The organism is Microbacterium sp. LWO12-1.2 (assembly GCF_040675875.1).
Lineage (GTDB): Bacteria > Actinomycetota > Actinomycetes > Actinomycetales > Microbacteriaceae > Microbacterium.
Genome location: NZ_JBEGII010000001.1, coordinates 848,519 through 903,913 on the forward strand (window position 1 = coordinate 848,519; position 55,395 = coordinate 903,913).

A 55,395-nucleotide genomic window follows, 5' to 3' on the forward strand; every position below is an offset into this window, starting at 1 on the left:
GAAGCCGGAGACGGTCGGGCTGACAGCCGTGATGGTCTCGCCGTTGTACAGCCAGTCCGCGGCGTGGTCCTCCGAGACGATGCGCGCGGCCTTCGCGAGGAGCTCGGCGGACTTGTCGGGGTCGACCTCCGCCTGCGCCTGCGAGTACAGGTCCTGTACCTCGGCGTTGTCGTAGCCGAAGTAGTAGTCCGGGTTGGCGAAGTTGCCGAAGTCGCGCGGCTCGACGTGGAGCACGAAGCTCAGGTCGTAGTCGTGGTTGGTGTACACGTCTTCAAGCCAGGTCGGGAACTCGACCGAGTTGACCTTGAGGGTCACGCCGACCTTGTTGAAGTCGGAGATCAGCACCTTCGGCACGGTCGTGCCGTAGAACGACGGGATGGTGAGCGTCAGCTCGAGGTCTTCCTGACCGGCCTCGGCCAGCAGCTCCTTCGCCTTCTCGGGGTCGTAGGAGATGACATCGGAGAGGTCTTCATACCCCGGGTCGAGCTCGGGGATCGGGCCGTACAGGGTGGTTCCCGCACCGACGGCCTCGATCAACGCGTCGTGGTCGATCGCCAGCCGGAGCGCCTCGCGCACGCGCACATCGTCGAGCGGAGCCTTCTTGTTGTTGAACGCCAGCGTCGCCTTGTCGGTGGTGCGGCCCTTCGTCAGGGTGAAGTCGGCCTCGAGCTGGGAAGCCAGGTTCGGGTCGACGGCCGTGAGCACCTGGACGTCTCCGGCCAGTGCCGCGTTCACGCCGGCGGTGAAGTCCGGGATGTACTGGAACTCGACCTCTGCCACTCCGGCCTTCTCGCCCCAGTAGTCGTCGTTGCGGGCGAACGTGATCGTGCTGCCCTTGTTCCAGCGCGTCAGTGTGAAGGGTCCTGTACCGTTCTCTGCCGTCTTGAGGTCGGTCGCGTCGTCGTCGGTCTTGAAGACGAGCCCGGCGGGACCGGTCAGAGCGAACAGGAAGTTCTGGTTCGGCTCGGAGAGCACGATCTCGACGGTCGTCGCGTCCGGAGCCGTGATCGACGCGACGGAGGCGAACTCCGCGTTGCCCTGCACGGTCGCGTCGGTGCGCACGGTCTCGTACGAGGCGACCACATCGGCGGACGTCAGTGCGGTGCCGTCGTGGAAGGTGATGCCGTCGTTGAGGGTGAAGGTGTAGGTGAGACCGTCGTCGGACACCTTGTAGTCGGAAGCCAGGCGGCCCTCGATCTCGTTCTCCTGCGTGCGGGTGACCAGTCCCTCGTAGATGTTGTCGATCAGGATCTGTTCGATCGCTGCGCCGCTGGTGTGGCGGATGTCGAGGTTGGTGGGCTCCAGCACCAGGCCGACCTGCAGGATGGCATCGGGGTCGGGGGCGCTGGTGGACGTGGCGGCCGGTTCAGGGGTGCCGGAGCAGGCGCTCAGGATCACGGCTGTGGCCGCGAGCGCGGAGATCAGCGCGAGACGACGGGTTCGTCGGAACATGGACATTTCCTCTCGGTGCGGCAGGTGCTGTGTGCCGGTGGGTCGAGCCTAGGGATCAGTGGTCGGGGGGAGAGCAGAAGGTGGAATGGAACGTCACAAAGCGGAGCGCGCTGACGCGGATGCGATGAGTGCCGCCAGCTCCCGCGGTGCGGTCTCCTGCACGTTGTGCGTCGCGTCGATGACGATGACCTGTGCCGCGGGCAGGCGCTGCTGGAGGTCCGCGGCATCTGCTTCGCTCACGAAGCCGCGTGCGGCGCGTACGAGGGTGAGTGGAGCGCTGACGCCGTCGAGGTCAGCCCATCCCGTCTCGTGCAGCACGGATGGAGCCGCGTCAGAACCCGGGGCGTGCGCGGACAGCGCCTGCGCGGCGAGGTGCGCGAAGTGGTGCTTCCACTCCACTCGACCGTCGGTGCGCACGCGGGTGTTCAGGAAGACGCCGCGTTCGGTCTCGGGCCTGCTGCCGCCGAAGCCGAGTGCGATCGCACGGTCGACGAGTTCGTCGCGAGTGGCGAAGTCGGTAGGACCGGCATAGAACTCGCGCAGCGCAGCGGGTCCGGCCGAGGTATCGATGCCGGGTGTGATGTCGACGACCACGAGCTCGGCGACGAGGTCGGGGCGTGCGGCGGCCAGCGCGGCGCCCGTGAGCCCTCCGAGAGACTGTCCCACGACGAGCTGCGGTTCAGTGGCCCACCTGTCGAGCGCGAGGGCGACATCAGCGGCAAGCGTGCGCGGGGTGTAGTCGAGGTCATCGCGCCAGGACGAGTCGCCGTGCCCGGCGAGGTCGATCGCGAGGAGCGGCTGCTGCAGGGCGAGTGCTGTGGTGTCCCAGGTGTGGGCGTTGAGCCCGGCCCCGTGCAGCAGGGTGATGCGCGGTGCCTCGGCTCCGAAGCGCAAGGCGCTCAACGTCCGACCGTCCGGGAGAATGAGGGTCAGACGCTCGACCGGGGGAACGGGGACGCCCAGTGCCTCGGCCTGTGCGGGAAGATAGCTGAACTCAGTGATGTCGATCGCCACGTGCATATTCTGCGCCCGTTTCCGGTCTCGTCGGAAATGCGGGAGCAATGTGACAATTGATTACCCCGTGTGTCTTCGCGAGATGTTCGTAAATTGGTCATACGGGTTTGCTTTCTGCATTTTCGTGCGTATGCCGCATCCACCTCAGCCTGCCGGCGCGACGAATATCATGGAGGCATGAGCGAGACGCGAGTGCACCTGTCCAAGACCGAGCCGACCGCGTACCAGGCACTCGATGCCTTCTCTCGTACGGTCGGGGAGATCTGCGCGGCGAACGGGATCGATGAGCGTCTCAAGGAGCTGGTCATGATCCACTGTTCGCAGTTGAACGGGTGTGCGTTCTGTGCCCGGATCCATGTGGATCGCGCGCTCGCCGCGGGGGTCGACACCGACACGCTCACACAGATCCCCACATGGCGTGAGAGCGGCGTGTTCACCGAACGGGAACGCGCGGCGCTCGAACTCGCCGAGGCCTTCACCTTCATCGCTGATGAGGGCGTGTCCGACGAGGTGTACGACAGGGTCGGGAGCGTCTTCACCGAGAAGGAGTATGCCGCTCTGAGCTGGGCCTGCGTCTCGATCAACGCGTTCAACCGCATCGTGATCGCGGGACGTTACCCGGTTCCTGCGCGCATGCCGCAGGCGCAGGCATGACGATCCTCGACGTGGGCGGCGTCACCAACGTCCGCGACGTCGGCGGAATCCCCACGGCGGGCGGGCGGATCCGTTCGGGAGTGCTGCTGCGCTCAGGGCAACTCTCCGGCGCGACGACTGCCGGCGCAGCCGAACTGCGCCGGCGGGTGCGCCACATCGTGGATCTGCGCGACGGGGAGGAGGTCGCCGCCGAGCCCTCGGAGATCGACGGCCCCGACACGACGCACCTTCCGCTTTTCCTCGGATCGGTCCGGTCGTTCTTCGAGTCGGACACCAGCCTCGACGACCTGTATCTGCATCTGCTCGAGGAGAGCAGCGAACGTCTGGTCGCCGCGATCCGCATCATCGCAGCGGGGGAGCCGACGCTCGTGCACTGCACGGTCGGCAAGGACCGCACCGGTGTGACTGTCGCACTCGCCCTCTCCGCGGTGGGAGCCGATCGGGAAGCAGTGATCGCGGACTACGCGCTGACCGAGTCACAGCTCCCTCCGCAGCGCTCGCAGCGCATCGTCGCCTATCTCCAGGCGCAGCATCCTGAGGCGGTGCACGCGGTCGCTCTGGCGACGCAGTCGCCGGCTCCGGTGATGAGGCACCTGCTGGAGCAGGTGGACCAGCGCTGGGGGTCGGCAGCCGGCTACCTGCGTGCCCACGGATTCTGTGAGGACGAGCTGGATGCGCTCATCCGCACGCTGGTCGAGCCTGCGGAGAACTCCCCGAACTGAAGCATCGGGGCAAGGTTAGGCAAGCCTTCACTTGGTGTACGATGGATGCACCATGGAAACCTCTCTCGATGTCCGCAGCACGCGCGCTGAGCGCCGTGCCGCTCGTCGACGTGCTCACCACCTGGTGACGGCCGATGAGCACTCGCTCGCCGACCTCGAGGTCTTCTTGGCAACCCTGCCGCTCTGCGCATCCGGGCGGATCTTCATCGAGGTCCCCGAAGCAGGCGACATCGGGGTGATCGACGCGCCGGGCCGCATGACGGTCACCTGGCTGGCACGCGGTGTGCGTTCGGGAGCGCCGGGAACGGGCCGTTCCTGCGCGCCGGGTGAGGCTCTCGCCCGCGCCACCTGCGCCTGGGCCGACGAGATGCTGTGTGACGATGAAGACGATACCCAGACGCACGTCACACTCCTGGGCGGTTATCTGGGAACAGCCGACATCGTCGACCACCTGACCACGAAGCTCGGCATCGAGTCCAGGTCGATCCACGCGCCGGAGCGGTTCGGCCTGCTGCCCTCGGAGCGCTGATTCCTCAGCGCGTGCGGCGCACGTAGTTGCCGTCTTCGAGGCCGGCTTCGATCTCGAAACGATTGCGCAGCGGATCGCGTCCGGCGAACAGGTAGAGCACGGGCATCAGGAATCCGTAGCGCAGCCACTGCGCCTTGTGCACGGCCTCGTGGCGGAGAACGGCGTCCGTCGGTGGTGCATCGCCGGTGAGGAAGCATCCGCCCACGCACACGCCTCCGCGGTTGAACGTCCAGTTCGGCATGCCACGGAACACCCAGAGTCCCGCCCGTCGCTCCACGGGCCCGGTGCTCCAGATCGATCCCCAGATCCACCCGACGGCGGTGCCCCACCAGTAGCCGACGCGGCTGATCGGGGATCGCAACAGGAAAGACGGGATTCGGCGGTCGAACCGCCGACCGCGAGCGAGTTCTTGCTCGGCCGCCGGTCGCCAGTCGACGGTCACGCGACAGCCCCGACGAGGCGCAGGAGCGCCCCGAGATCATCCACCGCGTCAACGGGTGAGCGTGGCGCGAAGCCGGAGATCGTCGCCCCGGCCAGGGGGAGCTCTTCCCGCAGCCGCCGGATCGCCGTGCTCAGCGCGGAAGGTGACACCCCGAACGGTGCGGGGGAGGAGACGCCAGAGAAGTCCGCGGGATCGAGCACGTCGACGTCGATGTGCACCCAGACGCGGCGGGCGCCGGTGGCACGCACAGCAGCGACGAGCGAGTCCGCGTCATCGAGGTCGGCGACCGACAGATTGGTGAAAGGCGCGATCTGCTCGACTTCGGCGTCATCGAGGTTGCGCATGCCCACTGTCACGATCCGGTCGCGAGTGATGCCGGGGGTAAGCGTGAGCTGCTCCTCACCGTCGCCGAGGAGCGCGCGCAGCGCCATCCCGGAGAAGGCGCCGGACGGAGACGTTTCAGGCGTGTGCATGTCGGCGTGCGCGTCGCACCACACGACCGCGAGGTCGTCGGTGCCGTCGGGGAGCGCGTCGAGCGCCGCGACGGTCACACTGCAGTCGCCGCCGATGACGACCGTGTCGGCGGTGATGTGAGAGCTGACCAGCTCTCGCGTGCGCAGCAGCGCGCTGAGTCGACGCACGCCGGTACCGAGCGATTCACCAGCCTCGACCGGCACATCGAGCATGGTCGTGGCGGAGCGGGGCAGATCTCCGGCGATGGCTGATGCGCCGTCGACGAGGAGCATCGCACGCGGTGCGGGCGAGCCCTGCCACTGCGGGACGACGAGGAAACGCACCATGGGTGCCTCCGGGGGAGAGAAGCGCTGATGCCCCGGACACGGGGTCCGGGGCATCAGCAGGGGGTGTCAGGAGCCTTCGATGGCCGTGCGCGGTGCGGTGCTGCCGGCCTTCAGCTCGGCGAGGCGAGCCTCGACCTCGGTCAGCTCACCGAGGTCCTCCAGGCTCTCGAACTGGGCGTCGAGGCTCGACGCGGCGAGCTCGATCTTGCCCTGGGCGATGGCCTCCTGGCGGCGGACCTTGTCTTCGAAACGGCCCAGCTCGCTGGTGGGGTCGAGCACGTTGATCGAGCCGACGGCATCCTGCACCTTGGTCTGCGCCTCGGCGACCTTGGCGCGAGCGAGGAGTTCGCTGCGCTTGTTCTTGAGCTCGCCCAGCTTGTCCTTCATGCCGTTGAGACCGCTCTTGAGCTTGTCGACGATCTCCGTCTGCGCAGCGATCTGCGGCTCGGCGCCGGTGGCCTCACGCTCAGCGCTGATCTGGCGCTGGAGAGCGATCTTGGCGAGGTTGTCGAACTTGTCCGCATCAGCGGCGTCGCCGCTCTTGCGCATCTCGTCGGCCTTGCGGCTGGCGGCCAGCGCCTTGTTGCCCCACTCGGTCGCCGACTGCACGTCTTCCTCGTGGTCGCGCTCGAGCAGGCGCAGGTTGCCGATCGTCTCGGCAATCGCGGACTCTGCGTCGGCGATGCTGTTCGTGTAGTCGCGAACGAGCTGGTCGATCATCTTCTGCGGGTCTTCCGCAGAGTCCAGGAGGGAGTTGATGTTCGCTCGGACGAGCGTGGAGATACGCCCGAAAATGGACTGCTTGGTCATGGGTGATTCCTTTCAGATGGTCTGAGTCGAAGTCTGCAAGATTTGTCTATGAGGATCAGAAGCGTCCACCTCCGGAACGGCCGCTACGCCCTCCGCTGGAGCGGCCTCCGCCGCCGAAACCGGAGCTGCGGAAACCGCCGCCTCCGCTCGAACGCCAGCTGCTGCTGCGCGACGATGAGCGGCCGCCGCCCCCTCCGCCGGAGAGGAGTCCGCCGATGATCCCGCCCAGGATGTCGCCGCCGATACCGGATCCGCCGGAGCGGGATCCTCCGCCGAACGGCCCCGTGCCCCAGCCGCTGTCGTCGTAACCGCGGGAGTTGTACGAGGAGACATCCGCCGAAGCGGACGCGATCGCCTGCCTGGCCAGATCGAGCGCCCTCGTCGCCTCGACCAGCGCGGCCTCGGGGGAGGTCTCGCGCAGACTCAGCGCCTGGGTGAGACTTGCTTCCGCTTGGGAGAGACGGGTGCGCGCGGTCGATCCGACGGTTCCGCGGCGGGTCTCGATGAACTCCCGCCCCGTGCGGATCTCGGATCCTGCCTGCGTCAGGGTCTGCTCGAGCATCTGCTGCGCGCGGCGTACCCGGTCGACACTCTCACGGCCCTGGGCGATGGCGGCATCGATCTGCGTGTTCGCCGCAGTCAGGGCGTCGAAGGCGCGCTGCGGGTTGCGGGGCGTGACCGTGAGGTCGGCCTGTGCCTGTTGTAGCTGCTGGAGCGCGGCGGCTGCAGCGGCGGCGACCGAACCCTGCGCGTCGGGGAGCTGCTGGGCCGTCGCCACATCGTTCTGAAGTTCTGCGACGAGCGCCTGAGCCTGCGCCTCGATGGTGGCGAGGTCGGCGCCGAGCGCGGAGATCGCCTGCACGAGCTGCGTGGACTGGGCGACAGACTGCTCTGCGGTGCGGATGGCGAACGCGGCCTCGCCGGACTTCCCGGCAGCGATGGCCTGCGCGGCGGCATCGATCGACCGATCTGCCAGAGCCGCGCGTTCCTGAGCCTGCACGGGGTTGTCAGCCACCGTGGCGAGGGCCGCAGGGTCGTAGGCGGCCGCGAGCGCGGCGAAAGCGGCCGGTGCACTCGCGAGCGTGGTCTGCAGCGCGGCGCGCTCCGCCCTCACACGCTCCAGCTCTTGCGGGGCGTTCTGCTCCAACTTGCGGAGCTCGTCGAACGCCTCGGTGTTGTCGTCGAGCAGGTCGTCGATCTCATCGGCGATCCGGATGATGCGGATGTGCCACGCGCGTCGATCCTGTACCGAGTCCTCGATCTCGTCGTCGAGCTTCTGCTTGAGATCGAACGCCTCTGACATCTTGGTCTTCGCCGCCTCCACCACATGCGTGAATTCGGCAGTCGCCGCGTCGCCGAACTGGGCGACCGCGAACCCGAGCTCTTCCCGGCTGGAGGTGATCGCGTCGTCGGCCCGCACGAGTGCCAGACCGGCCTGCGTCGCGACCTGATCGTCGGTGAGCGTCGAGAACGGGTCGTTCGGATCCGGAGTCTCCGGCATGGCCCCGCGCTCGCGGATGGCTGCCGCGCGACGTCGACGACGCACCAGGGCGACGATCAACCACAACAGCAGGGCGACGGCGATGATCGCGAGGATGATCAGGAAGACCTGCAGGGCGCCGGCACCGCCATCTCCCTGGATCTCGTCAGCCGCACGGATGATCGCCCCTGACCAGTCGTTCTGCGCGAGCAGCGGCTGGATCTTCTGCTCGACATCGTCGAGCTTGCTCCCGCTGAGCGGGCCGCCCTCTGCCGCGGAGATGTAGTAGGTGCGCTGATCGACCGCGATCGCCAGCAGATACTGCTCCGGTCCGAGGTTGTTGTTCTCGGCGACCGTGTCGGCCCATTCGATCCGGTCGCTCGGCGACGTGAACTCATCGACCAGGACCACGAACAGGTCGGAGGTGGAGTTCGCGGTGAGCTCCTGGAGCCGTGCCTCGACGGTCGCGGTCTCGTCGGCGCTCAGCACACCTGCACTGTCGGTGACGTACCCGGAGTCGAGCGTGAGCGGGTCGGTGGCCGATGCGGCGGTGACGCTCAACGCGCCCGTGAAAGCTGCCGCGATGACCGCAGCCATTGCCAGCCACCGAGACCTCATCGTGTTCCCTCCGACTGACCGCCGTACCCCATATGCCGAGTCTATGCACAGACCCCGACACGCGACAGCTTCCCGCGACGGATCGCCGTTCGCCCTCAGCGGAGGCACATACGCTGGAAGGCATGGACGACAGGTACGGATCGGATGTGCTGGCAACGGGATGGCGCGAGCGCGCCGCGAAGCCGGTACCGCAGGTGCCCGCCGAGATCGACCTCGTCGTCGAGGTCGCCGACGACGGGTTCTGCGGAGCGGTGACCCGGGTGCAGGGTGGCAACGTGGAGCTGGAGGACCGTGTCGGTCGAAAGCGGCTCTTCCCTCTCGGTGGAGGGTTCCTGATCGACGGCGCCGCCGTGCGTCTCACGGCGCCGACGGCGGCACCGCAGGGCACGCGTCGTACAGCCTCCGGGTCTTTCGTGGTCGCGGATCAGCGCGCGCGTGTGGCATTACCCAGCCGTATCCTGGTCGAGGGCAAGCACGATGCCGAGCTCGTCGAGAAGGTCTGGGGCGCCGATCTGAGGGTCGAGGGCGTCGTGGTCGAGTTCCTGCAGGGTGTCGACCTGCTCGATGAACTGCTCGATGCGGAGCCGCCGAGCGCGAGGCGACGCTATGGGGTGCTGGTCGATCATCTCGTGCCCGGATCGAAGGAGTCGCGCATCGCCGACGCCGTCGCGCGCGGCCCGCACGGGAAGCACGTGCGCATCGTCGGTCATCCGTTCGTCGACGTCTGGCAGTGCGTGACTCCGCGAGCGCTGGGGGTCGCGCGGTGGCCTGAGATTCCCCGAGGAACCGACTGGAAGACGGGGATCTGCCGGGCGTTCGGGTGGCCGCACGAGACGCAGGCAGACACCGGGCGCGCCTGGCAGCACATCCTGAGCAAGGTGCACACCTACCGCGACCTGGAGCCTGCACTCCTGGGCCGTGTCGAGGAGCTCATCGATTTCGTCACGGAGCCGATCGCCTGACCTGCCGGTGGCGCGGAGGTCGCAGCCTCCCCGGCTACCCTGGAGACATGCCCGAACCCCGCACCTTCCGTGACGAACCGGTGTCCTTCGTGCGCCGGAGCGGGCGGATGTCCGAGGCGCAGGAGCGCGCCTTCTCCGACCTCGCCCCGCACTACCTCCTCGATGTCCCGCGCGATGTCGCCTGGACCTCTGTACACCCGGAGGCGCGACTCGATCCTGCCGCAGAGTACGCGCGCGACGCCGACCTCTACGTCGAGATCGGCTCCGGTCAGGGGCACGCGATCGTCGCGGCGGCGACCTCACGGCCGGATGACGACTTCCTGGCCGTCGAGGTCTTCCGCGCAGGGCTCGCTCGCACCATGCTCGACGCCGACCGTGAAGGAGCGCGCAACCTGCGCGTGGTCGAGGCCAACGCGCCGGAGGTGCTGTCCTCCTACCTGCCCGAGGCTGCTGCGCGCGAGGTCTGGATCTTCTTCCCCGACCCGTGGCACAAGAAGAAGCACACCAAGCGTCGGCTCGTCCGACCCGGTTTCGGAGTCACCGCCGCGCGGGCACTCCGCGACGGTGGGCTGCTGCGTCTCGCCACCGACTGGGAGGACTACGCGTTGCAGATGCGCGACGTGCTCGATGCGGATCCGCTGTTCGAGCGGGCCTTCGAGGGGGAATGGGCCGAGCGGTTCGACGGTCGCGTGATGACCGCGTTCGAGCGCAAGGGCATCGCGAAAGGTCGAGACATCCGCGATCTGACCTACCGGCGCCGCCCGCGCGCATGAACGACGTGCGGAGTGCGACCACCGTCTGGCCGGGAATCGCGCCGGCCGTCCTCGTGTGCGCCGCGGCGCCCGCATTCTTCGTGCTGGAGATCCCCTGGCTCGGGTGGGTGCTGCTGGCGCTCGGAATCGCGGCGGCCTGGTGGATGGAGCGCGGACGTGCGACGGCGCCCGGTCCTTCGCTGACCCGCGACCTCTCCTTGATCGCGATCGGTCTGCTGATCGTCAGCGTGATCCCGCTGGCCGCTGAGCTCGACAACCTGGCGATGCTGCGCTTCACGCTCGCCCTCGGTGGAGCGGTCGCCGTGCCGTATGTGATCTCCCGGTACCTCTATCGCGATCGCGCGATCAGCTTCCCGTGGCGCACGCATCGTCGCTGGGGGCGCCTGCAATGGGGATGGCTGGTGGCCGTCCTGGTGCTGGGCTGGCTGATCCTGCCCTTCTACTTCATCACCAGTGGGGTGTACCAGAACTGGCCGGTCGTCGACACTCCGGACCTGATCGCCCGGCTGTTCGTCGGGGTGGGTGCCGTCGGCATCTGGGATGAGTTGTTCTTCATCTGCACCGTCTTCGCGCTCTTGCGCCGGCACTTCCCCGATGCGCTCGCGAACGTACTGCAGGCGATCGTCTTCGTGTCGTTCCTCTGGGAGCTCGGCTACCGGGAATGGGGACCGCTGCTGACGATCCCGTTCGCGCTGCTGCAGGGCTTCATCTTCCTGCGCACCCACTCGCTGGCCTACGTGGTCACGGTGCACCTGCTGTTCGACGCGGTGGTGTTCGCGGTTCTGGTGCATGCCCACAACCCGGGCATGCTGCCGATCTTCCTTGTCTAGACCGGTGCGTCGAGACGCGCCGAGGGCATCGGGGGTTTGCCGTGCAGCACTCCGGCGCGGGACAATCGCCACATGCTCATCGTCGGTCTGGTCCTCGCCGCGGCTGCTGCCGCGTTCCACGTGTTCATCTTCGCGCTCGAATCGCTGAAGTGGACCGAGCCCGAGACGAGGAAGATCTTCGGCGTCGCGAGCGAAGCAGATGCCGTGACGATGAAAGCACTCGCTTTCAACCAGGGCTTCTACAACCTGTTCCTCGCGCTGACGGCGTTGCTCGGAATCGGGCTGACGATCGTCGGCTTCGCGACCGTCGGTCTGACCCTCGTCTTCGCCGGCACCGGCATGATGGTCGCCGCAGCCCTGGTGCTCGTGCTGTCCGACCCGACCAAGCTCCGCGCGGCTGCGATGCAGGGAACGCTGCCGCTGCTCGCGGTCATCGCGACAGCGGTCGGCGTCGCGATCGGCTGAACGCGCCGGTTCGACTCCCTGGCCTGCCCTCACTAGGGTGGCGGGATGAGCACCCTGTTTCCGGTGACTGCACCGGCGCCTGTACCGGCTCTCGCTCGGACCGTGCCCTGGTGGTCCCGCCGACGGGTGATCCTGGTGCTGAGCCTCGTCGTCGTCCCTGCGCTTCTCGCGATCGTGCTCAACAGCTACGGACCGCTGACCGTCGAATCGGCGATCCGCATGGCATGTGCCACCGTCGCCGGTCAGACTGTGGCGATCGGCGGTGCCGCCGCAGCACTCGTGATCACCATCGCTCGTCGCCGTAGTGTCGCCGGGATCATCCTGTTCGCGGTGATCCTGTTCGTCGTCGTGGTCTACGCGTCGACCGCGATGGAGAATGCCGGATACCTACTGATCGATCGCCTCGACCGGATCGCCGAGGCCGACGCACTCAACTGAGCGTAGCCGGGCAGCGCGACACACAGCAGAAAAGGGCCGCCCGCATGCGGACGGCCCTTTCGAACCTGCAGGTGGATTCAGAACTTCAGCAGCACCTTGCCCACGCGACCGGGCGTGTTGCTGAGGCGCACGGCGTCGGCGATGTCGGCGGCGTCGAAAACGCCGGCGACAGGGAGGGTCAGCGTCCCGTCGGTGACGCGCTGGATGAGTTCGCCGAACAGCGCGCCGCGCGTGGCGGCATCGAGCTGCTGGATCACCTTGCTGCCCCAGAAGCCCTTGACGATGGCCTGCTTGAAGATCACATCGGAGGAGGCGATCTCCATGACGGGGGAGTTCATCGCTCCGAATGCGACGAGCGTGCCGCCCTCGCTGAGCAGCGAGAGTACATCGCCGGAGGCCGATCCGCCCACGGAATCCACCCCGGCGATGATCGGCGCACCGTCGGTGAGACGTGCAGCCTGGTCGCGCCAGTGATCCTGGTCCGTCGAGATGACGTTCTCGATGCCCTGGGCGCGCAGCTCTTCGACACCTTCCGCACGGCGCACGAGCCCGAGGACGTGCACGCCGCGGGCCGCGCCGAGCTGCGCGAGCATACGCCCGACGGCACCGTTCGCCGCGTTCTGCACGATCCAGTCGCCCTCGTTCACGTCGAGGAACTGCAACAGGCTGATCGTGCTGAACGGCATCGAGACGAGCTGGGCCGCGCTCTCATCGGAGAGGGATTCGGGTACGGGGATGAGGCCCGCGGCGTTCGCCACGATGTACTCGGCCCAGGCCCCGAAGGTTCCGCCGGTCGCGACGCGCTGTCCTACGGTGAGGTGCTCGACGCCCTCACCGAGAGCATCGACGATGCCGAGCGCTTCGGTGCCGGATGCCGCGGGCAGTTCCGGCTTGAACCCGTAGGTGCCGCGGACCGTCCACAGATCGTGGTTGTGGATGGGGGAGAGGACGATACGCAGGCGGACCTGTCCTGCTCCGGGTTCCGGGACGGGACGCTCCTCGACCACGAGGACGTCTTCGGCTTCGCCGAACTGGGAATGGATGAGTGCACGCATGTTGTGGTTCCTGTCCTTCGGGAGGTCAGTCGTCGGAGACGGTGATCGTGACGTCGATGTTGCCGCGTGTCGCGTTCGAGTACGGGCAGACCTGGTGTGCGGCATCGGCGAGCGCCTGAGCCTGCTCGTGCGGGAGCTCGGGGATGACCACTTCGAGTTCGACGGCGAGTCCGAACCCGCCGGCACCGTTCGAGCCGATCTGCACGCGTGCACCGACCGAGCTGTGATCGATCTTGACCTTCTGTGTCCGTGCGACGGACTGCAGAGCGGAGTGGAAGCATGCCGCGTAGCCGGCCGCGAAGAGCTGTTCGGGGTTGGCCCCGTCGCCGCTGCCGCCCATCTCCTTGGGGATGGCGAGATCGAACTCGACACGTCCGTCGTTCGTGGCGACGTGTCCGTTGCGGCCGGCGCCGGTGGCGAGGGCTTCTGCGGTGTAGAGAGCTTCCATTGAGGGGTTTCCTTCCGGGAGGGTGGTCATTCGCCGGCGCGCGGCGCGGTGGCGCCGGCGACGGACGTCGAGGTGCCGCTCTGGAGCAGAGCGGTCAGTTCGTGGAGTTCTGAGATGAGCCGGCGGCGGTGCGCATCGTCGCGGATGCCGGAGAGCTGCGCGATCTGGGCCGGGATCTTCGCGAGGTCCGCACGGAGCGCTTGACCTGCGGCAGTGAGCTGCACCATCACGACCCGCTCATCCTGAGGGCTGCGCGTCTTGGCCACCAGGCCCGCCTGCTCGAGGCGGCGCACGAGGGGGGAGAGTGTGCCGGAGTCGAGCTGCATGGCGTCGCCGAGGGAGCCGATGGTCTGATCTCCCTCGTGCCACAGAATGGCGAGGACCAGATACTGCGGGTACGTCAGCCCCCAGGGGGCGAGCAGGGCCCGGTACGCCTGCGTGGTGGCGCGGGCGGCGGAGTACAGCGAGAAACACACCATCTCATCGGTCACGGCCATGACTTAAGTATTGCACGCGATTGAGTTGTGCACAATTTAATAGAGTTCTTCGGGGCGACTCTGCTGGTGCGCCGGCTGGACGCGTCGATACAGTGAGCGCATGGAGGCCACAGTGTCGGTGACGGATGAAGACGAGACTGACGCTGACCCCCGGATCGGGCTCTCCTCCGCGCAGGTCGCTCGACTGACGGCGGCGGGAGCGACGAACGCATTCACGGGCGACTCCAGCAGAAGCGCCTGGAACATCGTCCGCGCGAACGTCTTCACCCTCTTCAACGGCATCGTCGGTGCCTGCTTCCTCGTACTCCTGCTCCTGGGACGCTGGCAGGATGCGCTGTTCGGTCTCGCCGCGTTCGGCAACGCGATCATCGGGTGTTGGCAGGAGTTCCGTGCGAAGGCGTCTCTCGACCGCCTCGCCCTGCTGAACGCCCCCCGCGCGCGGGTGCGGCGAGAGGGGCAGGAGATCGAGGTCGCCCCGGCGGAGGTCGTGCGCGGCGACATCCTGATCCTGCGGGCCGGGGACCAGGTCACCGCCGACGCCGTGGTGTTGGAGCACCGCGCCCTCCAGATCGACGAGTCGATGCTCACCGGTGAGTCGGATGCGGTCGACAAGGAGCACGGCGCTGATGCGCTGTCCGGCTCCATCGTCGTGGCGGGCGATGGCGTCGCCCGTGCGATCAGAGTCGGCGCAGATTCCTACGCCAACAAGTTCGCCACGGAGGCGAAACGGTTCTCGCTCGTGGCATCGGAGTTGCGCACATCGGTCGACCAGGTGCTGAAGTGGGTCGGCTGGGGCATCGCTCCGATCGGGCTCCTGGTGCTCAATGCGCAGATGATGGTGGCCGGAGGGTGGGTATCCGCCTGGCGTAGCGGTACTTGGACACAGGCGATCGTCAACACGATCTCGGCGCTGACGGCGATGATCCCGCTCGGACTCGTGCTGATGACCTCGATCGCGTTCGCCGTCGGAGCGGCGCGCCTCGCGTCCCGACAGGTGCTCGTGAACGAGCTACCCGCCGTCGAGGGGCTCGCGCGCGTCGACGTCATCTGCCTCGACAAGACGGGAACCCTCACCGAGGGAGAACTGGCCTACCGCGACCTCGAGCGTCTGGATTCGGATGCCGTGGGGTGGGAAGACGCGCTCTCGTGGTTCGGTGCCGCCCCTGATGCGAACGCCACAGCGCGATGCCTGCGCGCCCCGTATCCGGCATCGGGTCCGCGTGAGGCCTCGGTCTACATCTCGTTCTCCTCGGCGCGGAAGTGGAGCGCCCTGGCGTTCGCGGATCAGTCAGACGAGGTCTGGGTGCTCGGCGCTCCGGAGATGGTGCTCGGCGACGTCGCCACGGATGCCCGCACCCCGGTGGGAGAAGCGGTGACACGTCTGGCGGCCGGGGGGCTGCGCACGCTCGTCCTGGCCGTCGGTTCTGACCCGTACTCGACGGCGGCGCAGACGGCCGAAGCGCTGCCGACCGGCCTGACCCCTGTGGCAGTGATCACCTTCAGTGAGAAGGTGCGCCCCGACGCAGCGCAGACGCTGGCGTACTTCAGTGAGCAGGGCGTGGGAGTCCGGGTGATCTCCGGCGACAATCCGCGCACCGTCGCCGCCATCGCCCGTCAGGTCGGACTCGACGTCAGCGAGGGATACGACGCCAGACAGCTCCCGGAGGGTGACGCCGAGCTGAGCGACGTGCTGGAGTCGCACACGGTGTTCGGCCGGGTGACGCCGGAGCAGAAGAAGCGGATGGTCGTGGCGCTGCAGGCCCGCGGGCACACCGTCGCGATGACCGGTGACGGCGTGAACGACGCGCTCGCGATCAAGACGGCCGATATCGGCATCGCGATGAACTCCGGCTCTCCGGCGACGAAGGCCGTCGCCCGCCTCGTGCTGCTGGACGGGCAGTTCTCGCACCTCCCTGACGTCGTCGCGGAGGGGCGGCAGGTGATCGCGAACATCGAGCGGGTCTCGATGCTGTTCCTCACCAAGACGATCTACGCGACGACACTCGCCGTGCTCTTCGGCATCATGGTGCTGGAGTTCCCGTTCCTGCCTCGACAGCTGTCGATCACCGATGGGCTCACGATCGGCATCCCGGCGTTCTTCCTCGCGCTGATGCCCAACACGCAGCGCTATGTGCCAGGGTTCCTCCGCCGCTCGCTGACCTTCGCGATCCCTGCGGGCCTGCTGATCGCGATCGCTCTGACGGTCTACACGCGAGCGTCGATGGCGCTCGGCATCAGTGAGCCGCAACTGCGCACGGGCTCGACGATCATCCTCGCGATCGTCGGGATCTGGGTGCTCGCGGTGCTGGCGCGTCCGCTCAACCGCTACAAGGTGCTGGTGGTGGGGGCGATGTTCGTCGCACTGGCGACGATATTCACCGTGCCGCTCTCGACCACGTTCTTCCAGCTGATCGACCCGGGCGAAGAGGCGGCATATCTGATCGCCATCGTCACCGTGCTCACGATCCTGGCGATCGAGATCGTGCGGCTGGTGCACCGGCGCGTGCTCGCGAAGTCAGTGATCGGCGAAATGGCGTGAGCCCGGCGGCGCCCACAATGCCGCCAGCACCAGCACCTCCACCACGGCCTGCACCAGGACAGCCCAGTCCCAGTCGGTCGTCGCGGCGGTCACGGCGTGCAGTATCAACTGGATGGCGAGGTAGATCGTGAGGAGCAGGCGCGCCAAACGACTGCCTCGACCGATCGCGGCCGCGACGGCGAGAGTGAGCAACCCGAACAGGATCACGCCGGCACCGACGAGGGAGACAGGCAGCACGTCCGCGTCGGCGACCTGGTAGCGACTCAGGAGCACGATGATGCCGAGCAGCGCGTTCGACAGGCCGCTCAACACCACCAGGATCATGACGACGGTGATGACCGCAGGGCGCTTCTGCGGGAGCTGTTCGGTCACGGGGTCCACGCGCTCACTGTACAAGGAGCGCGGATCCGTGCGAGCGGGCGCGTGGCGTCGACATCCTCCAGATATGGAAACCTAGCTATTACCTAGCTAAGCTAGCGAACATGGATCGCTATCTTCGGTTGCGGTGGGTGGGGCTGGTGTTCATCAGCATCGCCGTCTCCCTGATCATCGTCGACTCGACCATCGTCAACGTCGCGATACCGGCGATCGTGGACGATCTGGGCATCACGTCGACCGAGGTGCAGTGGGTGCAGGAGGCGTACACGCTCGTCTTCGCGGCGCTTCTGCTGGTGTTCGGAAGTCTCGCCGACCGATTCGGACGACGACGCGTCATGATCACGGGTGTCGCGGTCTTCGCCGCGGCATCGGTGCTCGCCGCCCTCGCGCCTGACGGGGGAATGCTCATTCTGGCGCGCCTGGCACAGGGCGTCGGCGGTGCGATGATCCTTCCCACCACGCTGTCGATCATCAATGCCACGTTCCGGGGACGGGAGCGGGGGATCGCCTTCGCCGTCTGGGGATCGACCATCGGCGGTATGGCGGCGGTGGGACCGTTGCTCGGAGGCTGGCTGACGACCGCCTTCTCGTGGCGGTGGGCATTCGGGATCAACATCCCGCTCGGCATCATCGTCGTGATCGGCGTGCTGCTGACCGTCGCCGAATCCCGGAGCGACCGCACCGAGAGAATCGACGGTGTCGGTGCGCTTCTCTCGGTCCTCACGATGGGAAGCCTGGTGTTCGGGCTCATCGAGGGCCGCACCTACGGATGGTGGCTCGTCGATCAGCGCCCGCAGATCGGCGACTGGACCTGGCCGTGGGATCTGTCGCCCATCCCCGTGGCGTTCGCTCTGGCGATCGCAGGGCTCATCGCCTTCATCGGCTGGGGTGTGCGCCGCCAACGCAGAGGACAGTCGACGCTGCTCGCGCTGCGGCTGTTCTCGATCGGCTCGTTCAGGAACGGCAACATCGCGGCCGGTGTCGTCTCGCTGGGGGAGTTCGGCATCATCCTCGCTCTGCCCCTCTGGCTCCAGTTCGTCCTCGGCTTCGATGCGTTGCAGACCGGACTGCTGCTGCTCGCCCTCGCAGGAGGCTCCTTCGTCGCCAGTGGTGCCGCCGGCGCATCCAGCGGAAGGATCGCGCCGGTCTGGATCGTTCGTGCCGGTCTGATCGCCGAGATCATCGGTGTAGCCGGAGTCGGCTTCCTCATCGCACCCGATGCGTCCTGGGTGCCGATCATCCCCTTCCTCTTCATCTACGGCCTCGGCGTCGGACTCGCCACGGCGCAACTCACCGGTGTCGTGTTGGCCGATGTGCCGGTGGGCGACAGCGGTGCCGCGTCCGGTACCCAGTCCACCTCCCGGCAGTTGGGAGCGGCGCTCGGCGTCGCGATCCTCGGCACGGTGCTGTTCAGCAGCACGGCCGGCATCCTCTCCTCCGCACTCGACGAACGCGGTCTCCCCGCCGCGCAGCGAGATCAGGTCGTCTCTGCCGTGGTCGACAGCGCAGGGGCAGCGATCTCGGGGCTCGAAGCGAACCCGCAGACAGCAGACATCGCTGGCGACGCGAAGGCCGCCTTCTCGGACGGCACCCGATACGCCGCCTGGACCGCTGCCGGCTTCCTGGCGCTCGGCCTGCTCTCGACGATCTCGCTCGGTGCGACCGCGAGCGTTCGCCGCAAGGAGGACATCCCGAGCGCGACGTGAGATCGCGCGGCACAGCCCGCGTACCCGGCAGAGCCTCAGCGGTCGACGGCTACACTCGACCGATGCCTGCCACCCCGAGCGATGTGACCGATACGTTCGTCCGCGTTCGTGGTGCCAAGGAGAACAACCTCCGCAACGTCGATGTCGACGTGCCGCGCGACAGCATCGTCGCCTTCACCGGAGTATCCGGGTCGGGAAAGTCGTCGCTCGCATTCGGCACCATCTTCACCGAGGCGCAGCGTCGCTACCTCGAATCCGTCGCCCCGTACGCGCGTCGCCTCATCCAACAGGGCCACGATCCGCATGTCGAGTCGATCACCGGCCTCCCGCCGGCGGTCGCGCTGCAGCAGCGCCGCGGGGCCCCCAGTGCCCGATCGAGCGTCGGCACGGTCACCACACTCTCGAACTCCCTGCGGATGCTCTTCTCGCGCGCGGGGACCTTCCCTGAAGGCTTCACGACGCGGCTGGATTCCGACGCGTTCTCGCCGAACACGGCAGCCGGCGCATGCCCGGAATGCCACGGGATCGGCGTCGCGCACACCGTCACCGAGGATTCCCTCGTTCCCGACCCGTCGCTCAGCATCCGTGACGGCGCGATCGCCGCCTGGCCGGGAGCCTGGCAGGCGAAGAACCTGCGCGACATCACCATCAAGCTCGGCTACGACGTCGATCGTCCGTGGCGAGACCTGCCGCAGGATGATCGGGAGTGGCTGCTGTTCACCGATGAGCAGCCGGTCGTCGAGATCACCCCGCAGCGGGACCGCGTCGCGAAGCCGTACAAGGGCAGGTTCTGGAGCGCGAAGAAGTACGTCTTCCATACGCTCGCCGACTCGCAGAGCGCGACGATGCGCGCGAAGGTGCTGCAGTTCGTCCGGTCTGGACGCTGCCCGCTCTGCCATGGCACCGGTCTTCGCCGCGAAGCCCTGGCTGTGACGTTCGCCGGCCGGACGATCGCTGAACTCAATGCGCTCCCGATGGCCGAACTCGCCGAAGTACTGCGGCCCACCACACAGCTCACCGATGCCGTCCCTGCACTGCCGACGACTCTCTCCGGGGAGCGCACCGATGTCGCGGTCGCGCTCACCACGGACCTCCTGGAACGCATCACCGTTCTCACAGACCTCGGACTCGGCTACCTCGGGCTCGGTCGCGTGACGACGACGCTCTCACCCGGCGAGATGCAGAGGCTGCGGCTCGCGACGCAACTGAGGTCGGGGCTCTTCGGCGTCATCTACGTCCTCGATGAGCCGTCCGCCGGTCTGCACCCTGCCGATGCGGAGCCCCTGCTCGAGGTCCTGGACCAGCTCAAGCGCTCGGGCAACTCCGTCTTCGTGGTCGAACACAACATGGATATCGTCCGACACGCCGATTGGATCGTCGATGTCGGACCCGGGGCCGGTGAAGGCGGCGGTGAGGTGCTCTACAGCGGTGCGGTCGAGGGGCTCGCGGCCGTCGAGTCGTCCGTGACGCGACCGTTCCTGTTCTCCGCGCACGGTGAGGTCGCCGAGAGCCGTCGCTCTGTGCGCGTCCCGGCCGCCTGGGTCACGATCGAAGGCATCACGGTGCATAACCTCACCGACGTCGACGTCGCCGTCCCCGTGGGGGCCTTCGTCGCCGTCACCGGGGTGTCGGGGTCGGGCAAGTCGACGCTCGTGAGCCGCGTGCTCCGCGACGTCGTGCGCGATCATCTGCGTTCGGACGGCGATGTCTTCGCCGAGGATCCGGACGACGATGCGACGTCGACCGCTGTTCCCGAAGACGGAGGGGGATTCGCCGAGGCGACGACATCCGATATCGGCGCTGACGCGCTCTTCTTCCGGCGTGCGACGGGCCTGGAGCACTTCGATCGGCTGGTACGCGTCGATCAGAAGCCCATCGGACGCACGCCGCGATCGAATCTCGCCACCTACACGGGCATGTTCGACGCGGTCCGCGCGGTCTTCGCCCGCACCGACCTCGCGAGGGAGCGCGGCTATACGGCAGGACGGTTCTCGTTCAACGTCGCCGGCGGACGCTGCGAGACCTGCCTGGGTGAGGGCTTCGTGTCGGTGGAGCTGCTCTTCCTCCCCGGCAGCTACGGACGCTGCCCCACCTGCCACGGCGCGCGGTACAACGCGGAGACGCTCGAGATCAGGTTCGAGGGCAAGACGATCGCGGACGTTCTCGCGCTGACGGTCGAGCAGGCGTCGGAGTTCCTCGCCGCCGTTCCCGCGGCAGCGCGCAGCCTGCGCGCTCTCCTCGACGTCGGACTCGGCTACCTGCGTCTCGGCCAGCCGGCGACGGAGCTGTCGGGCGGCGAGGCGCAACGGATCAAGCTGGCGACCGAGCTGCAGCGGATGCAGCGCGGTCACACGCTCTACCTGCTGGATGAGCCGACGACGGGTCTGCATCCCGCCGACGTGCGACTGTTGCTCGCCCAGCTGCAGTCGCTCGTCGATGCCGGCAACACGGTCGTGGTCGTCGAGCATGAGATGGATGTCGTCGCGGCCGCGGACTGGGTGATCGACCTCGGTCCTTCCGGGGGAGACGCCGGAGGACGCATCGTCGCCTCGGGGACTCCGGACGCGATCGCGAATGATCCCGCCAGTCGTACCGGTCCGTATCTGGCCGCGCGGCTCCCGCGATGACGGCGCCCTGGATATGAAGAAGGACCGTCCTCACGGACGGTCCTTCTTCATGTGAGTGTGGGTTGTACGCGGAAGGTGTCTTGCCGCGTGATTCCGGGGCGGATCTATGCACGAGTCGAGTCCGATCCTCCAACGCCAGTGAGCCAATCCTCTAATTCGGCAGACTTGGCTGGAACGGGGCGGATCGACACCCACCCTGCCACTGCACAGACATCGAGCAGCCGGGCCAAGGGACGACCAGGATGCACCAGCGCGGATCACTGGGCATCAACGCTGCATCAACGGGGCGCCCACTGTGCGCTCGCTGGCCTCACGAGTGACGTGTAGTTGCCATTCAGCGGAGCGAGTCGCTGGAGATAGTGTTCTGGTGGCCGCGGGTAGGGCTCCTCGGGTTCACCGAACGCGAGCCCATCTTTCTGTCCGAGCAGTCTCGCTTCCTCATAGGTCAACGCCCGGCCGCGGAACCCGAGGTCCACGCCTCTCGGGAGTGGCGAGATGAGCTGGGCCTTCCGGTGCGATCTTCGGACGACGGCCGCCGCGATTCGATTGGCAAGTGGAGCGTAGCCCGACTCTGGTAGAACGACGAGTGCGAACAGTCTGCCCATAGTCCAGCTGACGAGATGTGCGAAGGACTCTCCATCGAACGTAAGGGCGGAGTGACGCCCTCCGACAAGTGCTGGCTCAGCAACGCTGCCGACGAAAACTCTGACTCCGAGTGGAACCCGTCGAGATCGATACAAGTCGCTGAAGAGCTCCCTCGGATAGCCGTTCTGATTTCTGTGACCCCACGTGTAGACCAGCGCAGCGCGAGTGAGGTGTAGAGCCACGGGAAGGACCGATTCCGCCGGTAGGTCATGTTGACGACCGGTCGCGAAGGGGATGAGGTAGTGGCTCGCCTCTTCGTCAATGTCCTTCAGCCAGGAGCCGTTACAGGACTTGCACACTCCGTCCCACTTCATGTCGAAAGGTGAACGATTGTTGACTCGCCTCGGCTTGAACGATCCATCGGTCGACATCGTGTCCAGCATCACCAGTGGGACGTCGAAGTACTTCTCCCAAGAGTCGGGCAGCCAATGCTCGGCGCTGGACTCGCCATCGCCGTTAAGGCAGAAGGGGCATGGTGACTTCACCAGCTCACGATAGCGACAGATCTGGCAGGGCCCTAGGTAACTGCCATGTTCAACGAGAACAGCGGACCCGGGCTCAGGCGCCTCAGATGTTGCCTCCGTGCCTCACGCGATATCGGAATCCGAATCGTCTACTATGCTGACCGCATGAATCTGGGGGGATGCGGCGCTTTGGCCGCCATCGTGGTCGCGTGCGCGCTGCTCGCAGCAGGCTGTTCATCATCGGCACCGAACCCTGAGTCGTTGCCGTCGGACGAACCGGCGTCGGCGCTCACGCCGACGCCGAGACCCACCCCACCTTCGGACACCGACGGCGATGGCGTGCTCGACTCGATGGACGACTTCCCCGACGATCCGACCCGCACGAAGCAGCTCTACTACGCGTCTGGCGATCCCGTTGTCGCCGGCTACCCGTTGGTCGTCGACACCACGCAGTTGGATTACCGGCTGGCGAACTGGATCAAGACGCCACAGGCCGTGGCGCTCGCACCAGGGGTGTACGCCGGCTACAACCCAGCGGTCACCGACCTCGCCGTCTACCTGGAGACGAACACCGGAGATGGTGACTGCGCCGTTCGGGAGATGTACCAGTTCGGTGGAGGCGCCTGCTGGGACGGCGTCTTGGCGTCACCGGCAGAACCCACCCAATAGCCTCAATACCGATGTCGAGGATTCCATGAAGATCACCCCAGGTGTCGAGCTCCCCGAGGAGCTTCTCACCGCAGCCCGGGCGGGTGAACTGGTGCTATTTGTCGGCGCCGGCGCATCGATGGGCGGGAAGTCCGGTCTACCGGACTTCAATGAGCTCGCTCGGCAAGTCGCGAACAGAGTCGGCCGCGTCTTCGACGGCGACGAACCGGCCGACGCGTTCCTTGGCAGACTTTCGAATGAATTCCCCCAGGTGCGCGGCATCGCGCGCGACATCATCGCACGCCCTTCGTCCTCCGCGAACGACACACACCGAGGGATTGCTCGCCTAGCAGCGGCGACTTCTGCCTCCGTCGTCACGACCAACTATGACGAGCACATCACGACAGCAGCAGCAGCTGAGGACCTCGTGCTGGGGGAGACCTTCAATGCTCCGGCGGTGCCTCTCGCGCGTAGTTTTCGCGGCGTGGTTCACCTTCATGGGGCAGTGTCCCGACCAACTGACGACCTCGTCCTGACGGACGCAGACTTTGGTCGCGCCTACCTTACCGACGGTTGGGCGAGACGATTCGTGCAGGATCTCTTCACCAACCGAACTGTTCTGTTCATCGGTTACAGCCACAACGACGTGGTTGTCACGTACCTCGCGCGAGGCCTCCCCCCGAACACTCGTCGATTCGTGCTCACTGACAAGCCTGAGAACCCGCGGTGGAACGATCTTCGGATCGAAGCGATTGGGTATTTGTCTGCTGACGACCACAAGGCTCTGCCCGAAGCCCTGGACGCATGGGCGACTCTCCAGCGAATGGGCCACCTGGATCATCACGAACGAGTCCGTTCTATCGTTCAGGGCGGCCCACCTAAGATCCCCGACGAGGCTGACTACCTCGCGTATGCCATCACCGTCCCGTCCGGCGTGCGCGCGTTCGCCAGGTCCGCCACCGGTCCCGAGTGGCTACGTTGGGCGGAGACGCAGCCACCGTTCCAACAATTGTTCGACCCTGGCATTGAAATGTCCGAAAGCGGGCGAGTGCTCACCGGGTGGTTCTCGGAAACCTACGCCATGGAACCCGCCCGAGCCGATCTCGCGATGCGAGTGCTCGCCCGACATGGACCACTCGTCAACCCATACCTTCGATACGAACTCAGCATTCGCAGCGCCAGGATGCCGCAGGAGCACTCGCGTCTCGCGCGGCAGTGGGCGCTCATCGTCTCAGCCGCAATGAGCACAGCCCACCGAACGCGCGAGTTCTGGTTCCAGACGCACGGACATGACGACCTATCGTCATCAGAGCTCCTTCCTTTCGTGCGCGAGGCCGTCGCTGCACGCCTCACCCTGGCCGAAGAGAGGTCATGGTTTTCCCAGGAAGGCACGGACGAGTCGACGCGATTGAAGTTCGGCATAGCGTGGATTGGCGACAAATCCGACATGGGCCGCCTACTGGAGCGCGTCCGGGCGGACCTCGTTCCTGTCGCTGCGCAGGTAGTTCAGGTACTGGAACAAGCCATCGCCAATGCGTACGAGATCCTTGACGCATTCGATGAGGACCACTTCGACAGTTGGTCCTTTCGTCGCTCAGCCATCGAACCGCACGCCCAGGACGAACACCGCGACATCGAGGACGAGCTCATAGATACTCTTCGCGACGCGGCCTCCATACAACAGCGCGTAGATGCATCGATTCGACCACGGTGGCTTTCTAGCCCACACGATCTACTTCGCCGACTCGCCGTTCACCTGTTGAGGGAAGATGAAGCCCGCACCGCGAACCAGAAGATCGAGGAGCTTCTTCAAGGACCGGGCGTCTATGACCGCCACCTCAAGCACGAAGTCTTCACGCTCGTCGCGTCGACCGCGGCCGACCTCGACGACACCGCCAGAGGTAAGTTCCTGGCCGCTGTGCTCGAAGGGCCGCCCGCGTTCAACACGGACGAAGAAACCAACGCTCGTCTCCGTGAACGTGTGATGTTCGACCTACTCGAATGGACCTCGAGGCACGTTTCCGGCTGGCAGGAGCTCGAGGCGGAACTCAGCAACATTCGGGCCGGTCGCCCAGAAATCGGCGTCCGCCCTCACGCCGATTTCGATTCCTGGATGGAGTCCGGCACCTGGGGCGGTAACCAACCGATGGACACGAGCGACTTCGTTGAGCTGGCTCAAAGAGAAAGCGCCGGAGCCGCAATCCGCGCCCTGATGGATCACGACTTCAGTGAGCGTAACTTCGGCGGCTCCAGCATCTCTGACGCGTGCAAAGTCGTCACGGCAGCGGTCCGATCTCATCCCGAACTAGGTAGGCCGCTCGTCGATGCCCTGGTTCCTACACCGTTCATGCATCAGCAGGACCTCCTCGCCGCCGTACTCGAGGGCTGGGAAAACGGGAGCCTTGACGATACCGAGGCGGATGTCGCGGTGACGACAACTGACTCGCTCTATTCACGCGGGGACCTCGTACGACCGACCGCACGCCTCTGCCTCTCGCTGGTGAACCGCGAGACCGGCAGTAGACCAGAGCCCTTGCTCACCCTGACCGACAAACTCATCAACTCGATCTGGACCGACGAAGCAGGACAGTATGAGACTGGCTCGTGGACCGACCCCCTTACTGAGGCCCTAAACACTTGGCCGGGAGCATACGCCCAGTACTGGTTGCATCGGATCAGCCTTCGCTGGCGAATGAGCGAGAATTGGAATGGGTTCAGCGACGACGAGAAAGCCAGCCTCGACTCGATCCTCAATGACTTCGGGCCGGTCCATCGGCCAGCACTGGCTATCCTCGCCACCGACCTCCGTTTCCTTTTCGCCTCAGACGAAGCTTTCGTCACGTCGAAGGTGTTCCCGCTGTTTGACCCAACGGTCGGTGGTGACCGTGCAGCGCTGATGTGGAGTGCCTTCCTCCATAGCCCTCGAGTCGACGACGCACTTCTCGACGCAGGATTCTGGGAGGTCCTTATCCGAGGGCGCGCTGCGTACGGCGGGGCTGCACAGCGTGCCTCCGGTCAGCAGTATTGGAGACTGATAGCTGCCGCGTCGATCTACTCCTCAGCTCAGGCCGTCGACCGATCTGCACTGCTCCAGCAACTCTCGTTGCCCGCCGACCAGCCGGATCTTCTTCGTCTCCTTGAAGCACTTCGGGCAGAGGTATCTGACCTAGAGCTTGACCGACGTCCGACCGCTTGGGGATGGATCCAGACTGAGTGGAAGGCGCGTGTCGACTCCAGCAGCGGAGGTCAGTCTCCAGAGGAACGCGCGGCGTGGGGTGACCTCGGACTCGCCCTCGGCGAACTTGCGCCTCAGTCGCTCATTGTTAGCGCGACCGCTCCTGGCCCGCTGTCGCGCAACAGCGCGTATTCGGACATTCCCGAGCCGGTACTGCGCGCTCACGCTGAGGAGTTCGTGCGTGATGCCACCCGTCGCGGTCAGTTCACGACAACTGCTGACTGGTCTGTTCAACACGAGCTCAGCTCCCTGTTTGCCGTCGTTGGCTCCCTAACCCCACCAAAGGTGCAGCGAGCCTTTGCTGAGGTCGCCGTGGGCTTGGGAATTCATCAAGCCGCGAGTTGGACTACGTAGTTGCAAGCACTGCCGCTGAATGCTCGTCGTTGTCCTCATCATGAACGGCTGCTGCACGGGAGGATGCTGTGGTTAGAACTGACCGACGAGATATCACAATCGGGCACTGCGGTACGTTGAGCACATGACCAGCGACGTCGTGGAGGCCGGTTGGCATCCAGATCCTTCGGGACAGTTCGAGCAACGTTATTGGAACGGCGCCGCTTGGACGGAGCATGTTTTCTCCGGCGGTGTGCAGTCTATTGCTCCGGTCGCCCACAGCCGTGCCGAGGCTCGTGCCCTTCGTGCCCAGGCCTCGGCCGAGCCGCGCGCCGAACCTGGAGCGGCAGCGGATGCTGTTGGTGAGGCTGGGCCGTCGAACTCAGGCACCGGTAATGCACTGGTTCTGGAGAACATCCCGCTCGTCGGTGCGCGCAAGCACGCTGAGAAACTGCGCTCAGAGGTCGCACGGCTACAGGGGCTCATCGACCAGTGCGGGCTCCAGGACGTGGCCGCCCTGGATGACCTGAAGCGCCACCTGAACCAGGAAGTCGATGGCGTGCGCGGGCAGGTCGCAGCCGCCTCGGCGGAGCTTGTATCGCGTCAAGCGGACATCGCGTCCACGGAGGCATCGCTGCTCGACCTGCGCGGAGCCGTCGAGGTCCAGGAACTCGGCCTCTACGACTACGAGCATCCCGCCGAGGACTCGGTAGCCCTCGCCACCCAGCTCGAAGCGCTCCGCGCAGATATCAAGATGGCCGTCCGCGCCGGCAGGGCCACGCAGGCGACGAGCAACTTCACCTTCAACAACAGCACGGCCAAGGGCGCGAAGTTCGTTCGAGACATGTCGAAGCTCATGCTCCGCTCCTACAACGCCGAGGCCGAGAATTGCGTCAAGGCAGTCCGTGCCGGGAACCTTGCCACCGCTCAGAAGCGCCTCACGACCGCGATGGAGCAGATCGCTCGCCTCGGCACGATGATCGACCTGAGCATCACGTCGTACTTCCACCAGCTTCGTCTCCGCGAGCTTGAACTCGCCAATCGGCACCTCCGTGCCGTTCAGGAAGAGAAGGAAGCAGATCGCGCGCACCGTGAGGAGCTTCGGGAGCAGCGCAAGGCGGAGAAGGAACTCGCTGCAGAGAAGGCGCGCCTCGAGAAGGAACGCGGGCACTACGCGAACACCATCGCCGCCCTGGAAGCCAACGGTGATCTCGAAGGTGCGGAGCGCATGCGAGCGCGCCTCGCTGATGTCGAGCACGCCATCGAGAACGTCGACTACCGAGCAGCGAACATCCGCGCCGGGTACGTGTACGTCATCAGCAATGTCGGCTCGTTCGGGCCTGACGTGGTGAAGATTGGCCTCACTCGGCGCCTCGAACCCATGGACCGCGTCAACGAACTCGGAGACGCGTCCGTGCCCTTCCGGTTCGACGTCCACGCCCTGTTCTTCGCCGACGACGCCGTGAGCATCGAGGCGATGCTGCACCAGCACTTCGCGGACCGACGCATCAACCAGATCAACCTGCGCCGCGAGTACTTCCGTACCACTCCCACTGAGGTGCGCGAGGCATTGAAGGCGCACTCCGTCGAGCTGCTCGACTTCAAGCTGGAGCCCGCTGCGGAGGAGTATATGGCGACTCGCGCCTTGCAGGGCAGCCGCTAATTCTTGTCCAGGGGCTCCTGACAACTGTAGTTACTCACGGCGTCGGCCACGGCGAAGGAGCGGCAGAGTCGCGTCGCACACATATGAAGAAGGACCGTCCTCACGGACGGTCCTTCTTCATGTGTGTGTTGTGCCCCCGACAGGAGTCGAACCTGCGACCTACGGTACCGGAAACCGGCGCTCTATCCACTGAGCTACGGAGGCGTACCGATCGACAATATCACTGCTCGGGGGTGGTCTCCGACCCGCCCGCCTCGGTGACGGGTGCGCCGGCCAACTCGGCCAGTGCGGCGGCGACCTTCTCCGCCAGGTAGCGGTGCCCTGCGGTGGAGGGGTGCTTGCGTCCGAGGTCCACGTCGATCACGTCGAGGTAGTTCTGCGGGGTGATCCAGTCGTGCGCGATGGGGGAGATGTACCACCAGCCGCGGGCAGCGGCGAGGTCTGCCAGGTCGGCGTCGATGCGCGCCGTCGTGGCTCCGACGGGAAGCTCGTGCGGCGCCGGTCCGAGAACGACGATCGCGGCCTCCGGGTACTTCGTCGCGAGCGCGTCCCAGGCGGCGGTGACGGCCTCGCGGTAACCGGCCTCGCCCTGTGCCCGATCGTTGATCGATCCCTGGATGATGATGAGGTCGGGGTGCAGCGCCGGATCGAGTGCGGCGATGCGCTCGCCGAACGCGGGTCCGTCGAGTCCGGGCTTGAGGTAGCCGCTGCCGCGAACGCCGTCGACGATGGTCTGGCCGTCGAGCAGGCCGGCCAGCTGATACGCGTACCCCTCGGTGGGGATGGTCGCCGCGGACCCGTAGGTCCAGGAGTCGCCGAACACCAGGACGGTGGGGTGTTCAGGGAGCACGAGAGGGACCGGCACGATGGCCGCCGGTGCGGCACCTTCGCCCTGCGCGGCGGCACCGATCGGAGCGGCGGAGGGAAGCGGAGCCCACGGCCGCCACATGCCGAGTGCGACCGCCGCGAGCACGAGGAGCAGCGCGAGAGCGACCCCTGCGGATCGCAGCGGGTGGCGGGTGACACGGGCCTTCATGGCATGAGAGTAGATCAGGAATCCCCGGGCGCAAATTCCGGCCCGCGACGCGCCGTAAACTGGGGAGCCTATGAACCCTGAAACGCTCGCCCATGCCCTCCTCGCCGTCCTGACACCCCTCGCAGACGAGCGACGCCCGGGCGAGCCGCTCGGTCTCACCGCAGCCGACCTCGTCTTCGAGCGTCCGCGCAACCGCGACCATGGTGACTGGGCGTCGAACATCGCCATGCGTCTGGCCAAGCAGTTCGGCGCCAACCCGCGCGAGCTCGCGCAGCAGATCGCCGATGGACTCGCCGCGGTCGACGGCGTCGCGAGCACCGAGGTCGCAGGTCCCGGGTTCATCAACATCCGCCTCGACGCGGCGGCTGCGGGCGCGCTCGCGAAGACGATCGTCGACGCCGGTGCCGCCTACGGCACGAACGACTCCCAGCAGGGCGTGACCGTGAACCTCGAGTTCGTCTCCGCGAACCCCACCGGTCCGCTGCACATCGCCCACACCCGTTGGGCCGCTCTCGGCGACTCGATCGTCCGACTGCTGCTCGCCAGCGGGGCGCACGCCGTCCGCGAGTACTACATCAACGACGCCGGCGCGCAGATGGAGCGCTTCGCGAGCTCGGTGCTCGCTGCGGCCAAGGGCGAGCCGACACCGGAAGGCGGTTACCCGGGGGAGTACATCACCACGCTCGCGCAGCGGGTGCTCGCCGCGCGTCCCGACCTGCTCGACCTCCCGGACGAGGAGCAGCTCGTGGTCGCTCGCGACCAGGCGTACGAGTTCCAGCTCGCCGAGATCAAGCACTCGCTCGACCGCTTCAACGTGCCCTTCGACGTCTGGTTCTCGGAGCGCACCTTGCACGAGAAGGACGCCTCCGGCACGAGCCTGATCGACCAGGCCGTCGACCGTCTGCGTGAGCAGGGCCATGTCTTCGACCTCGAAGGTGCCGTATGGGTGCGCACCACCGACTTCGGCGACGACAAGGACCGCGTGATCCGCCGCTCCAACGGCGAGTACACCTACTTCGCCGCTGACGCCGCCTACTACCTCAACAAGGGCGACCGCGGCTTCCAGAACAAGATCTACCTGCTGGGCGCCGACCACCACGGCTACGTGCACCGTCTCAAGGCCGTCGCCGGTGCTGCAGGCGAGGACCCGGAGAAGAACATCCAGGTGCTGATCGGCCAGATGGTGTCGATCAACGGCGCGCGTCTCAGCAAGCGCGCGGGCAACATCATCGAGATGGACGACCTGCTCGACTGGCTGGGCACCGATGCGCTGCGCTACTCGCTCGAGCGCTCACCGGCGGACTCCCCGCTCGACCTCGACCCAGAGCTGCTGCAGAAGCGCACCAACGACAACCCGGTCTTCTACGTGCAGTACGCCCACGCGCGCACGCACAACGTGGCCCGCAACGCCGGCGACTCGGGCGTGGATCGCTCGGAGTTCGCCCCCGAGACGCTCACGCACGAGTCCGAGGCCGCGCTCCTCGGCGCGCTGCAGGAGTTCCCCCGCATTGTGGCGTTCGCTGCGGAGGTGCGCGAGCCGCATCGGGTCGCGCGCTACCTGGAGGAGCTGGCCGGGCTGTACCACCGCTGGTACGACAACTGCCGTGTCATCCCGCAGGGCGACGACCCGATCGAGAGCGTGCACCGCACGCGACTGTGGCTGAATGACGCCGCCGGTCAGGTCTTCCGCAACGGTCTCGACCTGCTGGGAGTGTCGGCCCCCGAACGCATGTGACGCGCCGGGGCGACCGGGCGCGATAGGGCAGGATGTCACCATGAGCGACGACAACCACACCCTCCCGTACCCGGACGCCGCCGCCGAGCACGAGACGCTCGTGATCCCGGGACAGAACGCCGCGGAGCAGGCTGAGACACCGCCGCGCCCGAAGCGGCGCCGGTGGCCCTGGGTGCTGCTGATCGTCGTGGTGGTGCTGGGGGTGCTGGTCGTCGCTGCGGAGTTCATCGCGCGCGCCGTGCTGCCCGGAGTCGTCCGTTCGCTCGTGATCGACGAGCTGAACCTGCCCGCTGATCAGCAACTCGACGTCGAGGCGGACGGCATCCTGCTGCCTCAGCTGATCGGAGGCACGCTCGACAGCCTGCACCTGTCCACGGATTCCGTGACTCTGGAGGGGATCACGGGCGCCGCCGATGTGACAGCCACGGGTGTTCCTCTCCGCGGAGGCGATCTGGGCGGAGCCTCCGGCACGATCCGCATCGATCAGACGCAGTTCACCGCGCTCCTCGCCGACACCGATCTCCCGGTCGACACGGTCGCGTTCGAGGCTCCGAACGCCACGGTGTCCGGCACGGTGTCCGTCCTCGGCATCGACATCCCTGTCGCGCTGACCGTGACGCCCGGTGCGGCGGAGGGCGACCTCGAACTCACTCCGGTCGAACTGAGCGTGGGAGGCCTGGTGATCGATGCCGGCCAGGTCGGGTCGACCTTGGGCTCGCTCGGGGAGAGTCTCACTCAGACCCAGCAGATCTGCATCGCAGACCAGCTGCCCGCTGGTCTCACGCTGACGGGGCTGGAGATCGTCGGCAGCGAGGCGGTCATCGACATCGATGTGGACGGAGCGATCGTCACGGACGAGACGCTGCTGGAGAAGGGCGTCTGCGCGACGTCCTGAGAATCGGTGCGTCCGTCCGGCTGGTCAGCCGAGCCACGCCTCGATCCGTCGAGCCAACCACGAGGGCTGCTGCAGAGGGATGCCATGACCGCACCCCTCGACGATCTCCAGCGTGCTCTGCGGGAGTGCCGCGTGCAGGAGTGCGGCCGACTTCTTCATGAGCGGCTTCTCCTGTGCGCCGGCGAGGATCAGTGCGGGGCCGGGGAACCTGTTCCACCCGTCGGGCACGCGGAAGGCGATGTTGTCGCCCACCGCGTGCAGCAGGGTGTCACGGGAGATGCCTGCGGAGGTCTGCACGTACAGGGGCATCAGGTCTTCCGGCACGAACAGAGCCGATGCCTGCACCCTCGCGAACCACTCCTTCTTCGCGAGACCTGCGGTGGCGCGCAGGAGGGCGAGCATCGGACCGGGCGCAGGGAGCGGGATGGTCTGTGCGCTGACGACGGCCACGCGATCCACGAGATCGGGGCGCCGCGCCGCCAACAGCACCGCGAGCTGCGCGCCGAGTGAGAAGCCCACCACCGCGATCGGACGCTCCTCTCGCTCGATGACTGCCACCAGCTGCTCCACCGCGTCGTCATGAGAGACGTAGTCCTGGTCGGCGCTGCGCCCGTGCCCGGGCAGATCGGGGACGAGCAGACGGCGGTCGTCGGCGAGGTATCGACGCGTCGGCTCCCACATCCACCCGGCGACCCCGCCACCGTGCAGGAGGAGCAGGGGCGTGCTCTGCGCCTCACCGGATATCGATACGTGCATGGTCAGCCTCTCTCGAAGGTCGCGGCCATCGTGCCCAGCGCATCGATCGCACCTTCCAGGTCGTGCGGCCCCATCGGACCGAGCAGACGAGCCGCGGAGAGCAGCCCGATGGTGGCGCTCGACAACGCCAGCGCCAGGTGTTCCGGCACGACATCCGCGGCGATCCGCCCTTGTCGCTGCAGCGCCCGCACCCACTCGACCACCGCGCGGTGGCGAACCCGGTAGCGCGCATCGGACACGGTATCCGCATGTCGTCCCAGTACGCCCTCGTCGTCGAGGAACGCCGCCGTCATCAGCCGATCGGAGAGCACCGCGCGGGCCGCAGCCCGATACGCCGTGCCCAGACTCGGGTCGTCACCGACGTCCTCCTGCACGCGCGCTCGCACTCGGCCCGTGGCGCGGCGCAGCAGGTCGTCGAGGATCGCGCGCTTGCCGGCGAACTCGAGGTAGACGGCGCCCTTTCCGATGCCCCCGTGCGCGGCGATCGTGGCAACGCTCACCGCATCGAACCCGTGTGCGAGGATCAGGCTCTCCGCGGCGTCGAGGATGCGTTCACGTCGATTCGGTACCAGCGGGCGTGGCATCGTCGATCCTCCTCAGATGCTCGATGATGGCGGGAATCACGAGGTCGGGTCGATCACGCTGAACCCAATGTCCTGCACCTGGCACGACCACGAGTGCGGAGCGCGGGATGGAGGCAGCGGCCTTCTCGGCACGTGCCGGCGGAACTCCGCGGTCCTGCCCGCCGTGGACGAGCAGCACAGGGACGGTGATGGCCGGCAGGCGGTCGGAGTAGACCGTGCGCAAGCGGTTCCAGAGAACTTGATCGCGTTGCCACTCGCCGAAGACGGCCAGCCCGGTTCCCTTCTGGGCCTCGACCATCACCGCGGCGAGGAGCGCGGGCGTGCGGGCCCCCTCGTTGCGCACGATGTCCTTCAAACCCCGCTCCATCGCGGTGGGGCTGCGGGAGTACATCGTGGTCATCGCGTTCAGCAGACCGGTGCGCAGCAGCGTGAACGTCAGGAAGTGTGTGAGAGCGCTGAAAGGGCCGTCGGTCAGGCGTGGCATCACTCCGTACGTGCCGAGGAGGATGGCACCGCGGGCTCGTCCGGGGTGCGTGAGCAGGTGGCCGAGGCTCAGGCCGCCGCCCAGTGAGAGACCACCGACCACGTAGCCGTCGAGACCGAGGGCATCGACGAATTCAGCGAGGTAGTCGACGAGTCGCTCTTGCGTGAGCGGGGCGTTCAGGCGCGGACTGCGTCCGAAACCCGGGTGATCCGGGGCGATCACCCGATGCCCCGCGTCCGCCAACGCCGGCGCCACCTCACCCCAGGAGAGCATCGCGCTGTCTGCCCCTCCGCCATGCAGGAGCAGCACGGGGGAGCCGGTCTCGGCGGAGGGGAACCACTCCATGTAAGAGACCATGCCGATCGAGAGTGCGATCTGCCGGCGTCGCTGCTCCATGCACGTCCCTTCGTTGTGACCAAGATATCGGAAACGGTCACAACGTGCGCGGGTCCCGGCGGTTCAGCTCTTCGGCTTCTCCTCGACCAGCGCCTCCTGGGCCGCGCGCAACTCGGCTGTGGCAACGCGTACGTCGACCTCCGCCCGCTGGAGGCGGCGCTGCGGGAACGTCGTGGCACCGAAGCGGGCGTGCACGCGGTCCTTCGCCTCCTCCTCGGCTGTCACGACGTAGGCGCATGCGATCAGGATCACCTGCGCCGAGAAGTTCAGCCAGATCAGCAGGGCGAGCAGCGACGCGAACGAGGCGAGGAGCGGATTGCTCGTCGCGCCCCCGATGAACAGCCCGGAAAGCTCCTGGAGCACGAGGAGGCCGACGGCACCGAACAGGGCGCCGACCCAGAGCGAACGCGCAGACGCCCGCACGCCGGACAGCACGCGGAATATGCCGGCGATGAGGGCCGCATCCAGCGCGAACACGACCAGGAGCGACAGTGCGCGTACGCCCCAGAGCACGAGCGGAGAATCTTCGGACAGACCGAGAAGGCCGCTGAGCCAGGTGACGCCGAGCTGCCCTGCGAAGGTGAGGAAGGCCGCGGCGACGAACGAGAGGCCGATCGCGAGCGCCAGGCCGAGATTGCGCAGCAGGACCCAGATCCAGAGGATGTCGTCGTGCGCGGTGCCGGCGAGGATGCGGACGGCCGTGCGCAGCGAGCCGATCGCCCCGAGGGCGGAACCCAACAGTGCGACGAGCGAGATCACACCGGCGATCGAGAGGGTGGCCGGTGCCTTCAGCGCATCGGTGTCGATCACCCCGCCTTCGCCGATCAGCCCGGGCACGACGGACTGCACCGCATCGATGATCGCCTGCCACGCCACCGGGTTTCCCGCCAACCAGAGCGCGGCGATGGAGAACCCCAGGAGCACGCCGGCGAAGACGCTGAACAGTGCGCGATAGGTGACGCTGTCGGCGAGCATCGGGCCGCGGCGCTCCGAGTAGAGCAGGGCGGCACGCACCAGGCGGCGCCCGAGGGCCCAGGCGATGATCGGGCCGGTCACGCGCTCGACGATGCCGGGACGGGCGGGGGATTCGGATCGCGATTCGGTGTTCACCACGCTCCCACCCTATGAGGCCGAGGGGGACAGTCCCAGGGGCTTGACGCCGCACGACACCATGACGGAAGGGCAGGTGCCGGTGCCCTAGAATCGGGTCAACCTCGATGTGCGTGTTCAGCCCGAGATCCGTCCCACGATTGGTGCTCATTGCTTTCCCCTGCCGACTCGCTCGCCCCGGAGTGGCTCGTCGAGCCCGACGACGCGAACGACCTCGCCGACGGCGTCTGGCCTGCCTCCGCCATCCGTGACGCCGATGGTGCACTCGTCCTCGCGGGCCTCAGCGCGACCGATCTCGCCCAGACCTACGGCACGCCCCTTCTCGTGATCGACGAGGACGAAGTGCGCACGCGCGCGAGAGCCTTCCGCAGCGCCTTCGACAAGGCCGCGGCAGACCACGGGACCACGGCGCAGGTGTACTACGCCGGCAAGGCATTCCTGTGCACCACGATCGCCCGCTGGGTCGTCGACGAAGGACTCCGTGTCGACGTCTGCACCGGAGGAGAGCTCGAGGTCGCGCTCGCCGCAGGCGTCGCCCCTGCCGCGATCGGCTTCCACGGCAACAACAAGTCCACCGCGGAGCTGCAGCGCGCCGTCGACGTCGGTGTGGGGTCGATCATCGTCGACAGTGACATCGAGATCGAGCGGTTGTCTGCCATCACTGCACGCACCGGCGCGGTCCAGCGGGTCTTCGTCCGCGTCATCAGCGGTGTCCACGCCGAGACGCACGACTTCCTCGCCACGGCGCACGAGGATCAGAAGTTCGGTTTCCCGCTGCCGGAGGCAGAGCGGGCCGTCGCGCGGATCCGCGAGATCCCCGGTCTGGACTTCGCCGGGCTGCACTGCCACATCGGCTCGCAGATCTTCGGCGTCGCCGGGTTCCGGGAATCGGCGTCCCGCGTGCTCGAACTGCACGCGACCCTTCTCGAGAGCGGACCCGTCCCTCAGCTGAACCTCGGAGGAGGCTTCGGCATCGCGTACACGCGCATCGACGACCCGACTCCGATCGACGAGCTGGCCGCAGAGATCGTCGCCGCCGTCGCGCAGGGGTGCGATGCCCGCGGGATCGCCGTGCCGGCACTCTCGTTCGAACCCGGCAGGGCGATCGTCGGCACCGCCGGTGTGACGCTGTACGAGGTCGGCACGACCAAGGACGTCACGGTCGAGTCCGGTGCCGTCCGCCGCTACATCAGCGTCGACGGCGGCATGAGCGACAACGCGCGCCCTGCCCTGTACGGTGCCCAGTTCTCCGCTCGACTGGCCTCACGGGTCGGTGACGGCTCTCCGCAGCTCAGCCGCGTCGTCGGAAAGCACTGCGAATCCGGTGACATCGTCGTCGACCACGAATACCTCCCGGACGATCTCGTCCCGGGTGATCTGCTCGCCGTTCCGGCCACGGGCGCCTACTGCGTCTCGCTGGCGAGCAACTACAACCATGTTCCGCGCCCTCCCGTGATCGCCGTGCGCGACGGGGAGTCCCGAGTGATCGTTCGAGGCGAGACCATCGACGATCTGCTCGCGCGGGACGCGGGCATCGACGGCGGACACGTGTCCGACCGATCGCGTCCGTCCACCTCAGAAGGAGCAAGATGACAGAGTACCGACGACTTCGTGTGGCGCTTCTCGGCGCCGGGGCTGTCGGCTCCCAGGTCGCAGCACTCCTGCTGCGCCACGGAGACGAGCTCGCCGATCGCGCCGGAGCCTCCCTGGAACTGGCGGGCATCGCCGTGCGCAACCTCGACGCTCCCCGCGACGTCGACCTCCCGCGGGAGCTGTTCACGACCGACGCGGAATCCCTGATCCTCGGGGCGGACATCGTGATCGAGCTGATCGGTGGCATCGAGCCCGCGCGCACCAACATCCTGCAGGCGATCGGGTCCGGCGCCGACGTGGTGACGGCGAACAAGGCCCTTCTCGCCACTCACGGGCCCGAACTCTTCGAAGCCGCCGACCGCGTCGGGGCTTCCGTCTACTACGAGGCTGCCGCGGCCGGAGCCATCCCGATCATCCGTCCGCTGCGCGATTCGCTCGCCGGCGACCGCGTGGTGCGGATCATGGGCATCGTCAACGGCACCACGAACTACATCCTCGACCGGATGGACACCGAGGGCGCCGACTTCGCGGACGTGCTCGCCGACGCGCAGCGTCTGGGCTACGCCGAGGCGGACCCCACAGCAGACGTCGAGGGCTACGACGCGGCGCAGAAGGCCGCGATCCTGGCGAGCCTGGCGTTCCACACCGCCGTGCCTCTGGATGCCGTGCATCGCGAGGGCATCTCCTCGATCACGGCGTCGATGATCGAGGAGGCTCGGTCTGCGGGCTTCGTGATCAAGCTGCTCGCGGTCTGCGAACGCATCGAGGCCAACGGCGACGAGTCGATCTCGGTGCGCGTCTACCCGGCACTCGTGCCCCAGTCGCACCCGCTCGCATCCGTGCACGGCGCGAACAACGCCGTCTTCGTGGAGGCAGAGGCCGCCGGGTCGCTGATGTTCTACGGCGCGGGCGCCGGGGGAGTGCAGACCGCATCCGCCGTGCTCGGTGACGTCGTGTCCGCAGCCCGCCGCCACATCGCCGGCGGCGTCGGGGTGGGGGAGTCGACCAGAGCCAACATGCCCATCGTCCCGATCGGGCACGTCACCACGCGGTACCAGATCACGCTCGAGGTCGCGGATGCGCCCGGCGTGCTGGCCACGGTCGCTGGCATCCTCAGCGACGGCGGAGTCTCCGTCGCCACTGTCGTGCAGACGGTCGAAGGTGAGGCCGAGCCGACTGCGCGTCTGATCATCGGCACGCACCGCGCCGCCGAGAGTGCGCTCAGCGCGACCGTCGACGCCCTGGCCGGCAGCTCCGTGGTCGAGCGCGTGGTCTCCGTGCTGCGCGTGGAAGGCGAGTGACGATGGCGCAGGGCCGCACCGTCGAGGTGCGCGTCCCCGCCACCAGCGCGAACCTCGGACCCGGATTCGACACTTTGGGTCTGGCTCTCAGCGTCTACGACACGCTGCAGATCACGGAACTCCCGGCCGGTACCCTCGAGATCGAGGTCTCCGGGTCCGGCGCCGATGAGATCCCCCGCGACGAGACCAACCTCATCGTCCGCACGATCGCTCACGTGTACGCCGACGCCGGACGCTCCCTGCCGGGACTGCGGATCGTCGCCGAGAACGGCGTCCCGCACGGCCGCGGTCTCGGCTCTTCGGGCGCTGCGGTGGCCGCCGGCGTGCTGGCAGCCAAGGGGCTGCTGGAAGGCGACGTCGAGATCGGCGACGGCGACCTGCTGCGACTCGCAACCGAGATCGAAGGGCACCCCGACAATGTCGCGCCTGCGCTGTTCGGCGGCCTGACGATCGCCTGGATGGGCGAGCGCGGCCCGCAGCACAAGAAGCTCCTGGTGCACCGCGGAGTGTCGCCGCTCGTGCTCGTGCCGGCATACACGATGTCGACCTCTCAGGCCCGCTCTCTGCAGCCGCCTCACGTGTCCACGGCGGATGCCGTGTTCAACGTCTCGCGGTCGGCGCTGCTCATCGCCGCGCTGATGCAGAGCCCGGAACTGCTCTTGGATGCGACCGCCGACCGACTCCACCAGGACTACCGCGCCGAGGCCATGCCTGAGACGCAGCGCCTGGTGCAGGCTCTGCGCGGCGCAGGGTTCGCGGCGGTCGTCTCGGGAGCGGGACCCAGCGTGCTGGTGCTCGCCGACGGCCCCGGCAGCCGTCAGGATGCCGTCGAATTGGCGAACGACGTGACCGACACCCCGTGGGAGGCGCTGCTGCTCGCCGTCGACGTACGTGGTGGTACAGTGGGGGATCGAGCGGAGGGCTTCCACGAAGCTTCGTGAATCTGGCCCCATTGCAACTCTGCAAGACCCGCACGCGAACCCCTTGGCACACGTGCCCAGGCCGGCTGGCGCCGAGCGTCAGCCCGTGCGATCGCGCGCAGCACCCGTTGTGCGCGTACAACGCTCTTTTCCCATGACACACGAGGGAGTACTCGTGGAGAATTTCTCCGAGACCCAGAACGACCAGTCCGCTCCGGTCGCCGAAGCGCCGGCTGCTGCCGCGAACACCGATGCGGCCACGGAGGCCGCCCCGGCTCGCAAGCGTGCGCCTCGCCGCGCCACCAGCGCGACTGCCGCTGCGAAGGCCGAGAAGGCCGCCGCTGCGCAGGCGGAGGCTGCACCTGCCGCCGACGCACCCGCAGCCGCACCTGCGGCCGACGGCCCCGCTGCCGAGGCGGCTCCGAAGGCGAAGGCGCCGCGCCGCAGCCGCGCCAAGAAGGCTGACGCAGAGGCGCCTGCCGCTCCCGCCGAGGCCCCTGCCGCCCCGGCCGAGGCTCCGGCCGCCGAGAAGCCGGCAGCCGAGAAGCCGGCAGCCGAGAAGCCGGCAGAGAGCAACCAGGCCGAGGCTCCGGCCGAAGCCGCCCCCAAGACCAGTGGCCGTGGTCGCCGCGGTGCGCAGAAGCCCGCAGCCGACGCACCCGCAGCCGAGCAGCCCGCCGAATCGGCCCCTGCTGACGCGCAGCCCTCCTCCGAGGGGTCGTCCGACTCCGCCGATGGCGACGAGCAGGGCGGCCGCAGCCGCAACCGCAACCGCAGCCGCAACCGAGGCCGCGGCCAGAACGGTGCGGCACAGGACCAGCAGCAGCAGGCCCAGCCGGCCGCCGACGACGACCAGTCCGGAAACGGTCGCAACCGCCAGCGCAACAAGCGCCGCAGCGGTGCCCCGACGGACGAGTTCGACACCGAGATCGGTGAGGACGACGTCCTGATCCCGATCGCCGGCATCCTCGACGTGCTCGACAACTACGCCTTCGTGCGCACCACCGGCTACCTCGCCGGCCCCAGCGACGTCTACGTGTCGCTCGGTCAGGTCAAGAAGTACAACCTGCGCAAGGGCGACGCGATCGTCGGATCGATCAAGCAGCCGCGCGAGGGCGACCAGCCCGGACGTCAGAAGTACAACGCCCTCGTCAAGGTCGACTCGATCAACGGCCTGTCGATCGACGACGCCGCCACCCGCGTCGAGTTCGGCAAGCTCACCCCGCTCTACCCGCAGGAGCGCCTGCGTCTGGAGACGGCGCCCGAGAAGCTCACGCAGCGCATCATCGACCTGGTCGCCCCCATCGGAAAGGGTCAGCGCGGTCTCATCGTCGCGCCGCCCAAGGCCGGCAAGACGATCGTGCTGCAGCAGATCGCCAACGCGATCGCGCAGAACAACCCCGAGGTCCACCTCATGGTCGTGCTGGTCGACGAGCGCCCCGAAGAGGTCACCGACATGGAGCGCACCGTGAAGGGCGAGGTCATCGCCTCGACCTTCGACCGCCCCGCAGAGGACCACACCACGGTCGCCGAGCTCGCGATCGAGCGCGCCAAGCGCCTGGTCGAGCTGGGTCGCGACGTCGTCGTGCTGCTCGACTCGATCACGCGCCTCGGCCGTGCCTACAACCTCGCCGCCCCGGCGTCGGGTCGTGTGCTGACCGGTGGCGTCGACGCATCCGCGCTGTACCCGCCCAAGCGCTTCTTCGGCGCCGCGCGCAACATCGAGAACGGTGGATCTCTCACGATCCTCGCGACCGCGCTCGTCGAGACCGGTTCCAAGATGGACGAGGTCATCTTCGAGGAGTTCAAGGGCACCGGCAACAGCGAGCTGCGCCTGTCGCGCTCGCTCGCCGACAAGCGCATCTTCCCCGCGGTCGACGTCAACGCGTCGAGCACCCGCCGTGAAGAGATGCTGCTCTCGGCCGACGAGGTCAAGATCACGTGGAAGCTGCGTCGCGCCCTCGCCGGCCTCGACCAGCAGCAGGCCCTCGAGGTCGTGCTCGGCAAGCTCAAGGAGACCAACTCCAACGTCGAGTTCCTGGTGCAGATGCAGAAGTCGATCCCCACGCTGCCCTCCGGCGGTCACGGGCACGACAACAACATCCGCTGAGCGGAACCGCTGTGTTCGAGTCCGTTCAGGCGTTGATCGACGAGCATCGCCGGGTGCAGGAGGAACTCTCCGACCCGGCGGTGCACGCCGACGCCGCGCGGGCGAAGCGCGTCAACCGCCGCTACGCCGAGCTGTCGAGGATCGTGGCGGCGTACGAGGCATGGGTCGCGGCAACCGACGACCTGGACGCCGCGCGCGAGTTCGCCCGTGAGGACGAGACGTTCGCCGCCGAGGTGCCGGTGCTCGAAGAAGGGCTGCAGCAGGCGCAGGAGAAGCTCCGGCGACTGCTGATCCCTCGCGACCCCGACGATGCGCGTGACGTGATCATGGAGATCAAGGCGGGGGAGGGCGGTGCGGAATCGGCGCTGTTCGCCGCCGACCTGCTGCGTATGTACATCCAGTACGCCGCGTCGAAGGGCTGGAAGACCGAGCTGCTCGAGCGCAACGAGTCCGACCTCGGTGGCTACAAGGACGTGCAGGTCGCGATCAAGGGGTCCTCATCGGATCCGGCGCAGGGCGTCTGGGCGCATCTGAAGTACGAAGGCGGCGTGCATCGCGTGCAGCGCGTGCCGGCGACCGAGTCTCAGGGGCGCATCCACACGTCGACCACCGGTGTGCTGGTGTTCCCCGAGGTCGACGAGCCCGACGAGATCGCGATCAACCAGAACGACCTCAAGATCGACGTGTTCCGCTCGTCCGGTCCTGGGGGACAGTCGGTCAACACGACGGACTCCGCCGTGCGCATCACCCACCTGCCCAGCGGGATCGTGGTGTCGATGCAGAACGAGAAGTCGCAGCTGCAGAACCGTGATGCCGCGATGCGAGTGCTGCGTGCGCGTCTGCTCGCCAAGCAGCAGGAGGAACTCGACGCCGCGGCATCCGATGCTCGCAAGTCGCAGATCCGCGGCATGGACCGTTCTGAGCGGATCCGCACGTACAACTTCCCGGAGAACCGCATCGCGGATCACCGCACGGGGTTCAAGGCGTACAACCTCGACCAGGTGATGGACGGCGCATTGGAGCCGCTCATCAGCTCGGCGATCTCCGCAGACGAGGAAGCGCGTCTGGCCGCCGTCGGCTCCGAATCCTGAGCTTCGATCCCGCGGGGCGATAGGCTCAGCGCGTGATCACACTCCTCTTCCGCGCAGGCATCTACCTCCTGTCAGCCGCCATCGGGCTCATCGTCGCGGACCTCGTCCTCGACGGGTTCCAGATCGAATGGTCGAAGTGGTGGGGCTTCGTGCTCTGCATCCTGATCTTCGCGGTGCTGCAGAGCATCCTCTCGCCCTGGATCAGCAAGCTCGCCGATCGCTATGCACCGGTACTGCTCGGCGGGATCGGGATCTTCTCGACGCTCATCGCGCTGGTGATCGTGGTGCTGCTGCCCGTGGGGGGCCTGCGCATCACCGACGCGGCCGGCTGGATCCTCGGCTCCGTGATCGTCTGGCTCGTGACGGCGCTGGGCAGCGTGCTGATCCCCATGATCTTCGTCAAGCGCAAGGTGAAGGAAGTGCGCGGCCGTCGCTGAGACGACGCCGCGGAGTCAGATCGAGTAGTCGGGTGCGGTGAGCAGCGCGCGCGTGTCCTCGCCGACGAGGCGGTGACGGGGTTTCGCAGGGATCCCGATCAGGATGCTGTCGTCCGGAGCGTCTCGCGTGACCACCGCATTCGCACCGACGACGGAACCGGCGCCAATCGTGATCGGGCCGAGGATCTTCGCACCAGCGCCGACCGCGACTCCGTCGCCCAACGTCGGGTGCCGCTTACCCGATTCGCGAGTGCGGCCGCCGAGCGTCACGCCGTGGTACAGCATCACGTCGTCACCGATCTCCGCGGTCTCACCGATCACGACTCCCATGCCGTGATCGATGAAGAACCGCCGCCCGATCTGCGCTCCCGGGTGGATCTCGACGCCGGTGAGCCACCGCGCGATCTGCGATCCTGCTCTGGCGGGCAGACGGAATCCCCGCCGCCACAGCGCGTGCGACACCCGGTGCGCCCAGATCGCGTGCAGCCCAGGGTAGAGCAGTGCGACCTCGACGCCGCTGCGCGCCGCCGGGTCGCGGAGCCGCGCAGCCGCGATGTCCTCGCGCATTCGACCGATCATGCTGGTGCGTCCCCGTCAGTCTTCGCGAAGGTCCTCGAAGAGCGCGGTCGAGAGATAGCGTTCGCCGGTGTCGGGCAGGATGACGACGATCGTCTTGCCGGCATTCTCGGGCCGCGCTGCGACCTTGAGAGCCGCGGATACTGCGGCGCCGCAGGACATCCCGACGAGCAGACCCTCCTCGGCCATCAGCCGGCGTGCCACCTGGATCGACTCCTCGAACTCGGCGGTGATGACCTCGTCGATCACGTCGCGGTCGAGGATCGCCGGTACGAAGTTCGGGCCGATGCCCTGGATCTTGTGAGGGCCGGGGTGGCCCTCGCTGAGAACGGGGGAGTCCTTGGGCTCCACGGCGATGACCTGCACGTCGGGCTTCGCCGCCTTCAGCGCCTGGCCGGTGCCGGTCACGGTGCCACCGGTGCCGACGCCGGCGATGAAGATGTCGACGTTGCCGTCGGTGTCCCTCAGGATCTCCGGTGCGGTGGTCTCGCGGTGGATCTGCGGGTTCGCGGCGTTCTCGAACTGCCGGATCCAGATGGCACCGGGGGTGTCGGCCACGATCTGCTTCGTGACCTCGATCGCACCGCTCATGCCCTTGGTGGGGTCGGTCAGGACGATCTCGGCGCCGAATGCCTTCAACAGCACCCGCCGCTCCTTCGACATGGACGCCGGCATCGTCAGGATGACCTTGTAGCCGCGCGCCGCTCCCACCATGGCCAGAGCGATGCCGGTGTTGCCGCTGGTGGACTCCACGATCGTGCCGCCGGGCTTGAGCTCTCCGGAGGCCTCAGCCGCGTTGATCATCGCGATGCCGATGCGGTCCTTCACGCTCGAGGCGGGGTTGTAGTACTCCAGCTTGGCGAGCACAGTCGCCCCCAGGCCTTCCGTGACGCTGTTCAGCCGGACGAGCGGGGTGTTGCCGAATGCGGTCGTGATGTCGGAATGGATGCCGGGCATGGGAGAGCCTTCCTGATGCGGGTCAGTGCGGCACCAGCCTATGCGAGGTCGACTCAGTGGTCGGCATTGTGACACCCTCCGGCGCTCTACGCTGGAAGCCATGTCCGTGAACACTCTCGCCGCCCTCGTGCGCGGCGCGGCGCAGCGTCTCGCCGACGCCGGCGTCCCCGATCCGCTGGTCGACGCCGAACTCCTCGCCGGTCATGTGCTCGGTCTGCGTCGTGGAGAGGTGCAGGCCGCCCTGATCCGCGGTGACGCGGTGGACGTGTCGGACGTGGAGCGCATCGATGCCCTCGTCGTGCGTCGCGCCGGCCGTGAGCCGCTGCAGCACATCACCGGCACCGCGCCGTTCCGCCATCTCGAACTGCAGGTCGGCCCTGGGGTCTTCGTCCCGCGCCCTGAGACCGAGACAGTCGTGCAGTTCGCAATCGATGCGCTGCTGAACGCGCCGGAGGCTGCTCCCATCGGTATCGACCTCGGAACCGGGAGCGGTGCGATCGCGCTGGCGATGGCGACCGAGGTGCGCCACGCGCGGATCTTCGCCGCCGAGCTCTCTCCCGAGGCACACGCCTGGGCGAGCCGCAACACGAGTGGGGTCGAGAACCTCACTTTGGTCCTCGCGGATCTGGCGGACGCATTCCGCGAGCTCGACGGCACCGCGTCCGTGGTGATCTCCAACCCTCCATATGTTCCCGATGACGCCATCCCGCGTGACCCCGAGGTCCGTCTGTTCGATCCGGCGATGGCGCTGTACGGGGGAGCCGACGGGCTCGACCTGGTGCGGGTGCTGAGCACAAGGGCGGCGGAACTGCTCCGACCTGGTGGCCTGCTCGTGATCGAGCATGGGGAACTGCAGGGCCAATCGATCCGAGAGATCCTCAGCGCCGACGGGTGGCGTGCCGCAGCGACCCATCGTGATCTGACCCTCCGTGATCGTGCCACCACGGCAGTGCGCCCCTGATCAGGCGCCTCCGAGCATCAGCCCCGTCGTCCCCGGATAGAATCGAACCGTCATGTCCTCCATCTTCGACTGCCACGACGAGGCGCAGCTGCTCGCCGGAATGCGGCACGCACGCCAGGCCATCGGCCGCGGCGAGCTCATCGTCATGCCCACCGACACCGTCTACGGCGTCGCCGCCGACGCGTTCTCGCCTGCCGCGGTGCAGCGTCTGCTCGACGCGAAGGGGAGGGGGCGCAATCAGCCGCCGCCCGTGCTGATCGGTTCGGTCGACACGCTCGCGGCTCTTGCAGAGTCCGTCCCCGAGCCTGTGCAGCGCCTCGTCGACGCGTTCTGGCCCGGTGGGCTGACCATCGTGCTTCCCGCGCAGCCCTCGCTCGTGTGGGACCTGGGGGAGACCATGGGGACCGTGGCGGTGCGGATGCCCGAAGGGCGCGTGGCGCTCGAACTGCTCGCCGAGACCGGGCCGCTCGCCGTCTCGAGCGCGAACCTCACCGGCCGTGAAGCCGCGATATCGGCACTCGACGCCGAGAAGATGCTGGGCGACAGCGTCGCGGTGTATCTGGCGGACGGGCTCAGCAAGGACGGCATCGCTTCGACGATCGTGGATGCGACATCGCTGGTGCGACGCGGCTCGGACGGCGACGGCGCCGTCGTGCGCATCCTGCGCGACGGTGCGGTCACCCGCGAGCAGCTGCGCGAGGTGCTCGGCGACCTGCTCGAACCGGAGGAGCAGCCGGAGCAGCCGGCGGACGCCGTGCAGGAGGAGCACCAGGACGGGGATTCGTGAAGCAGTATCTCTTCACGATCCTCATCACTGCCGCGATCACGTTCGCGCTGACCTGGGCGGTCTGGCGACTGAGCCTGCGGTACAAGCTCTATCCGGGCATCCGTGAGCGCGATGTGCACACGACGCCGACTCCGCGTCTCGGCGGAGTCGCAATCTTCCTCGGCATCGTCGCCGCATTCGGGTTCTCCGCGCTCAACCCCTTCTTCCAGAGCATCTGGACGCCGCCACAGACGATCTGGTCGATCCTCGCCGCCTCGCTGCTGATCGCCGTCATCGGGGTCGTGGACGACCTCTGGGACATCGACTGGATGATCAAGCTCGGTGCCCAGTTCCTGGCGGCAGGGGTCATCACGGTCGGCGGCGGCCTGCAGATCCTGTCCCTGCCCTTCGGGGACCTGATCGTCGTCTCGAGCTGGCTGAGCATCACGATCACCATGTTCGCGATCGTGATCGTGATGAACGCCGTCAACTTCATCGATGGACTCGACGGGCTCGTCGCCGGCGTGTGCCTCATCTCCAACGGCGTCTTCTTCGCGTACTCCTACATCTTCACGCGCGACTCCGGCGCCTCCAGCAATTTCAATCTCTCGACCTTCATCGCCGCGGTCCTGATCGGTGCGTGCCTCGGGTTCCTGCCCTTGAACTGGAGTCCTGCAAAGCTCTTCATGGGGGACTCCGGTGCGCTCGTCATCGGTCTGCTGATGGCGACGTCGGCGATCTCGATCACCGGTCAGATGGATCCGTCCTCGCTCGACCCGGAGCGCCTGGGACGCTCCCAGCTGGTCGGTGCATTCCTGCCGATCCTGCTGCCGCTCCTGGTCGTCCTTCTCCCGCTGCTGGACTTCGGGCTGGCGGTGCTGCGGCGCATGAGTGCCGGTCGCTCGCCGTTCTCGCCCGACCGGAAGCACCTGCATCACCGGATGCTCGACCTCGGGCACCGCGACCGCGACGCGGTCCTCATCTTCTATGCATGGACGGCCGTGATCTCGCTCGCGGTCCTGCTCATGTACGTCGGCGCACGCGAGGACTGGCCCGGCCAGTACCTCCCCGGCGTCGGCTTCGGCGTGGTGGGCATCGTGGCCTGCCTGCTGATCACCCTCATGCCCTCCCGTCGTAAGAAGCCGGCGACGGCACACGCGCCCGACCCGACCTCCCTGGAGTCCTGATGAGCCCGAACCCCGTGTCCAGCAATCCCATCCTGCGTCGCACCCTGATCTGGTCCGCGGTCGCGACGGTGATCCTCGCGGTCGTGGCAGGTGGCGTCGGCTTCCTCGTCGGAGGAGGGGAGGGACTCGTGAGCGGGCTGCTCGGTGTGCTGCTCGCCGCGCTCTTCCTCGCGATCACCGGCATCAGCATCCTGATCGCGAACCGCTGGTTCGGCGATCCGCTGTATGTGCAGCTGTTCTTCGCGATCGTGCTCGGCGGCTGGCTCCTCAAGCTCGGCGTCTTCGTGGTCGTGATGATCGTGCTGAGCGGCCAGCCCTGGATCCACCCGATGGTGTTCTTCCTCTCGATCGTCGCCGGCGTCATCATGTCGCTCGCGATCGACGTGCTCGTGCTCACCAAGATGCGGCTTCCGAACGTCAGCGATGCCTCGCTGCCGACCGAGGCTCCAGAGGATCGCGCCCCGGGTGTGTTCCTGCCCACCGAGGTGCCGGAGGACCGCGCGCCGGGGCGGCATCACATCGTGCCGGAGAAGCCTGCAGACGAGGGCCCCGCGGACTCGCGCACCATCTGACTCTGATAGTGTTGACACGTGCCCGCCGCTCTCCCGCGAGCGCTTGCGCAGTGAAGCACACCGACCATCGTCGCCCCGGTTCTGACCGGTGCCCCGAAGCTGGAGCCCGCGCTGTTTAATCTTGCTGCGACCCTGACCCCGCGACTCGCCTCTGATGGTGAGTTCCACGGTCCGTCGATCGACGAATTCTTCCCGGATACCCTCTTCAACGTCTTCGGTGTGATCCCGATCAACCGGATCCACCTGATCCAGCTGCTCTCGGTCATCGTCGTGGTGCTCATCCTCTGGCTGGGCACGCGCCGGATGAAGATGATCCCCGGTCGTGGACAGAGCCTCGTGGAGATGGGCCTCGGATTCGTCCGCACCAACATCGCGCACGATCTGCTCGGGCGCAAGGACGGCGATCGCTTCCTCCCGATCCTGACGACCATCTTCTTCATGGTCCTCTTCATGAACGTCACCGGGATCATCCCGTTCCTGAACATGCCGGGAACCGCCATCATCGCGGTCCCGCTCACGCTGGCACTCGTCAGCTACGTGACCTTCATCTACGCGGGTATCAAGAAGAGCCCCAAGAACTTCTTCAAGAACGCGCTGTTCCCCTCGGGCGTGCCGTGGCCGGTGTACATCATCGTCACGCCGATCGAGCTGATCTCGACCTTCATCATCCGTCCGGTCACTCTGACCCTGCGACTCCTGATGAACCTCGTGGTCGGACACATGATCCTGGTGCTGTGCTTCGCAGCCACCCAGTTCTTCTTCTTCACCGCAGGTGGGGGATGGGCGGCGCTCGGTATCGGAACCCTGGCCTTCGGCGGCGCATTCACGCTGTTCGAGATCCTGGTCACCGTTCTCCAGGCATACGTCTTCACCGTCCTCACCGCGGTCTACATCCAGCTCGCGGTCGCAGAAGAGCACTGAGCGGGTCGGCGAAAGCCACCCACCCAACGAAAGGAAAAACCCCGTGGACGCAACTACGGTTCTCGCAGACATCAACGGTCACCTCGCATCGGTCGGCTACGGCCTCGCTGCAATCGGTCCGGCCATCGGTGTGGGCATCGTCGTCGGCAAGACCATCGAGGGCGTCGCCCGTCAGCCCGAGCTGGCCGGCCGTCTTCAGGTCCTCATGTGGATCGGTATCGCCTTCACCGAGGCGCTTGCATTCGTCGGCATCGCCGTCGGATTCATCCCCTTCCCGTAATCCACACCGACTTCAGAAGGAGACAGGATGCTGAACGCTCTTGTCACGAACCTCGCGGCTGAGGGTGAGGCGGCCAACAACCCGCTGCTCCCCGCGTGGTACGACATCATCTGGTCGGGCCTGTGGTTCCTCATCATCCTCGTCGTCGTGTGGAAGGTCGCCCTTCCCAAGCTGACGAAGATGCTCGACGAGCGGTCCGCCGCCATCGAGGGGAACATCGCCAAGGCTGACGAGGCTCAGAAGCAGGCCGAGGCCGCGCTCGAGGAGTACACGCGTCAGCTGGCCGAGGCACGCACCGAAGCCGGTGAGATCCGTGAGGCCGCCCGCGAGGATGGCAAGAAGATCGTCGCCGAGGCCAAGGAAGCTGCGAGCAGCGAAGCTGCCCGCATCACCGCCACCGCGCACACGCAGATCGAGGCCGAGCGTCAGACCGCTCTCGTCTCGCTCCGCAGCGAGGTCGGAACGCTCGCCATCGACCTCGCCGGTGGCGTGGTCGGGGAGACGCTGTCCGATGACGCACGTGCGACGGCTGTGGTCGACCGCTTCCTCGCCGACCTCGAAGCATCCGAGAAGGCGGCCCAGTAATGGGCAGCGCGACCACTCAGGCGCTTGCGGCATCCGTTCAGGCGCTTGCCGCGGCATCCGGCGTGACCCTCGACACCTCGCGGGAGCTCTTCGCCGCGGCGCATGCCGTGGGCGAATCGTCGCATCTGAGCGGCGCGCTTGCTGACGCCTCGGCTCCGGCCGAGGCACGGCAGAACGTCGTCGCCTCGGTCTTCGGCGGGTTCTCGCAGAACACGCGGGACGTGCTGAAGGCCGTCGTCTCCGAGCGTTGGTCCGACGCGAGCGAGCTCGTCGACGGCATCGAGGAGCTCGCGATCCGCGCGGCTGCGATCTCCGACAGCGGTGCCGACATCGAGGCGGAGCTCTTCGGCTTCTCCCGGGTCATCGCGGCGAACTCGGAGCTCGAACTCGCCCTGGGCACCCGCCTCGGGGGAGCACAGGCCAAGGTCGATCTCGTCGATCGCCTGCTCGCCGGTTCCGTCAGCGCCCCTGCGGCGCTGATCGTGTCGTCGCTCGTGCGCCAGCCGCGCGAGCGTCGCATCCGCCAGCTGCTGAACCGCGCCATGCGCATCGTCTCGAGCCAGAACGGTCGAGTCGTCGCGACGGTCCACACAGCGTCCGAGCTGAACGAAGCTCAGCGCACCCGTCTCAGCGACGCACTCTCGCGCCGTTACGACGGCAAGGTCTCGCTCAACGTCGTCATCGACCCTGCCGTTCTCGGAGGCCTGCGCGTGCAGATCGCCGATGACGTCATCGACGGCAGCATCTCCGCTCGACTCGCAGACCTTCGCCAGAAGCTCGCGGGCTAACACGACTTCGCGCGGGGAACCGCGCACCCAGATACAAAGGGAAGACAATGGCAGAACTATCGATCAGCCCCGACGTCATCCGTGACGCGCTGAAGGACTTCGCCGCCGCCTACGAGCCCACCGGGGCCGCGGCGACCGAGGTCGGCACCGTCATCGACGCCGCGGATGGAATCGCGCATGTCGAGGGCCTGCCCGGCGTCATGGCCAACGAGCTCGTGACCTTCGGCGACGGCACCAAGGGCCTCGCCCTGAGCCTCGACCAGAACCAGATCGGTGTCGTCGTGCTCGGCGACTTCACCGGCGTCGAGGCCGGCCAGGAAGTCACCCGTACGGGTGAGGTCCTCTCCGTGCCCGTCGGCGACGGCTACCTGGGCCGCGTGGTCGACCCGCTCGGCAACCCGATCGACGGCCTCGGCTCGATCGCGACCGAGGGCAGCCGCGAGCTCGAGCTGCAGGCGCCCGGCGTCATGCAGCGCAAGTCGGTCCACGAGCCGATGCAGACCGGCATCAAGGCCATCGACGCGATGATCCCGGTCGGCCGTGGACAGCGTCAGCTGATCATCGGTGACCGCCAGACCGGTAAGACGGCGATCGCGATCGACACGATCATCAACCAGAAGGACAACTGGGAGTCCGGCGACGTCAACAAGCAGGTCCGCTGCATCTACGTCGCCATCGGCCAGAAGGGCTCGACCATCGCTTCGGTGAAGGGTGCGCTCGAAGAGGCCGGTGCCCTGGAGTACACCACGATCGTGGCCGCTCCGGCATCCGACCCCGCCGGCTTCAAGTACCTCGCTCCCTACACCGGTTCGGCCATCGGCCAGCACTGGATGTATGGCGGCAAGCACGTCCTCATCATCTTCGATGACCTGTCGAAGCAGGCTGAGGCCTACCGCGCCGTGTCGCTCCTCCTGCGCCGTCCGCCGGGCCGTGAGGCGTACCCGGGTGACGTCTTCTACCTGCACTCCCGTCTGCTGGAGCGTTGCGCGAAGCTGTCCGACGAGCTGGGTGCCGGTTCCATGACGGGTCTCCCGATCATCGAGACCAAGGCCAACGACGTCTCGGCGTACATCCCGACCAACGTGATCTCGATCACGGACGGCCAGATCTTCCTGCAGTCCGACCTCTTCAACGCGAACCAGCGTCCGGCGGTCGACGTGGGTATCTCGGTCTCGCGAGTCGGCGGTGACGCTCAGGTCAAGTCGATCAAGAAGGTCTCGGGTACGTTGAAGCTCGAGCTGGCTCAGTACCGCTCTCTCGAGGCGTTCGCGATGTTCGCGTCCGACCTCGACCAGGCGTCGCGTCGTCAGCTCTCCCGCGGTGCGCGTCTGACCGAGCTGCTCAAGCAGCCGCAGTACTCGCCGTACCCCGTCGAGGAGCAGGTCGTCTCGATCTGGGCCGGAACGAAGGGCAAGCTCGACACGATCGAGGTCTCGGATGTCCTGCGCTTCGAGCGCGAGCTCCTTGACTACCTGCGTCGCAACACCAAGGTGCTCGACACCCTGCGCGAGACCAACGTCCTCGATGACGACACGGTCGCAGAGCTCGAGAAGCACACCGACGCTTTCATCCTGGAGTTCCAGGGTGGCAAGGGCGCCAGCATCGGCGCTCCCGGCCACGAGGAGCACGCGGCTGCGGAGGCGGACGACGTCAACCAGGAGAAGATCGTCAAGGGCCGTCGCGCGTAATCGCGTGAGGTACTGAACTCATGGGCGCTCAACTCAGGGTCTACAAGCAGAAGATCTCTTCTGCTCAGACGACCAAGAAGATCACGAAGGCGATGGAACTCATCGCGGCTTCGCGCATCCAGAAGGCGATGGCACGCGTCAAGGCGTCCAGCCCCTTCGCGCGAGCCGTGACGAGGGCCGTGTCCGCCGTCGCGACGCACTCGAACGTCGACCACCCGCTCACCCGCGAGCCTGAGACGATCCACCGCTCCGCGGTCGTGATCTTCTCCTCGGACCGCGGTCTCGCCGGAGCCTTCAACTCGCAGATCCTCCGTGAGGGTCTCGAGGTGGCGGAGCTCCTGCGCGAGCAGGGCAAGGAGCCGGTGTTCTACCTCGTCGGTCGCAAGGCCGTCGGCTACTTCCAGTTCCGTCGCATCGCGGCGGCTGCGGAGTGGACCGGCGACACCGACACCCCGTCGTTCCACACGGCGGAGGAGATCTCGCAGAAGCTTCTCGAGGACTTCTCCCGCGGTGGCGTCGAGGGCGGCGTGGACGAGATCCACCTCGTGTACAACCGTTTCGTCAGCATGATGACGCAGACGCCGGAGTCCGTGCGTCTGCTCCCGCTGGAGATCTCGGAAGCCGACGAGTCGGAGGCGGGCAACACCATCTACCCGCTGTACGAGTTCGAGCCGGATGCCGAGACCGTGCTGGACGCGATCCTGCCGGTGTACATCCAGAGCCGCGTCTTCAACGCACTCCTGCAGTCGTCTGCCGCCAAGCAGGCAGCGACGCAGAAGGCGATGAAGTCGGCCAGCGACAACGCCGACAAGCTCATCACCGACTACACCCGTCTGCGCAACAACGCGCGTCAGGCGGAGATCACGCAGCAGATCGCAGAGATCGTCGGCGGCGCCGACGCGCTCTCGTCGAGCAAATAGACCATCAGGAGAGAGACGAAAATGACCCCCACCGCTACGGCTGACCAGCCGGCGACCGCGGTCGTCGGGCGCGTCGCACGCGTCAACGGTCCGGTTGTCGACATCGAGTTCCCGCACGACTCGATCCCCGACATCTACAACGCGCTGAAGACGACGATCGTGATCGGCGACTCTTCGGTCGAGATCACGCTCGAGGTCGCTCAGCACCTCGGCGACGACCTCGTTCGTGCCATCGCCCTGAAGCCGACCGACGGTATCGTCCGCGGCCAGGAGGTTCGCGACACCGGTGAGGCCATCTCGGTCCCCGTCGGTGACGTCACCAAGGGCAAGGTCTTCAACGTGATCGGCGAGGTGCTCAACCTCGAGCCCGGCGAGACCATCGAGGTCACCGAGCGCTGGCCGATCCACCGCAAGGCTCCGAACTTCGACCAGCTCGAGTCGAAGACCACCATGTTCGAGACCGGCATCAAGTCGATCGACCTTCTGACGCCGTACGTGCTCGGTGGAAAGATCGGTCTGTTCGGTGGAGCCGGTGTCGGAAAGACCGTCCTCATCCAGGAGATGATCCAGCGCGTCGCGCAGGACCACGGTGGTGTGTCGGTGTTCGCCGGTGTCGGTGAGCGTACCCGTGAGGGCAACGACCTGATCCACGAGATGGAAGAGGCGGGTGTCTTCGACAAGACGGCCCTCGTATTCGGCCAGATGGACGAGCCGCCGGGAACGCGTCTGCGCGTCGCCCTGTCGGCTCTGACGATGGCGGAGTACTTCCGTGACGTGCAGAAGCAGGACGTGCTGCTCTTCATCGACAACATCTTCCGCTTCACTCAGGCCGGTTCCGAGGTCTCCACGCTTCTCGGTCGTATGCCGTCCGCGGTGGGCTACCAGCCCAACCTGGCCGACGAGATGGGTCTCCTCCAGGAGCGCATCACGTCGACCCGTGGCCACTCGATCACCTCCCTGCAGGCGATCTACGTGCCCGCCGACGACTACACCGACCCGGCTCCGGCGACCACCTTCGCCCACCTCGACGCCACGACCGAGCTCTCTCGTGAGATCGCGTCGAAGGGTCTGTACCCGGCCATCGACCCGCTGACCTCGACGTCGCGGATCATGGACCCCCGGTACTTGGGCGAGGACCACTACCGCGTCGCCACCACCGTCAAGCAGATCCTCCAGAAGAACAAGGAACTGCAGGAGATCATCGCGATCCTCGGTGTCGACGAGCTCTCCGAAGAGGACAAGATCGTCGTGTCGCGTGCACGTCGCATCCAGCAGTTCCTCTCGCAGAACACCTACATGGCCAAGAAGTTCACGGGTGTCGAGGGTTCGACCGTCCCGCTCAAGGAGACCATCGAGTCGTTCGATGCGATCACCCGCGGTGACTTCGACCACGTCGCCGAGCAGGCCTTCTTCAACGTCGGTGGCATCTCCGACGTCGAAGAGCAGTGGGCGAAGATCCAGAAGGAGAACGGCTGACCATGGCGCTCAACGTCAGCCTCGTCTCCGCCGACGCGGAGGTCTGGACGGGAGAGGCGAGCCTTGTGGTCGCCAAGACCGTCGAGGGTGAGATCGGCTTCATGACCGGCCACGAGCCGGTGCTGGCCATCCTCGCCGAGGGCCAGGTCCGGATCACCCAGACCGATGGCACCAAGGTGCTCGCCAACGCGCAGGACGGCTTCCTCTCCATGGAGGGCGAAACCCTGACGATCGTTGCCGGCAACGCGGCCCTCATCGCCTGAGTAGTTCACCTCGACGCGTCCGCCTCGGGTTCCCTTCACCGGGATCCGAGGCGGACGTGTCTGTCTGTATCGAGGTTTCATGAAGATCCTGCTCCCGCCGTCGGAGACCAAGCGGCCCGGCGGTTCCGGCGCGCCGCTGGACCTGCGCAGTCTGGTACTTCCTGCTCTGTACGAGGAGCGCTCCGCGGTCGTGGATACCCTGGTCGATCTCGCCGGTGACGAAGCGACTGCACGGTCGGTACTGAAGCTCAGTGCCCGGCAGCTCGGTGACATCGAGCACAACCGGATGCTGCGGCATGCTCCGACCATGCCTGCCGTCGATCGCTATACCGGCGTGCTCTTCGATGCGTTGGACGCCGCCACGCTGTCAGCCGCCTCGCGACGCTGGCTGGGCGCGCACGTCTGGATCCACAGCGCGCCGCTCGGTCCGATCGGGGCGTTGGATCTGATCCCGGCGTACCGGCTCGCTGCGGGTACATCCCTGCCCGGCCTGTCGGCGCTCCGCCGGCACTGGTCGGAGGCGACGCAGATAGCGATCGCGGAGGAGGCGCCTCCATTCGTCCTCGACCTGCGCAGTGAGGCCTATGTCGCGCTCGGCCCTGTGCCCGCTTCCGTGCCGTCGGCGTACGTCCGTGTCGTGACGGATGGCGAAGACGGATCGCGCGCCCTCAACCACTTCAACAAGAAGTCCAAGGGCCTGCTCGTCCGTGCGCTCGCGGAGGATCGTCCGCGGATCGGCTCACTGCGATCCTTGCGCTCCTGGGCGCAGAAGCATGATGT

Annotated in this window: 53 protein-coding genes and 1 tRNA gene (2 of these 54 only partly in view); 35 read left to right on the forward strand and 19 right to left on the reverse strand. The window is 67.0% G+C overall.

Features of this window, described 5'->3' with window-relative positions:
* Positions 1-1,452 carry the 5' portion of an ABC transporter substrate-binding protein gene (locus tag MRBLWO12_RS03955; protein ID WP_363552909.1) on the reverse strand. It extends 63 nt beyond the left edge of the window, so 1,452 of the gene's 1,515 nt are visible here — the first part of the coding sequence; the start codon lies at positions 1,450-1,452; its stop codon lies beyond the left edge, outside the window.
* A 93-nt stretch (positions 1,453-1,545) separates the two neighbouring features.
* Complete coding sequence (locus MRBLWO12_RS03960) at positions 1,546-2,472, reverse strand: alpha/beta fold hydrolase (RefSeq protein ID WP_363552911.1); 927 nt, start codon at positions 2,470-2,472, stop codon at positions 1,546-1,548.
* Positions 2,473-2,643: 171 nt separating this feature from the next.
* Here MRBLWO12_RS03960 and MRBLWO12_RS03965 point away from each other — a divergent pair, with 171 nt between their 5' ends.
* Genes MRBLWO12_RS03965 through MRBLWO12_RS03975 form a run of 3 tightly spaced genes read left to right on the forward strand, consistent with a single transcriptional unit; the run spans position 2,644 to position 4,371 of the window.
* Positions 2,644-3,120: a carboxymuconolactone decarboxylase family protein gene (locus MRBLWO12_RS03965; RefSeq protein ID WP_363552913.1), complete on the forward strand. Its 477-nt coding sequence runs from the start codon at positions 2,644-2,646 to the stop codon at positions 3,118-3,120.
* Positions 3,117-3,842 carry a tyrosine-protein phosphatase gene (locus MRBLWO12_RS03970; protein WP_363552915.1) on the forward strand — a complete coding sequence of 242 codons (726 nt, stop codon included), beginning with the start codon at positions 3,117-3,119 and terminating at the stop codon, positions 3,840-3,842. Before MRBLWO12_RS03965 ends, MRBLWO12_RS03970 begins: the two co-directional genes overlap by 4 nt.
* Positions 3,843-3,894: 52 nt before the next feature.
* Positions 3,895-4,371 (forward strand): SIP domain-containing protein, encoded by a 477-nt coding sequence (locus MRBLWO12_RS03975; RefSeq protein ID WP_363552917.1) that lies wholly within the window; start codon positions 3,895-3,897, stop codon positions 4,369-4,371.
* A gap of 4 nt (positions 4,372-4,375) precedes the next feature.
* Here the strand turns inward: MRBLWO12_RS03975 and MRBLWO12_RS03980 are convergent, their stop codons facing one another.
* The 4 genes from MRBLWO12_RS03980 to MRBLWO12_RS03995 all read right to left on the reverse strand — a co-directional run bounded on the left by MRBLWO12_RS03980 (position 4,376) and on the right by MRBLWO12_RS03995 (position 8,500).
* Positions 4,376-4,813, reverse strand: a complete 438-nt coding sequence (locus tag MRBLWO12_RS03980) for a Fe-S oxidoreductase (protein ID WP_363552919.1) — start codon at positions 4,811-4,813, stop codon at positions 4,376-4,378.
* Positions 4,810-5,613, reverse strand: coding sequence for an arginase family protein (locus MRBLWO12_RS03985; RefSeq protein ID WP_363552921.1), 804 nt, complete (start codon positions 5,611-5,613; stop codon positions 4,810-4,812). Before MRBLWO12_RS03985 ends, MRBLWO12_RS03980 begins: the two co-directional genes overlap by 4 nt.
* Positions 5,614-5,679: 66 nt before the next feature.
* Entirely contained in the window at positions 5,680-6,423 is a 744-nt protein-coding gene (locus MRBLWO12_RS03990; protein WP_363552923.1) for a PspA/IM30 family protein, read from the reverse strand.
* 55 nt (positions 6,424-6,478) lie between these two features.
* Positions 6,479-8,500 (reverse strand): TPM domain-containing protein, encoded by a 2,022-nt coding sequence (locus MRBLWO12_RS03995; protein ID WP_363552925.1) that lies wholly within the window; start codon positions 8,498-8,500, stop codon positions 6,479-6,481.
* A 143-nt stretch (positions 8,501-8,643) separates the two neighbouring features.
* On the opposite strand from MRBLWO12_RS03995, the gene MRBLWO12_RS04000 reads away from it, so the two are divergent.
* The 5 genes from MRBLWO12_RS04000 (at position 8,644) to MRBLWO12_RS04020 (ending at position 11,989) form a co-directional block, all read left to right on the forward strand.
* Complete coding sequence (locus MRBLWO12_RS04000) at positions 8,644-9,483, forward strand: DUF3097 domain-containing protein (RefSeq protein WP_363552927.1); 840 nt, start codon at positions 8,644-8,646, stop codon at positions 9,481-9,483.
* Positions 9,484-9,530: 47 nt separating this feature from the next.
* A complete protein-coding gene (trmB, locus tag MRBLWO12_RS04005; RefSeq protein ID WP_363552929.1) occupies positions 9,531-10,256 on the forward strand; it encodes a tRNA (guanosine(46)-N7)-methyltransferase TrmB in 726 nt (241 codons plus the stop codon).
* Positions 10,253-11,086 (forward strand): CPBP family intramembrane glutamic endopeptidase, encoded by an 834-nt coding sequence (locus tag MRBLWO12_RS04010; RefSeq protein ID WP_363552931.1) that lies wholly within the window; start codon positions 10,253-10,255, stop codon positions 11,084-11,086. Before trmB ends, MRBLWO12_RS04010 begins: the two co-directional genes overlap by 4 nt.
* Before the next feature lie 72 nt (positions 11,087-11,158).
* On the forward strand, positions 11,159-11,551 hold the full coding sequence (locus MRBLWO12_RS04015; RefSeq protein WP_363552933.1) for a DUF1304 domain-containing protein: 393 nt from the start codon (positions 11,159-11,161) through the stop codon (positions 11,549-11,551).
* A 45-nt stretch (positions 11,552-11,596) separates the two neighbouring features.
* Complete coding sequence (locus MRBLWO12_RS04020; RefSeq protein ID WP_363552935.1) at positions 11,597-11,989, forward strand: hypothetical protein; 393 nt, start codon at positions 11,597-11,599, stop codon at positions 11,987-11,989.
* Positions 11,990-12,066: 77 nt separating this feature from the next.
* Here the strand turns inward: MRBLWO12_RS04020 and MRBLWO12_RS04025 are convergent, their stop codons facing one another.
* The 3 genes from MRBLWO12_RS04025 to MRBLWO12_RS04035 are packed head-to-tail and all read right to left on the reverse strand — an operon-like array spanning position 12,067 to position 13,989.
* The gene (locus MRBLWO12_RS04025; protein ID WP_363552937.1) at positions 12,067-13,044 is read right to left on the reverse strand and encodes a zinc-binding dehydrogenase; all 978 of its coding nucleotides are present in this window, start codon (positions 13,042-13,044) and stop codon (positions 12,067-12,069) included.
* A 25-nt stretch (positions 13,045-13,069) separates the two neighbouring features.
* The gene (locus tag MRBLWO12_RS04030; protein WP_363552939.1) at positions 13,070-13,492 is read right to left on the reverse strand and encodes an organic hydroperoxide resistance protein; all 423 of its coding nucleotides are present in this window, start codon (positions 13,490-13,492) and stop codon (positions 13,070-13,072) included.
* A gap of 26 nt (positions 13,493-13,518) precedes the next feature.
* Positions 13,519-13,989: a MarR family winged helix-turn-helix transcriptional regulator gene (locus MRBLWO12_RS04035; protein ID WP_363552941.1), complete on the reverse strand. Its 471-nt coding sequence runs from the start codon at positions 13,987-13,989 to the stop codon at positions 13,519-13,521.
* A gap of 100 nt (positions 13,990-14,089) precedes the next feature.
* On the opposite strand from MRBLWO12_RS04035, the gene MRBLWO12_RS04040 reads away from it, so the two are divergent.
* A complete protein-coding gene (locus MRBLWO12_RS04040; RefSeq protein ID WP_363552943.1) occupies positions 14,090-16,528 on the forward strand; it encodes an HAD-IC family P-type ATPase in 2,439 nt (812 codons plus the stop codon).
* Here the strand turns inward: MRBLWO12_RS04040 and MRBLWO12_RS04045 are convergent.
* Positions 16,505-16,909, reverse strand: a complete 405-nt coding sequence (locus MRBLWO12_RS04045; RefSeq protein ID WP_363552945.1) for a hypothetical protein — start codon at positions 16,907-16,909, stop codon at positions 16,505-16,507. The two genes, MRBLWO12_RS04040 and MRBLWO12_RS04045, sit on opposite strands and share 24 nt — an antisense overlap.
* 101 nt (positions 16,910-17,010) lie before the next feature.
* Between MRBLWO12_RS04045 and MRBLWO12_RS04050 the strand changes: the two genes are divergently transcribed.
* On the forward strand, positions 17,011-18,612 hold the full coding sequence (locus MRBLWO12_RS04050; protein ID WP_363552947.1) for a DHA2 family efflux MFS transporter permease subunit: 1,602 nt from the start codon (positions 17,011-17,013) through the stop codon (positions 18,610-18,612).
* Between the two features lie 62 nt (positions 18,613-18,674).
* Complete coding sequence (locus tag MRBLWO12_RS04055; protein ID WP_363552949.1) at positions 18,675-21,239, forward strand: excinuclease ABC subunit UvrA; 2,565 nt, start codon at positions 18,675-18,677, stop codon at positions 21,237-21,239.
* A gap of 278 nt (positions 21,240-21,517) precedes the next feature.
* Here the strand turns inward: MRBLWO12_RS04055 and MRBLWO12_RS04060 are convergent, their stop codons facing one another.
* Entirely contained in the window at positions 21,518-22,369 is an 852-nt protein-coding gene (locus MRBLWO12_RS04060) for a hypothetical protein (RefSeq protein WP_363552951.1), read from the reverse strand.
* Positions 22,370-22,513: 144 nt separating this feature from the next.
* On the opposite strand from MRBLWO12_RS04060, the gene MRBLWO12_RS04065 reads away from it, so the two are divergent.
* The 3 genes from MRBLWO12_RS04065 (at position 22,514) to MRBLWO12_RS04075 (ending at position 28,227) form a co-directional block, all read left to right on the forward strand.
* Positions 22,514-23,017 (forward strand): hypothetical protein, encoded by a 504-nt coding sequence (locus MRBLWO12_RS04065; RefSeq protein ID WP_363552953.1) that lies wholly within the window; start codon positions 22,514-22,516, stop codon positions 23,015-23,017.
* Positions 23,018-23,042: 25 nt separating this feature from the next.
* On the forward strand, positions 23,043-26,585 hold the full coding sequence (locus MRBLWO12_RS04070) for an SIR2 family protein (protein ID WP_363552955.1): 3,543 nt from the start codon (positions 23,043-23,045) through the stop codon (positions 26,583-26,585).
* Positions 26,586-26,709: 124 nt separating this feature from the next.
* On the forward strand, positions 26,710-28,227 hold the full coding sequence (locus MRBLWO12_RS04075) for a DUF4041 domain-containing protein (RefSeq protein WP_363552957.1): 1,518 nt from the start codon (positions 26,710-26,712) through the stop codon (positions 28,225-28,227).
* A gap of 131 nt (positions 28,228-28,358) precedes the next feature.
* On the opposite strand, the gene MRBLWO12_RS04080 is transcribed toward MRBLWO12_RS04075, so the two are convergent.
* A tRNA-Arg gene (locus tag MRBLWO12_RS04080) sits at positions 28,359-28,431 on the reverse strand.
* A 16-nt stretch (positions 28,432-28,447) separates the two neighbouring features.
* The gene (locus tag MRBLWO12_RS04085; protein ID WP_363552959.1) at positions 28,448-29,263 is read right to left on the reverse strand and encodes an SGNH/GDSL hydrolase family protein; all 816 of its coding nucleotides are present in this window, start codon (positions 29,261-29,263) and stop codon (positions 28,448-28,450) included.
* Between the two features lie 70 nt (positions 29,264-29,333).
* Between MRBLWO12_RS04085 and argS the strand changes: the two genes are divergently transcribed.
* Together argS and MRBLWO12_RS04095 are read left to right on the forward strand one after the other, a co-directional pair.
* The gene (gene argS, locus MRBLWO12_RS04090; RefSeq protein ID WP_363552961.1) at positions 29,334-30,998 is read left to right on the forward strand and encodes an arginine--tRNA ligase; all 1,665 of its coding nucleotides are present in this window, start codon (positions 29,334-29,336) and stop codon (positions 30,996-30,998) included.
* 40 nt (positions 30,999-31,038) lie between these two features.
* Positions 31,039-31,893, forward strand: coding sequence for a DUF2993 domain-containing protein (locus tag MRBLWO12_RS04095; RefSeq protein WP_363552963.1), 855 nt, complete (start codon positions 31,039-31,041; stop codon positions 31,891-31,893).
* Between the two features lie 24 nt (positions 31,894-31,917).
* On the opposite strand, the gene MRBLWO12_RS04100 is transcribed toward MRBLWO12_RS04095, so the two are convergent.
* The 4 genes from MRBLWO12_RS04100 to MRBLWO12_RS04115 all read right to left on the reverse strand — a co-directional run bounded on the left by MRBLWO12_RS04100 (position 31,918) and on the right by MRBLWO12_RS04115 (position 35,226).
* Complete coding sequence (locus tag MRBLWO12_RS04100) at positions 31,918-32,649, reverse strand: alpha/beta fold hydrolase (protein ID WP_363552965.1); 732 nt, start codon at positions 32,647-32,649, stop codon at positions 31,918-31,920.
* A 2-nt stretch (positions 32,650-32,651) separates the two neighbouring features.
* Positions 32,652-33,233 (reverse strand): TetR/AcrR family transcriptional regulator, encoded by a 582-nt coding sequence (locus tag MRBLWO12_RS04105; RefSeq protein WP_363552967.1) that lies wholly within the window; start codon positions 33,231-33,233, stop codon positions 32,652-32,654.
* Positions 33,202-34,113: an alpha/beta fold hydrolase gene (locus MRBLWO12_RS04110; RefSeq protein ID WP_363552969.1), complete on the reverse strand. Its 912-nt coding sequence runs from the start codon at positions 34,111-34,113 to the stop codon at positions 33,202-33,204. The genes MRBLWO12_RS04105 and MRBLWO12_RS04110 overlap by 32 nt, the downstream gene beginning before the upstream one ends.
* A 63-nt stretch (positions 34,114-34,176) precedes the next feature.
* Positions 34,177-35,226: a YihY/virulence factor BrkB family protein gene (locus MRBLWO12_RS04115; RefSeq protein WP_363552971.1), complete on the reverse strand. Its 1,050-nt coding sequence runs from the start codon at positions 35,224-35,226 to the stop codon at positions 34,177-34,179.
* Between the two features lie 147 nt (positions 35,227-35,373).
* On the opposite strand from MRBLWO12_RS04115, the gene lysA reads away from it, so the two are divergent.
* The 6 genes from lysA to MRBLWO12_RS04145 all read left to right on the forward strand — a co-directional run bounded on the left by lysA (position 35,374) and on the right by MRBLWO12_RS04145 (position 42,675).
* On the forward strand, positions 35,374-36,816 hold the full coding sequence (lysA, locus tag MRBLWO12_RS04120) for a diaminopimelate decarboxylase (protein WP_363552973.1): 1,443 nt from the start codon (positions 35,374-35,376) through the stop codon (positions 36,814-36,816).
* Positions 36,813-38,117 carry a homoserine dehydrogenase gene (locus MRBLWO12_RS04125; protein ID WP_363552975.1) on the forward strand — a complete coding sequence of 435 codons (1,305 nt, stop codon included), beginning with the start codon at positions 36,813-36,815 and terminating at the stop codon, positions 38,115-38,117. Before lysA ends, MRBLWO12_RS04125 begins: the two co-directional genes overlap by 4 nt.
* Positions 38,118-38,119: 2 nt before the next feature.
* Positions 38,120-39,058, forward strand: a complete 939-nt coding sequence (gene thrB / locus MRBLWO12_RS04130) for a homoserine kinase (RefSeq protein WP_363552977.1) — start codon at positions 38,120-38,122, stop codon at positions 39,056-39,058.
* A 154-nt stretch (positions 39,059-39,212) separates the two neighbouring features.
* The gene (gene rho / locus MRBLWO12_RS04135) at positions 39,213-41,147 is read left to right on the forward strand and encodes a transcription termination factor Rho (RefSeq protein ID WP_363552979.1); all 1,935 of its coding nucleotides are present in this window, start codon (positions 39,213-39,215) and stop codon (positions 41,145-41,147) included.
* An 11-nt stretch (positions 41,148-41,158) separates the two neighbouring features.
* Entirely contained in the window at positions 41,159-42,238 is a 1,080-nt protein-coding gene (gene prfA / locus MRBLWO12_RS04140; RefSeq protein WP_363552981.1) for a peptide chain release factor 1, read from the forward strand.
* 32 nt (positions 42,239-42,270) lie between these two features.
* Complete coding sequence (locus tag MRBLWO12_RS04145) at positions 42,271-42,675, forward strand: hypothetical protein (RefSeq protein WP_363552983.1); 405 nt, start codon at positions 42,271-42,273, stop codon at positions 42,673-42,675.
* Positions 42,676-42,690: 15 nt separating this feature from the next.
* On the opposite strand, the gene epsC is transcribed toward MRBLWO12_RS04145, so the two are convergent.
* Positions 42,691-43,254: a serine O-acetyltransferase EpsC gene (gene epsC, locus MRBLWO12_RS04150; RefSeq protein WP_363552985.1), complete on the reverse strand. Its 564-nt coding sequence runs from the start codon at positions 43,252-43,254 to the stop codon at positions 42,691-42,693.
* 15 nt (positions 43,255-43,269) lie between these two features.
* A complete protein-coding gene (gene cysK, locus MRBLWO12_RS04155) occupies positions 43,270-44,208 on the reverse strand; it encodes a cysteine synthase A (RefSeq protein ID WP_363552987.1) in 939 nt (312 codons plus the stop codon).
* Positions 44,209-44,308: 100 nt separating this feature from the next.
* On the opposite strand from cysK, the gene prmC reads away from it, so the two are divergent.
* The 13 genes from prmC to MRBLWO12_RS04220 form a co-directional block, all read left to right on the forward strand.
* A complete protein-coding gene (gene prmC / locus MRBLWO12_RS04160) occupies positions 44,309-45,169 on the forward strand; it encodes a peptide chain release factor N(5)-glutamine methyltransferase (RefSeq protein ID WP_363552989.1) in 861 nt (286 codons plus the stop codon).
* Positions 45,170-45,221: 52 nt separating this feature from the next.
* The gene (locus tag MRBLWO12_RS04165; protein WP_363552991.1) at positions 45,222-45,956 is read left to right on the forward strand and encodes an L-threonylcarbamoyladenylate synthase; all 735 of its coding nucleotides are present in this window, start codon (positions 45,222-45,224) and stop codon (positions 45,954-45,956) included.
* Positions 45,953-47,122, forward strand: coding sequence for an MraY family glycosyltransferase (locus tag MRBLWO12_RS04170; RefSeq protein WP_363552993.1), 1,170 nt, complete (start codon positions 45,953-45,955; stop codon positions 47,120-47,122). Before MRBLWO12_RS04165 ends, MRBLWO12_RS04170 begins: the two co-directional genes overlap by 4 nt.
* Positions 47,122-47,694: a hypothetical protein gene (locus tag MRBLWO12_RS04175; protein ID WP_363552995.1), complete on the forward strand. Its 573-nt coding sequence runs from the start codon at positions 47,122-47,124 to the stop codon at positions 47,692-47,694. The genes MRBLWO12_RS04170 and MRBLWO12_RS04175 overlap by 1 nt, the downstream gene beginning before the upstream one ends.
* Before the next feature lie 111 nt (positions 47,695-47,805).
* Positions 47,806-48,615, forward strand: a complete 810-nt coding sequence (gene atpB / locus MRBLWO12_RS04180) for a F0F1 ATP synthase subunit A (RefSeq protein ID WP_229673216.1) — start codon at positions 47,806-47,808, stop codon at positions 48,613-48,615.
* A 43-nt stretch (positions 48,616-48,658) separates the two neighbouring features.
* A complete protein-coding gene (gene atpE / locus MRBLWO12_RS04185) occupies positions 48,659-48,895 on the forward strand; it encodes an ATP synthase F0 subunit C (RefSeq protein ID WP_042541851.1) in 237 nt (78 codons plus the stop codon).
* 27 nt (positions 48,896-48,922) lie between these two features.
* The gene (locus tag MRBLWO12_RS04190) at positions 48,923-49,480 is read left to right on the forward strand and encodes a F0F1 ATP synthase subunit B (protein ID WP_363552997.1); all 558 of its coding nucleotides are present in this window, start codon (positions 48,923-48,925) and stop codon (positions 49,478-49,480) included.
* Complete coding sequence (locus MRBLWO12_RS04195) at positions 49,480-50,268, forward strand: F0F1 ATP synthase subunit delta (protein ID WP_363552999.1); 789 nt, start codon at positions 49,480-49,482, stop codon at positions 50,266-50,268. The genes MRBLWO12_RS04190 and MRBLWO12_RS04195 overlap by 1 nt, the downstream gene beginning before the upstream one ends.
* A 47-nt stretch (positions 50,269-50,315) precedes the next feature.
* Positions 50,316-51,956, forward strand: coding sequence for a F0F1 ATP synthase subunit alpha (atpA, locus tag MRBLWO12_RS04200; RefSeq protein WP_363553001.1), 1,641 nt, complete (start codon positions 50,316-50,318; stop codon positions 51,954-51,956).
* A 20-nt stretch (positions 51,957-51,976) separates the two neighbouring features.
* Positions 51,977-52,876 carry a F0F1 ATP synthase subunit gamma gene (locus MRBLWO12_RS04205; protein ID WP_363553003.1) on the forward strand — a complete coding sequence of 300 codons (900 nt, stop codon included), beginning with the start codon at positions 51,977-51,979 and terminating at the stop codon, positions 52,874-52,876.
* 21 nt (positions 52,877-52,897) lie between these two features.
* Complete coding sequence (gene atpD / locus MRBLWO12_RS04210) at positions 52,898-54,352, forward strand: F0F1 ATP synthase subunit beta (RefSeq protein WP_141872358.1); 1,455 nt, start codon at positions 52,898-52,900, stop codon at positions 54,350-54,352.
* Between the two features lie 2 nt (positions 54,353-54,354).
* On the forward strand, positions 54,355-54,615 hold the full coding sequence (locus MRBLWO12_RS04215; protein ID WP_363553005.1) for a F0F1 ATP synthase subunit epsilon: 261 nt from the start codon (positions 54,355-54,357) through the stop codon (positions 54,613-54,615).
* A 79-nt stretch (positions 54,616-54,694) separates the two neighbouring features.
* Positions 54,695-55,395, forward strand: partial view of a YaaA family protein gene (locus MRBLWO12_RS04220; RefSeq protein WP_363553007.1) — the 5' portion only. 55 nt of this gene lie beyond the right edge of the window; only the first 701 of its 756 coding nucleotides appear in the window; the start codon lies at positions 54,695-54,697; the stop codon falls past the right edge of the window.

What these genes read in the sequence shown, in the direction of transcription:
- MRBLWO12_RS03960 (WP_363552911.1), bottom strand. Translation starts at nt 2,472, where the DNA reads ATGCACGTGGCGATCGACATCACTGAGTTCAGCTATCTTCCCGCACAG.
- MRBLWO12_RS03965 (WP_363552913.1), top strand. Translation starts at nt 2,644, where the DNA reads ATGAGCGAGACGCGAGTGCACCTGTCCAAGACCGAGCCGACCGCGTAC.
- MRBLWO12_RS03970 (WP_363552915.1), top strand. Translation starts at nt 3,117, where the DNA reads ATGACGATCCTCGACGTGGGCGGCGTCACCAACGTCCGCGACGTCGGC.
- MRBLWO12_RS03975 (WP_363552917.1), top strand. Translation starts at nt 3,895, where the DNA reads ATGGAAACCTCTCTCGATGTCCGCAGCACGCGCGCTGAGCGCCGTGCC.
- MRBLWO12_RS03985 (WP_363552921.1), bottom strand. Translation starts at nt 5,613, where the DNA reads ATGGTGCGTTTCCTCGTCGTCCCGCAGTGGCAGGGCTCGCCCGCACCG.
- MRBLWO12_RS03990 (WP_363552923.1), bottom strand. Translation starts at nt 6,423, where the DNA reads ATGACCAAGCAGTCCATTTTCGGGCGTATCTCCACGCTCGTCCGAGCG.
- MRBLWO12_RS03995 (WP_363552925.1), bottom strand. Translation starts at nt 8,500, where the DNA reads ATGGCTGCGGTCATCGCGGCAGCTTTCACGGGCGCGTTGAGCGTCACC.
- MRBLWO12_RS04000 (WP_363552927.1), top strand. Translation starts at nt 8,644, where the DNA reads ATGGACGACAGGTACGGATCGGATGTGCTGGCAACGGGATGGCGCGAG.
- trmB (WP_363552929.1), top strand. Translation starts at nt 9,531, where the DNA reads ATGCCCGAACCCCGCACCTTCCGTGACGAACCGGTGTCCTTCGTGCGC.
- MRBLWO12_RS04010 (WP_363552931.1), top strand. Translation starts at nt 10,253, where the DNA reads ATGAACGACGTGCGGAGTGCGACCACCGTCTGGCCGGGAATCGCGCCG.
- MRBLWO12_RS04015 (WP_363552933.1), top strand. Translation starts at nt 11,159, where the DNA reads ATGCTCATCGTCGGTCTGGTCCTCGCCGCGGCTGCTGCCGCGTTCCAC.
- MRBLWO12_RS04020 (WP_363552935.1), top strand. Translation starts at nt 11,597, where the DNA reads ATGAGCACCCTGTTTCCGGTGACTGCACCGGCGCCTGTACCGGCTCTC.
- MRBLWO12_RS04025 (WP_363552937.1), bottom strand. Translation starts at nt 13,044, where the DNA reads ATGCGTGCACTCATCCATTCCCAGTTCGGCGAAGCCGAAGACGTCCTC.
- MRBLWO12_RS04030 (WP_363552939.1), bottom strand. Translation starts at nt 13,492, where the DNA reads ATGGAAGCTCTCTACACCGCAGAAGCCCTCGCCACCGGCGCCGGCCGC.
- MRBLWO12_RS04035 (WP_363552941.1), bottom strand. Translation starts at nt 13,989, where the DNA reads ATGGCCGTGACCGATGAGATGGTGTGTTTCTCGCTGTACTCCGCCGCC.
- MRBLWO12_RS04040 (WP_363552943.1), top strand. Translation starts at nt 14,090, where the DNA reads ATGGAGGCCACAGTGTCGGTGACGGATGAAGACGAGACTGACGCTGAC.
- MRBLWO12_RS04050 (WP_363552947.1), top strand. Translation starts at nt 17,011, where the DNA reads ATGGATCGCTATCTTCGGTTGCGGTGGGTGGGGCTGGTGTTCATCAGC.
- MRBLWO12_RS04055 (WP_363552949.1), top strand. Translation starts at nt 18,675, where the DNA reads ATGCCTGCCACCCCGAGCGATGTGACCGATACGTTCGTCCGCGTTCGT.
- MRBLWO12_RS04065 (WP_363552953.1), top strand. Translation starts at nt 22,514, where the DNA reads ATGAATCTGGGGGGATGCGGCGCTTTGGCCGCCATCGTGGTCGCGTGC.
- MRBLWO12_RS04070 (WP_363552955.1), top strand. Translation starts at nt 23,043, where the DNA reads ATGAAGATCACCCCAGGTGTCGAGCTCCCCGAGGAGCTTCTCACCGCA.
- MRBLWO12_RS04075 (WP_363552957.1), top strand. Translation starts at nt 26,710, where the DNA reads ATGACCAGCGACGTCGTGGAGGCCGGTTGGCATCCAGATCCTTCGGGA.
- MRBLWO12_RS04085 (WP_363552959.1), bottom strand. Translation starts at nt 29,263, where the DNA reads ATGAAGGCCCGTGTCACCCGCCACCCGCTGCGATCCGCAGGGGTCGCT.
- argS (WP_363552961.1), top strand. Translation starts at nt 29,334, where the DNA reads ATGAACCCTGAAACGCTCGCCCATGCCCTCCTCGCCGTCCTGACACCC.
- MRBLWO12_RS04095 (WP_363552963.1), top strand. Translation starts at nt 31,039, where the DNA reads ATGAGCGACGACAACCACACCCTCCCGTACCCGGACGCCGCCGCCGAG.
- MRBLWO12_RS04100 (WP_363552965.1), bottom strand. Translation starts at nt 32,649, where the DNA reads ATGCACGTATCGATATCCGGTGAGGCGCAGAGCACGCCCCTGCTCCTC.
- MRBLWO12_RS04105 (WP_363552967.1), bottom strand. Translation starts at nt 33,233, where the DNA reads ATGCCACGCCCGCTGGTACCGAATCGACGTGAACGCATCCTCGACGCC.
- MRBLWO12_RS04110 (WP_363552969.1), bottom strand. Translation starts at nt 34,113, where the DNA reads ATGGAGCAGCGACGCCGGCAGATCGCACTCTCGATCGGCATGGTCTCT.
- MRBLWO12_RS04125 (WP_363552975.1), top strand. Translation starts at nt 36,813, where the DNA reads ATGACAGAGTACCGACGACTTCGTGTGGCGCTTCTCGGCGCCGGGGCT.
- thrB (WP_363552977.1), top strand. Translation starts at nt 38,120, where the DNA reads ATGGCGCAGGGCCGCACCGTCGAGGTGCGCGTCCCCGCCACCAGCGCG.
- epsC (WP_363552985.1), bottom strand. Translation starts at nt 43,254, where the DNA reads ATGATCGGTCGAATGCGCGAGGACATCGCGGCTGCGCGGCTCCGCGAC.
- cysK (WP_363552987.1), bottom strand. Translation starts at nt 44,208, where the DNA reads ATGCCCGGCATCCATTCCGACATCACGACCGCATTCGGCAACACCCCG.
- prmC (WP_363552989.1), top strand. Translation starts at nt 44,309, where the DNA reads ATGTCCGTGAACACTCTCGCCGCCCTCGTGCGCGGCGCGGCGCAGCGT.
- MRBLWO12_RS04165 (WP_363552991.1), top strand. Translation starts at nt 45,222, where the DNA reads ATGTCCTCCATCTTCGACTGCCACGACGAGGCGCAGCTGCTCGCCGGA.
- MRBLWO12_RS04175 (WP_363552995.1), top strand. Translation starts at nt 47,122, where the DNA reads ATGAGCCCGAACCCCGTGTCCAGCAATCCCATCCTGCGTCGCACCCTG.
- MRBLWO12_RS04190 (WP_363552997.1), top strand. Translation starts at nt 48,923, where the DNA reads ATGCTGAACGCTCTTGTCACGAACCTCGCGGCTGAGGGTGAGGCGGCC.
- MRBLWO12_RS04195 (WP_363552999.1), top strand. Translation starts at nt 49,480, where the DNA reads ATGGGCAGCGCGACCACTCAGGCGCTTGCGGCATCCGTTCAGGCGCTT.
- atpA (WP_363553001.1), top strand. Translation starts at nt 50,316, where the DNA reads ATGGCAGAACTATCGATCAGCCCCGACGTCATCCGTGACGCGCTGAAG.
- MRBLWO12_RS04205 (WP_363553003.1), top strand. Translation starts at nt 51,977, where the DNA reads ATGGGCGCTCAACTCAGGGTCTACAAGCAGAAGATCTCTTCTGCTCAG.
- atpD (WP_141872358.1), top strand. Translation starts at nt 52,898, where the DNA reads ATGACCCCCACCGCTACGGCTGACCAGCCGGCGACCGCGGTCGTCGGG.
- MRBLWO12_RS04215 (WP_363553005.1), top strand. Translation starts at nt 54,355, where the DNA reads ATGGCGCTCAACGTCAGCCTCGTCTCCGCCGACGCGGAGGTCTGGACG.